Raw genomic sequence first — 57,671 nt, 5'->3', positions numbered from 1 at the left:
GAAGGAGCACTTCGTGAGATGCGTCGTCTGGCGCAAGATGAAGGTGCGCGTTACCGAGATATGGCAGTGCTCGTTCGTCAGTTGGATACATATGCCGACATTGCTGAGCCCCTATTCAGGGACTATGGCGTGCCTGTCTTTCTGGATCGGAGAAGAAATGAACTACATCATCCATTATCGGAATTTATTCGTTCAGCACTCGATATCATTCGCCGTCGCTGGCGTTATGAGGATGTGTTTCGCTGTGTCAAAACAGATCTGCTGCTTCCACGGGACGGTTCCATCACACGTGAAGATATGGACCAGCTTGAAAATTATATATTAGCTTGCGGAATTCACGGATACCGCTGGACAGATGGCAAGCCATGGAAGTATGTACCCAGCCTGTCCCTGGAAGACAACGATCAGGATGTCCGCAGCCGGGGCCGGGAACTAATGCTGTCCTTAATGGAAAAATGCCGTACGGTGATTGTTGATCCACTGGGTGCTTTTGAGAAACGAATGAGCAAGGCAAAGACAGCTAAAGACCAATGTGCGGCGCTTTACAGATTACTGGAAGATGCCGAGATTCCTTGGAAGCTGGATCAGATGTCAGCAGAAGCCAAGGTCCAGGGTGATCCGGAACGTTCGAGAGAACATCGTCAAATGTGGGGGGCTGTCCTTGATCTATTAGATCAGATGGTTGATATGATGGGTGCCGAACGGCTGGATATCGATCTATTTGCCGGGCTGATGGAGACCGGATTAACCGAACTGAAGCTGGGACTTGTTCCTCCAGCGCTTGATCAAGTGTTGGTTGGATCGATGGACCGTACACGTCTTCAGGATATTAAGTACGTATTTATTCTGGGTGCTGTAGACGGAGAACTGCCTGCTGTGCCTCAGGATGATGGTGTATTAACCGAGCAGGAACGGCTGTTGTTGACAGAGAGAGGTTTGGGGCTTGGGCCGGGAGCAACAAGACAAATGCTGGATGAACGCTTTCTGATCTATACAGCCCTGACAGCGGCGAGCAAGCAGTTATGGCTGAGTTATCCCGTTGCAGATGATGAAGGGAAGACATTACTGCCCTCGGAAATTGTACGACATGTACGGAAGATGTTCGGTCTGCATGAGCAGCCATTGCTTGCCCAGCCGCCAGTTACCGATGCTGAAGAGATACACTGGTCTTATGTTAACCATCCTGGTCAGAGCCTCTCTTATCTCATCGGACAATTGCGCAGATGGCGCCGTGGAGAAGATATTCCTGAAATGTGGTGGGCGATCTATAACTGGCATGTCTCTAGGGAGACGAGCAGACCTCAGCTAAAACAATTGCTTGGATCGGTCTTTTATCGCAATCGGGCGTTACCTCTGCGTACGGCTACCAGCCGCAGATTATATGGTACAGAGGTAAGGACGAGTGTCTCTCGAATGGAGCGTTTTGTGGCATGTGCGTTCTCCCATTTTGCTTCTCATGGGCTGCGGCTGAAAGAGCGCCAGTTGTACCGCTTGCAAGCCCCTGATATTGGACAATTGTTCCATGCTGCCTTGAGTCAGCTTGCAATACGTTTGCGTGAGCAGAATCGCAGCTGGGGCAGTCTGTCTCCGGAAGAATGCCGGAAGGAAGCGGAGCACACCGTGGAGCAGATTGCCCCACAATTGCAGGGAGAGATTTTGCTAAGCACGAAACGGTATGGTTACATCTTCCGCAAGCTGAAGGATATCGTTAGCAGGGCGTCGGTTATTCTGGGTGAACAGTCCAGACGGGGAAGCTTTGAACCGATTGGGTTGGAGCTTGATTTTGGACCAGGTAAACCCCTGCCGCCGCTTCGTTTTGAATTGGAAAATGGCTGTGTGATGGAGATTGTGGGTCGGATCGACCGCGTGGATGTGGCTGAAGGAGAAAACGGCTTGCTGCTGCGAGTCATTGATTACAAATCCAGCCAGACCGATCTTAAACTGCATGAGGTGTATTATGGCCTGTCATTACAGATGCTTACGTACCTGGAGGTACTGCTTAGTGCTGCCGAGGAATGGCTTGGAGAATCGGCGATGCCTGGAGGAACACTCTATTTCCATGTGCATAACCCGTTGCTTCAATCCGCGAACGGCATGACATCTGAGCAGGCAGGACAAGAACTGCTGAAACGGTTCAAAATGAAAGGCTTGCTGCTGGCGGATCGGGATGCGATCGCTCAAATGGACAATACCCTGGACAAGGGCTATTCAGCTATTATTCCAGTTGCACTTAAGGCGGATGGCAGCTTTTATAGTAGCGCTGCTGTAGCTACGCCAGAGCAATGGGATACCTTGCTGGCTTCAGTTCGCAGCAATATACGTGAGATTGGCACCCGGATTACGGAAGGGGATGTCGCGATTGAACCTTACCGTATCCAGCAGGAGGTTGCATGCACCTTTTGTCCGTACAAGCCAGTCTGTCAATTTGATGAAAATATCGAAGGTAATGAATATAATCTGTTGTCCAAACCGGGCAAACAGCAAATCTGGGACATGCTGTCTCAGGGCAAGGGAGGGGAAACATCATGACGAATATGCCAAAACCGGAGGGAAGCTTCTGGAGTGATGACCAATGGAGTGCCATCTCACAGAGTGGAGAAGACATTCTGGTTGCTGCTGCAGCGGGTTCCGGGAAGACGGCTGTATTGGTTGAACGGATTATTCGCAAGATTGCAGACCCTTCCCGCGGATTCAGCGTAGATCGTTTGCTGGTTGCGACATTTACGAAAGCTGCTGCTGCCGAGATGAAGCAGCGGATACGTGAAGCACTGGAACGTGCACTTGAAGAGCAGCCTGCGGAAGAACATCTGCGCAAACAACTGTCATTGCTCGGGCGAGCATCCATTACGACACTGCATTCATTCTGTATGGAAGTCATTCGTCGCTATTATCAGCAAATACCGCTAAACCCGGCTTTCCGGATTCTGAATGAAAATGAAGCAGAAATCATGCGGCAGGAATTATTGGAGCAGTTGTTTGAAGAAAAGTATGGGGAAGAAGACGAAGGCAGTACATTCCGCGAATTGGTGGATTGGTTCAGTGGGGAACGAAACGATGATGCCATGCATCGACTTGTGCAGCGTTTGTATGATTTCTCACGCAGTCATTCCTGGCCGGATCATTGGCTTGCGGAGATGGCATCTGCTTTTCAGGTGGAAAGTGTCGAAGCACTTGGGCATTCTGCATGGGTTCAGAGTATTTTGCGCGATGCCGCTCTTGCTTTGGGTGGTGCTGCTGGCCTGCTGCGCCAAGGGATCAGTATATCGATACAGCCGGAAGGTCCGAAACCTTATGCGGATACATTAAAAGAAGATTTGGCAATGGTCGAAGAGCTTCTGTCAGCTGTTGAGGTCATGCCGTGGGAGAGATTGCCTGAAGTGTTTCAGCCAGCAGCTTTTGGCAAGCTGAAGCCTTGCAAAAAGGACCAGACGGACCCGGGGTTACAAGAACAGGTTAAAGAACTGCGTGAGGCTGCGAAAAAAGCCGTGACGGACCTGAAAGGGTCGTTGTTTGGAAGAAGTGCATTTTCTTTCTGGCAGGAGCTGGAGCAGGCGGCACCACTAATGCAGGAACTGTCCAACCTGGTCAGTACATTTGGAGAGCGATATCGACAGGCCAAACAGGAGCGCGGTCAGGTCGATTTCAGTGACCTGGAGCATTACTGTCTTCATATTTTGCGCCATGAAGATTCAACCCCTGAGCTGTCCATGCCTTCGGATGCAGCAATGGAATATCGGGCACGTTTCGATGAAGTGCTGCTGGATGAATATCAGGATACCAATACAGTGCAGGAAGATATCGTCAGACTGATTTCCAGAGAAAATCCAGGAAACCGATTCATGGTTGGTGATGTAAAACAGAGTATTTACCGTTTTCGTCTGGCTGAACCCGGTCTGTTTCTGAACAAGTACCGTCAATACGCAGCGAATTCGGATATGGAAGTGGACGGAGAGAGAGATTCATTGAATGCAGGAAGACGTATTGATCTTGCTCGTAACTTCCGCAGTCGTGCAGAAGTTGTCCATTCGGTCAACATGTTATTCAAGCAGCTCATGAACGAAGGGGTAGCCGAGATTGCCTATGATGAACGAGCGCAGCTAGCTTATGGTGCTACTTTCCCGGCAGAGACGCTTGGAGATGAGGCTTACACACCTGAACTCATGTTGATCGATCGTCAAGGCGGAGGACCAGATCTTACGGAAAGCACGGACGAGAATGGGGATGCGCTACCTTCTGCTGAGCTGGAGAGTGCCGAGCTCGAAACCGCCCAGCTGGAGGCTCGGGCCATGGCTCGCCGTATTCGCGAAATGGTCGGAGATACGGATAAGCCAGCCCTGAATGTTTATGATAAAGCCCTTCAATCCATGCGCCCTGCGCGTTATGGAGACATTGTCATTTTGCTGCGTTCTGCCCTGATGTGGGCTCCACTCATGATTGAAGAATTCAGACAGCAGGGTATTCCTGCCGGAGGGGAGCAAAGCAAAGGCTATTTTCAGGCGACGGAAGTGGAAGTGATGTTGTCCTTGCTGCAGATTGTGGATAATCCAAGGCAGGATATCCCACTTGCTTCAGTGCTTCGTTCGCCGATTGTCGGATTGGATGAAGAGGAATTGGCTCAGATTCGTCTTGGGGACAAGAGACAGTCTTTTTATGATGCTGTTGTATCTGCTACAGGATCATTCACTAGTTCGTCGAATGTTTCGAAACAGCATGGCGTGCAAGCTTTGAATCCCAATTCATCTGCAATCCAGCTGCAATGGCCGGAAGCCTGGTCGGAAATGGAACAGGGGCAGCAGGAATCGGCTGTATCCGCCGAGGCAGACGTTATGGAAGGCGTACAAGAATCCTATGTACATGCTGATACAGATGAGGTTATGAATGCTGGTATAGATGCAAGTAATGGTGGACGTATAAGCGAAGATACGAATAGGGAGAACGGTACCAGCTCAGAGCTGCAACAAAAGTTAATTCGCTTTATGCGTCAGTTGGAACAATGGCGGCTTGAAGCCAGACAAGGCAGCCTGAGTGAACTCATTTGGCGCATGTATCGGGAAACGGGTTATCTGGACTGGGTTGGCGGCCTACCGGGAGGCATGCAGCGTCAAAGTAATTTGAAGGCTCTGTATGATCGCGCTCGGCAATATGAGCAGGCAACGGCCAATCGTGGATTGTTCCGCTTCCTGACCTATGTATCCAGACTACGTGAGAACGGGGGAGATCTCGGCACCGTAGCAGGTGGTTCTGGTGAACAGGACAATGCAGTACGCATCATGACGATTCACCGGAGTAAGGGCTTGGAATTCCCTATTGTTTTTGTCGGGGGCATATCCAAAATGTTCAATCAGCAGGATCTGAACTCGCCGTTTCTGATGCATAAGGAGTTGGGGTTTGGCCCGAGGTTTGTAGATCGTGAGAATCGGGTTGCCTATCCAACCTTGGCTAATCTGGCGATTCGTCGTCGGGCCCAGTTTGAGCTGCTTGCGGAAGAGATGCGGGTGCTCTATGTGGCTCTGACCCGTCCAAAAGAGAAAATGATTTTGGTCGGTACTGTGAAAGATGTTGTTAAAAAGGCAGTGGCCTGGTCTCAGATTAAGGACAGTCCGAAACGGGTACTGCCTGACTATCTGCTTGCAGCCGGACGGAGCTATCTGGATTGGATCGGTCCATCCCTGATGAGACATCCGGACGCCGCTTTGCTGCGTGAACTTGCGGGAGGTACTGATTCATATGCTGCTTGCCTTGTGGATGATGAATCACGTTGGGGCATTTCCGTAATTTCTGCTGATCAAGTATCCCGAGAAATATTTGTGGATCAGAGACTTGGTGAAGAAGACGGTATGACAGAAGTTCGGAAACATCGCATTGCTGCCCTGAAAGCAGTTCAGCCTGTGGTGCTATTTTCTTCCTCAACTAAAGAAGAGACGGTTGAGGATGCACAAGATGCAACCCCACGAGACATCAGAGAGGAAGATGTACTTACAGTAGGTGTGCAAGAGGGTGTACAGCTGCTTCGCGAGGTAGATAAACGGCTCTCATGGACATACCCTCATCAAGCAGCAACTCAAGTGGCTGCCAGCACATCGGTTACCGAGCTGAAAACATTGCTAGCCATGCAAGACCATCAGTCGTTACAGATGATGGAGGAAATTGAAGAACAATCTGAGGCTTCTGTGGATTCTGAGAAACGTGGAGTGAAGGATGGAGGATCGTCCTTTAAATTGCATCTGCGTCGTCCCAAATTCATGGAGGAGAAACAATTGACTGGAGCCGAGCGGGGAACGGTGTATCATACGTTGATGCAGCATCTTCCTGTGGATGGCTCACCCGTTGATTCGCAAATCGTTGAGCAGACACTTTTGCGGTTAGTTGAGCTCCAGATTTTGCTTCCCCATCAGGCAGAGGTGATTGAGTCTGATCAACTGGCTGGATTTTTCAATACAGAGCCTGGTACAGAATTGTTGCGTGCGGAGTGGGTGAAACGGGAGATTCCATTTATTTATGGACTTCCGGCACATCATTCTCCTGCCGAATGGCTTCAAAATCTGTCAACAGATGCAGGTATGCAAACGTTGGAGGAAGACGGTAACATGCAGGCATCACTAGAAAATGAAACGGTGCTGGTACAGGGGATTATTGACTGTCTGTATGAGGTGGATGGCGAACTTGTTTTGCTCGATTACAAGACAGATCGGGTGTTGGAGCATCGGGGCGGACTGGACAAACTGACGGAAAACTATCGTTTCCAGCTAGAGCTCTATGGCCGGGCCATTGAAGATATCCTGGGTCGGAAAGTCGATCGGAAGTGGCTGTACTTTTTTGATGGCGGACATGCTGTGAAACTATAAAGTGAAATTTTAAAACGACCGGATGATTCAAATTCGTATCATTGGATTTTGCATGAGAGAGGGGTTGAACGGACGATGCGTATTTTGCACACAGGGGACTGGCATCTGGGGAAAACGCTGGAGGGACGGAGCCGGCTGCGAGAGCAGGAGGATTTTGTAGATGAGCTTGTTAAACTCGCGGATGAGCAGCAAGCAGATGTCATATTGATGGCTGGCGACGTGTACGATTCTGTAAATCCGCCTGCATCGGCGGAACAGCTTTTTTATGAGGCTGCGGCGCGTCTGACAGAACAAGGGAGACCACTTGTGGTGATTGCCGGAAACCATGATCAGCCGGAGCGAGTGGCTTCAGTGACCCCGCTTGTGAACAGACAGGGAATTACACTTGTAGGTATGCCTACTTCAGAAGCAGTTACGATCCATGCAAAGCGAACTGGAGAGACTGCGCAGATTGCTGCATTGCCATATCCCTCGGAAGCGCGACTGAACGAACTGCTGACAACGGATGGGGACGAGAATGTGCTTCGCCAGGCATACAGTCGCCGTGTTGGCATGTTAATGCAGCGTCTGGCTGCTTCTTTTCGTCCAGATACGGTGAATTTGGCGATGAGTCATATTTATGTTCTGGGCGGAGTGGAAAGTGATTCGGAACGTCCCATTCAGGTAGGGGGGGCCTATACGGTTGACCCTTCTGCATTGGCGACAGGTGCGCAATATACAGCACTAGGGCATCTCCATCGTGCGCAGGCAGTTAAAGGAGAAGGTGTGATTCGGTATAGTGGCTCTCCACTGGCCTACAGTTTCTCCGAAGCGGGACAGAGTAAGTCCGTCACAATGGTTGATCTGGCACCAGGGGGAGCCGCAAACGTGGAAGAAGTGCTGTTGACCTCCGGACGTCCACTTGTGCGCTGGAAGGCGCGTGGCGGTCTGGCTGAGGTTTATCGGTGGCTGGACGAGGGGCGCGATCCTCAGGCTTTTATTGATATGGAAGTATGGCTGGATGAAGCCATGTCTCTGAAAGAAATTCAGCAGCTCCGTAAGTCGCATGACGGGATCATTCATATCCGTCCGGTGTATCCCGAGATGGCAGCGGCAGGGCTTTTGGAGCAACGGTCCGAGCTTCCGGTACATGAGCTTTTTCGCAAATTTTATCAGCGTCAGACAGGTGGGGCATTACCTGAAGACAGTCTGGTTCAACTGTTCCTGGAACTCGTCGATGAGGACGAGCCGGGTGTGCGTGAGGAGGTCGAGGGAAATTGAAGCCGATTTTATTGAAAGTTGCAGGTCTGCAAAGTTATCGGGAGACTCAGGAGATTGATTTTACCGTATTAACGGAAACGGGACTGTTCGGCATTTTTGGTCCTACAGGCAGCGGGAAATCTTCTTTGCTCGACGCGATTACGCTGGCGATGTACGGAAAAGTGGAACGTGCTGTTAATGGTACCCAGGGAATCATGAACCACGCTGAGGATTCGTTGTCCGTTGCTTTTACATTTGAACTTGTATCGGCAGAAGGCACAAGAAGATTTCGGGTGGAACGACGCTTCAAACGAAACAATGAGGTATCGGTAAGCAACACAATAAGCAAATTCATTGAGACCGTTAACGGAGAGGAACAGGTGCTGGCTGATAAACTGGCAGACGTGAACCGCTGCGTTGAAGATGTCATTGGGTTGAAAATGGATGATTTTACGCGAGCCGTTGTGCTTCCACAAGGTAAATTCGCTGAGTTTCTGTCGCTGAAAGGCAGTGAAAGACGCCAGATGCTGCAACGTTTATTCCATCTGGAGAAGTATGGAGATCAGCTTGCCATCAAGCTCAGCCGGCGGGTGAAAGACAATGATATGGTTCATCAGTCATTGGCCGCGGAGCAGCAGGGGCTTGGGAATGCCAGCAAAGAGACGTTGGCAGAAACGGAGCTTCTTCTTCAAGCTGCTGTGAAACAGTCTGAATTGTCACGCAAAACGCTTGATGAAGCGATGAAGGAAGCCGAGCAGCTCGGCAAAGTTCGTGAGTTAAGCCATGAACGTCAGGCTCGTATGGAGGAACACGAAAAGCTGAAAGCACGTGCACCACAGATCGAAGCTGGGGAACAACGGCTGAAACTGGCCGGGGCGGCAGACGCGATACTCCCTTCATTGCAGACGATGCGTGACGCAGCAGCACAGCAGAAGTTACGTGAGAATGCAGCCGGTATTGCTCACCAGCAAGCGGTGGAACATGAACGGCTGTCTGTACTGGAAGCCGAGAAGGCCGAAACGGCCCGTGTACAGATGGCTGAGGAAGAACCCAAGCTGCTGCTTCGATTGGAACAGCTGGAACAGGCCAAGGAGTTGCAACGGGAACGGGACGGGCTACGAGAGGATCGTACCCGTCTTAAGCAGCTTTTGGACAAAGGACAGGCTGAACAGAGCGTCATCGGACAACAGCTGGAGAAGGAAAAAGAACTACAGCAGCGTGGCCGCAAACGGCGGGAAGAATTACAGGAAAGCCTGAAGCCGAATGAAGTGAAGTCCGAAGAACGCAGACAGCTGCAGGCTGCACTGGAATTGAAGCATCGTTTGGATACTGCGGCGGAGCAATTGCGCCAGAACAAGGCTGAGATGGAAGCCAATAAGCAGTCGGCTGAACAGGGGGCAGAAAGGCTGAAGCTGGCTGCCCAGGAAGAGAGTCGTCTGAGTGAACAGCGTCAGCGTCTGATCGAACAGGCGGCAACGGGTCTTGAGGCCTTGCTTGCCTGTGAGCAGGACATTGGCCGCGAACAGAGCCTGCTGGCCAGGGCGGAGGAGCAGCTGCGCGGAACAATGCGCGAGCAGGAGCTGCACCGGCTCTCCTCCGCCTTGCGCGCCGAGCTGCGCGACGGCGAGCCATGCCCGGTGTGCGGCTCCGCACAACACCCGCTCCCGGCTGCGCAGCCGGGAGAAGGTCCGCTCGCAAGCGATGCGGACCTGGAACTGCTGCGCAGCCTGCACGCGGAGCTGCAGGAGCTGCGCTTTGGGCTGCGCCAGCAGCTGCACGAACGTCGCAGCCTGCTGACGCAGCTTGGCGCTGCGGCCGGCGAAGCCCCGGCCACAGCCGAGGCCGCGCCTGCGGCTGCGGAGCCGGAGCCCGCCGGTTCGCCCGTACACGGGCGCTCCCCGGCGGACTGGGCGGAGCGTGCCGCCGCACTGCGCGAAGCCGCGCGGGCGCTGGCCGCAGCCTCAGCGCCGCTGCAAGCGGAAGCCGCCGCGTTGCAGCAGGCGGCTGTAGGCGCGCAGCAGCGCCGCATGGAAGCGGCTGCTGCGCAGGAGGCCGGCCAAGCCGGGCTCGCCCAGGCGGAGCGCCGGCTGGCCGAGAGTGAAGCCGCCGCAGCCGCATTGCACGGCCGCTGGGCCGCGGAATTGCCAGGCATCGCTCAAGAGGAGGCCATGGCCCTTCACCAGGCGATGCAGGAGCGCGACGCGCGCGCAGAAGACATCAAGGAACGGCTGAACAAGAGCGTGACGTTCCTTGAAGAAAAGGAACAGCTGGTACAGTCCCTCCAGCAGAAGCTGGTTGAGTTGGACAAACAGCTGATTCAGTGGCAGACGGAATGGCAAGGAAACAGCAAACAGCTTGCCGAGAAGGAAGAACGTCTGCGCCAATGGGTTGGCGAGCAGCGGGTTGAGGATTTGATTGCTGCGGCCCAGACTCGACTGGATGGGCTGCGGAAAATTGCTGCTGATTCAGCACAGCGTTTCAAGGAAGCGGATGTGTTGAAACAGGAATCGGCCAAGAAGGATGTCATGGCTCATCAAGCAGCAACCTCGGCAGCAGAGCATTTGCAGCAGGCACAGGAACGTTGGAAGCAATTGCTGGATCAATCGCCATTTGATTCGGAGAATGCTGTTGTGGAGGCAGCCCTCCCTTCCCAAGAAGCAGAGCGGCTTGCCGATGAAGTTCAGCAGCATCGGGAGCGTGATCGTGAACTTGTTTCTCAATTGCGTGAGCTGGAACAAAAACTGGGCGGAGCTGTTGTATCCGAGGAACAATGGTTGGCATGCACAGAGCGACTGCAACTGTCTCGTGCAGAGGATGAAGCGGCTCTTAGAGCCAAGGCACGTGCAGAACGTGATCTGGAAGATGTGCAGCAGCGACACGTTCGCTGGACCGAGTTGGAGAACAAACGGGTGGAAGTGAGCCGACAAGGTGAAATGCTTAGCAAACTGCAAGCAGCTTTCAGAGGTAATGCGTTTGTCGAGTATATTGCAGAAGAACAGCTGATGCAGGTTAGTCAGGCTGCTTCACAGCGTCTGCGCTTTCTGACCAAACAACGTTATTCACTTGAGGTGGATTCAGGCGGCGGCTTTGTCATCTGTGACGATGCAAACGGTGGAGTTAAACGTCCGGTGTCCACCTTGTCCGGTGGAGAGACGTTCCTGACCTCATTGTCACTGGCCCTGGCTCTGTCTGCCCAGATTCAGCTGCGTGGTCAGTACCCGCTGCAGTTCTTCTTCCTAGATGAAGGGTTTGGCACATTGGACCCTGAACTGCTGGATACTGTGATTACGTCGTTAGAAAAACTGCATGATGACCGTCTTGCCGTTGGTATTATCAGCCACGTTCCGGAGCTTCGAGCACGCTTGCCACGCAAACTGGTGGTGATTCCAGCAGGTGAAGCCGGAGCAGGCTCTCGTGTAGTATTGGAAACATTATAGGGGCTTAAACACAGAACACATACGTTTGAATGAGTCCAAATTGAGATTGATTCTTCTCATAAACCAATTTTTAAAGTTTGATGCTAAGGGGAAGCTCCTGATTGATTGAGGTTTGTAAGTTTGAATCTCATTAGTATACTCGTTGTGACAGTTGAGTGAGATAGCTCACAGATACAGGTTCATCCTGTTGTTATACTACAGTTAAGCCGACAAACTTATGTTAAGCACCCCGGCGGACGTCTGATCAGGAATAATCCTGGTTAGACGTCCGCGACAGCAGACTTCCGCATGGAAACTGCAACGGGGTGCTTCTTTTTTTTAATAGGCACTTTCTTGAAACTCTTGTCATTCACAGTGTCATTTCGCCCAGATCTGAATACGATGAAAGGGTGATGAAGAGCAGAACAGATCCGGGAGGCGATCGAACGTGGAAAAGGTAGAAGCGAAGAAACTATGTAAGGAACACATGCATCGCTATGTGTGTGTACAAATGCATGACGGTGCCCATTATGATGGCATTGTGGAAAATGTGGATGATGACATGATTTATTTGGCTGTTCCCGTGGGGCATGAAGCTGTGGTTAATCATGCGAACGCAAACTGGGGACCCAATATGATGCCGGTTACTTATCCTGCTCATGCACGGGGATTCTTCCCAGGCTATGGCTATCCATACCCTTACTATGGTTATGGTCGCAGACGTTTTAATAGGCTGGTACTTCCTCTGATTGGCCTCACTGCCTTATCCTTATTGCCTTATTATTAATAGAGTTGCGTGATGGAGTAATGCGTGTGATGCAAATAATGACCTTTTTCATCTGTGGTGAACGCTCAGTAGTCCACTAAGATGTGAAAGGTTTTTTTGTTGAAAATTCCGATCTTAGTCACATAGCTGAACAGGCTAAATTGGACGTGAGTTTTCAGTTCCGGTATGATAGTAGGGTATACATAATTTTTAAATCGAAGGAGGGTATGAACAATGGATTGCTTGTTTTGCAAAATTGTAGAGGGCAGCATTCCCTCCAATAAGGTACTGGAGAATGACCATGTCATCGTCTTTCATGACATCCAGCCCGCTGCACCGACCCATGTACTCGTTATTCCCAAGAAACATATTGCTTCCATGAATGAAGTAACGGCGGAAGACTTGCCGTTGATCGGTGAGATTCATTTGGCTGCGCAGGAAGCGGCCAAGCGCCTCGGCGTGGAAGAAACAGGTTATCGACTGATTAATAACTGCGGTAAGGATGGAGAACAGACCGTTCATCATCTGCACTATCATTTGCTTGGTGGGACCCGACTTGGCGTGTTGACAAGTTTGTCAGACTCACACAAATAAACGATCCAAGTTACTCTAAATCAGGACTGATTCATACATGCATAAAAGGCATGAATATGGAGCTGAAGTTCACATAAAATAAATGATCATTACGTTAAGGTTGACACCTTTATTACCTTTCGCCTATAATGAAAGGTGATGAACCGTGTTATTGCTCTTGGACGGTCTGGTCGGAGGGAGGGAAAACTGGTGTCTGAAACTAAAGTTCGCAAAAACGAGACTATTGATGCTGCACTTCGTCGCTTTAAACGTTCCATCGCAAAAGATGGCGTATTGGCTGAGGTGAAGAAACGTAAGCATTATGAGAAGCCAAGCGTAAAGCGCAAGAAAAAGTCCGAGGCTGCTCGTAAGAGAAAGTTTTAGGAGGATTTTAACTACATGAATCTTAGCGAACGATTGAACGAAGATATGAAGCAAGCGATGAAGAGCAAGGACAAGTTCAAGCTCTCCAACATTCGGTTGATTCGTTCGACGATCAAGAATCTTGAAATAGATTTGAAAAGAGATTTGGATGATAACGAAGTGCTTGATATTCTGAGTCGTGAAATCAAACAGCGCAAAGATGCCCTCCAAGAATTTGACAAAGCGGGCCGTGAGGACCTCGCGGCAAATGCAAAAGCGGAAATTGAATTACTCAGTCAGTACCTTCCCGCACAGCTTACCGAAGAAGAAATTAAAGTTATTGTACAGCAGACCATCCAGGAAACCGGTGCTTCTTCGAAAGCCGAGATGGGGAAAGTCATGTCTGCCCTTATGCCGAAAGTCAAAGGCAAAGCGGACGGCAAACTGGTAAATCAAGCAGTTCAACAATTTCTGCAATAAAGCAAATCAATAAACACCTCCTGACTTGTCAGGGGGTGTTTTTTCCGTTTTACATCATTGATACGGTACTCAGTTCCCAGAAGAAATATGAAACGTGATTAGTAATCGTTCATTTGTTCAAGGAAATTCACAAATATTGCTTTTAAATGGATAATATATATGATTATGGATTTGAAATGTTGCAATTGCTTCCGGTTTCAAATATAATTTTAAGATTTTGAAACGAAATGTTGCATTGTACGTAATAAATACCATAAGCTGGACAGTATAACATTAATGGAAAAGGGGGGACTATTTGTGAAGGGAAAGCGCCGGAAGAAGCTTACGGGGCCATTGATGCTCATGATGCTACTGACGCTGCTGCTTCCTGTCTGGATTGGATCACCGTCAGCGCATGCAGCTGAGAAAAGTGGCGCCGTATATATCATTCCGGTAGATAAACCAATCGAGCAGGGACTTGGCAAGTTTATGGAACGCGGGTTCAAGGAAGCAGAAGAGATGAATGCTGGCCTGATCGTTCTGGATATCAATACGCCGGGAGGGCGTGTCGACACGGCAGAAGAACTGGGTAACTTAATTAAGCAAAGTCCAGTTGAAACCGTTGCATTTGTCCGTGGAGATGCTGCCTCGGCCGGAAGTTTTCTGGCTTTGAATGCAGATAAGATCGTAATGTCGCCAGGCAGCATGATAGGTGCGGCAGCGATGGTGGACAGCACAGGTAAACATGTCGATGATCCGAAGCTGGTTGCATTCTGGAAGAGCAAGATGCAGGGCGCGGCTGAGAAAAGTGGCCGTGACGGCAAAATTGCAGCTGGAATGACGGATGTTAACATGGTCGTGGAGATGCCTGAGATTAATAAAACCAAGGAAAAAGGTGAAATTATTGCTCTCTCGGCCGAAGAAGCGCTGAAAGTGGGTTATGCGGACCATATCAGCAACACGCCGGAAGAAGCCGCAGCCTGGCTTGGTTACAGTCAGGATGATGTGTTCACCGTTCAGAGAACAGCCGCAGAGAACATATCCACTTTTCTTACCAATCCTGTCGTCATGACGGTATTGCTATTCCTTGGAATAGCCGGTGTGATCATTGAGTTGATTGTACCTGGGTTCGGAGTGCCTGGTATTGTTGGTATCGTGTGCTTTGTGCTTTATTTCTCAGGGAACTACATTGCCGGTTTTGCCGGAGCGGAGACATGGGTGTTATTCACTGTCGGACTCATCATGATGATTCTGGAGATGTTTATACCAAGCTTCGGTATTCTGGGCATTTTGGGATCGATTGCGCTTGTCGCTGGTGTCGTGCGAGCCGCCTATGATACAAGTGATGCATTTATATCGTTAGGTATTGCTTTTGGAGCAGCGCTGGTAGTCATTGCAATCGTTGTTATTCTGTTTAAGGATCGAGGCATATGGAATCGATTCATATTAAGTGACAGGCTGTCTGCTGATCAAGGATACTCTTCGGCGACAGAACGCAAAGAGTTGATCGGTTTGCAGGGCATCAGTTTGACTCCACTTCGTCCCTCGGGAACAGCGATATTTAACGGAGAGCGTGTCGATGTGGTGTCGGATGGAGATTTCATTCCGATTGATACACCAATTATTGTGATCAAAGCGGAAGGTACCCGGATTGTCGTTCAACAAGCTTTACCGGTGTAACCCGCTCTGTTGCCGGAGTTGATTAAAGCTTCGGCAGTGTACATAACCATTCTACGGAGGCTGCTAGTGGAGTGGTGTAAATCAATGCACAGCAGCAAAGTTCCACACCGTTTTTATCATGTTTCTTACAAAAATTAAAATTGCAAATGGAGGAATTTTGACTATGGAACCAACCTTGATTACGGTTTTGCTCATTGCGGTAGTTGCGATTATCGTATTGAGCGTATTCTTCAGCTTTTTCCCGGTTATGCTCTGGATCTCAGCCCTTGCATCGGGCGTACGCGTGGGGATTATCACGCTGGTAGCGATGAGACTAAGACGTGTAACACCTAGCCGGATCGTAAATCCACTGATTAAAGCAACCAAAGCTGGACTTCAATTGACAATGAATCAACTGGAGAGCCACTTCCTAGCCGGTGGTAACGTAGACCGAGTTGTCAACGCCCTGATTGCTGCACAACGTGCGAACATTCCACTCGAATTTGAACGTGCTGCTGCGATCGACCTTGCAGGTCGTGATGTATTGCAAGCCGTACAGATGAGTGTAAACCCACGTGTTATTGAAACGCCGATTGTTTCTGCGGTAGCCAAAGATGGTATCGAAGTTAAAGTAAGAGCGCGGGTTACGGTTCGTGCCAACATTGACCGCCTCGTCGGTGGTGCGGGTGAAGAGACGATTATTGCCCGTGTCGGCGAAGGTATCGTAAGTACGAACGGTTCCTCGAATTCCCATAAAGACGTCTTGGAAAATCCGGATCTGATCTCCCGTACCGTATTGTCCAAAGGTCTGGATGCAGGTACCGCTTTTGAGATCCTGTCTATTGATATCGCGGACGTGGATGTAGGTAAAAACATTGGTGCCTTCCTGCAAACGGAGCAGGCAGAGGCTGACAAACGTATTGCCCAGGCGAAAGCGGAAGAACGTCGCGCTATGGCCGTAGCTCAAGAGCAAGAGATGAAAGCGCGCGTAGTGGAAATGAGAGCGCGTGTGGTTGAGTCCGAATCTCAAGTACCTTTGGCGATGTCCGAAGCACTGCGTAGTGGTAAGATCGGTGTCATGGACTACATGAACCTGAAAAACATTGAAGCAGATACTCAAATGCGCAACACATTAGGAAAACCTGTTGAAAATACAAACTCCAACGATCATGGTGATTCCAAAAACGGAAGATAGGCGGTGAGTGCATATGGGCCTATTTGAATGGATTTTTAACAATCTGTATATTGTAGCAGTCATCGCTTTTGCACTCTTTTCCTTCCTTGGAAAAGCAGCCAAGTCGGCTGATCCGAACAAAAAGCGTGCAAATAACGGGATGCCTACGTTTGGAGGGAGTGGTGATTCGGACCGGAATGATCGCTCGCGGGGAAATACCGCACCGCAGCAGTCATCGGGTCCTTCAGATCCCCGCTATGATGAGCAGTATGACGAAAGATACGATGAGCGGTATGATGACGATCAGTATGATGATCGATATGATCAAACCTATTCGCAGCCGGCAACGACATCTGCCCGTCCCGTGAATGACGACTTTGGAGGACAGGGTTCTCTGGGTGGAATGGCAAACTCGCTTGAAGAACAAATGAAAGTGATGGAGCAACGACAACGTGAAATTCGGGAGCGACTAGATCGTATTTCTACTGCAAATACACCGGTTGTGTCTGACTCCAGTTGGGATGAAGTTCCATCCAGTGAGTCTGGACCGTCCCAGCTTCGCCGGGAAGACATTCGTACTGGTGTGTTGTGGGCAGAAGTTCTCGGTTCTCCGCGCTCTAAACAACCCTTTGGAACACGAGGCAAACTATAACTTCATATTGTTTTAATAACTGAAAAGCCGTCTCTGGTGAGCATAATTCCAGACGATGGCTTTTTTCTGTCTCGGCCTCTTTTTATTTTCACATCTAACACGGTCCGTAGTTTTCATAATTTCAAGAATCTGCGCATAAGTTGAACTGTAGAGGAAGGGGGAAGACCTTCGAATGACCCGGATCAGCCGCAAGCTGCGCAGATGGACCAGTGAAGTTCTGGATCTGCCGCAGGACGTGCTTTACGATATGCCACGGTTAACCCTGATCGGCACAAAGCAATTGTATATAGAGAATCATCGTGGTGTCATTCATTTTACACCGGATCGCATCGTTCTTGCTCTCTCACAGGGTCAGCTGGAGATCAAAGGAACTGAACTGATGATTCGCAATATTTTGCCGGATGAAGTGGCTGTTGAAGGAACAATTCTGGATATTCATATGAATGGAGCGGAGGGGAACGGATGAAGCAGCCCAGTCTGTACAAACTGCGCGGAGCAGTCCGAATCACGGTCACTGGGGGGGATATTGAAGCATTAATCAATACGGTGGCAGAGCAGGGACTGGAAGTATGGGACCTGCGTGCCCATGACGGACGCAAGGCAGAGATGAATATTCTGCTACCGCATTTTTTCAGGCTGCGTCCTTTGCTGAAACGGACAGGCTGCCGGGTAAAGGTGACACACCGGAGTGGATTTCCTTTTTTTGCAGCCCGTTTGTTAAGAAGGAAGTTCTTTCTGGGTGGCATGCTGTTTTTTGTAGCAGCTCTGTTTGCGTTGTCATCGATGGTTTGGAATGTAGAAGTGAAAGGCAATGTGACGATTCCCACGGATGAGGTGCTCGCGGCAGCAAAGAAAGAAGGCATTTATCCCTTCCAGTGGGGATTTCGGCTGCAAAGCCAGGACAAGCTCTCCAGGCAGCTCGCGCTGGCTCTGCCAGATGTAACCTGGATTGGGGTGAGCAAAGAAGGGACAACCATCACCATCCAGGTTGTGGAGTCAGCACAGCCCAAGCGTGAACCACTGCTGAACCCGAGACATCTGGTCAGTAAAACAGACGCTGTAATCACTCAAATTTACGCGGAGCAGGGACGCCCTGTCGTGCAGAAGGACATGCGTGTCAAGAAGGGACAGGTACTGATATCCGGTATTTTGGGAGATGAAGAGAATACAAAGACCATTGTAGCCAAAGGGGAAGTGCGCGGACTGGTATGGCGTGAATATCAGGTCGAAGTTCCTCTTGTGCAGAAACATAATACGATGACTGGAGAGAGTAAGGAACGTTTTTACATTGTGCTGGGGAAATGGGCGGTACAACTCTGGGGATACGGGAATACGCCTTTCACCACATTTGATACCGAAAGTGATCATAAGCCTCTGACCTGGAGATCCTTCACACTTCCCATGGGATGGATGACAGAGAAAGATCTGGAAACTCGGGAACAAGAGGAGCAGCACACGATTGAATGGGCTAGAACGAAAGGATTGGAAGGAGCAAGAAACGATATTATCGCCAAAAACGGCAAAGGAACGAAAATTTTAAGTGAAAAAATTTTGCATGAGAAGAAAGAGAATGGTAAAGTTTATATGAAAGTATTATTTGAAGTGGAAGAAAGCATTGCGGAAGAACTTCCGTTAGTCCATAGTCAAGGAGAATGAGGCTATTTGTCAGAGCAAACACGCAGCATACGAATCTCCCTCCAAAGTGCGGGAGAGGGTCAATCTCTTTTTGGACCCCAAGATATTTTTCTGAAACTGATTGAATCCGAGATTCCTGCCCAGATCGCATCCCGTGAAGCGGAGATTGTGATCCATGGCAACATTCAGAATGTGGAATCGCTTGAACAATTATTTGATGTGTTGTTGCAATTGGTACGTAACGGATATGTGTTAACCGAAAGGGACGTTCAGTATGCCATTGAACTTGCAAAGGAACTGCGTGCAGACCAGCTTCTGGATCTGTTCAAAGGCGAGATTACAACGACGTACCGTGGTAAGCCGATCCGGGTTAAAACGATTGGACAGAAACACTATGTAACTACAATTAAAAAACGTGATGTTGTATTTGGTATCGGTCCCGCCGGTACAGGTAAAACGTATCTTGCTGTTGTCCTGGCTGTGGCAGCAATTAAGGAAGGAAGCGTCAAGCGGATCGTGCTCACAAGACCTGCTGTTGAAGCGGGAGAGAGTCTTGGTTTCTTGCCTGGTGATCTTCAGGAAAAAGTTGATCCTTATTTACGGCCGCTGTACGATGCTTTGTACGATGTTATGGGACAAGAGCAGACTGCGAAGGCACTGGAGCGCGGTTTGATCGAAATTGCACCTCTTGCCTATATGCGGGGACGTACACTGGATGATTCGTTTATTATCCTGGATGAAGCTCAGAATACGACACCGGAGCAGATGAAAATGTTTCTGACTCGTCTCGGTTTTGGTTCCAAAATGGTTATTACCGGTGACGTGACACAAATTGATTTACCGCGTGGCAAAAAGTCGGGGCTTGTGGAAGCAAATGCAATACTGGGCCAAGTGGAAGAGATTGGATTTGTCTATTTTGCCGAGCAAGACGTTGTACGGCACTCCCTCGTCCAGAAAATCATCGTCGCCTATAACCACGCCGCAGAAAATCAAGAATAGAAAGGGATTGTCTCGATGACCTCGAAGGAACTGTCAAAAGGCAAATCTTTTCAAAATAGAGCTACAGGATGGAAGTATAGCGTGTGGGCACGCTATCTTCTGTTTTTGTTTCTGGTGATCCTCTTCTACGTGAGTCTTGCTTCCAAGCTGCTCCCAGAGCGGTATGATATTCAGGAAGGCACACGAAGTGAAGTGAATATTGCTGCGCCCATGCAGATCCCGAATACCAAGGCTACACTGAAAGCACAAGAAGAAGCCGCTGAACGTGTACAGCCGATGTTTCAGATCGTGCAGATGCGGAACGAAAATCTGATGACGACTCTGCTTGATCGTATTGATCGACTTAATCAGGATGATCAGATTTCCAGTCAGGACAAGATTGATATCTATCGTGATGAAATACCACAGCGTCAGAAAGACTTTGTTTCCAATTTTATCAACAACAACCGGAAAGCGGGTACATACTCCGAAACTCTGTTGGAAGAGATCAGAAATGTGGTACAGGAGCAAAGCTACCGCATCCCGGAAGAGACATATATCAAAATTTCACGTCTGACTTCGGATGATATTCAGGAGATGAAGGCCGTTGCTCGGGATATCGTCTCCAGATTAATGACCGACCAGATTAGTGAGGCTACAACAGCTCGTGCCAAAGTGGCCGAGATGGTGAGTGTGAGCTCTCTAAGCAAGCGTACGCAGCGTGAAGTTGTACAGGAGCTTGCTCGTCTTGTAGTGACGTCGAACCGCTTCTACGATGAAGAGGGTACAAAAGAAGCTAAAGTACAGGCTCGTGAGAACACTCAAACGGTCTTTATCAAGCAAGGAGATACGCTTGTTGCGAAGGGTGAGATGATCACCCCGGAGATGTACACTCTTCTGGGCGAGAACGATTTGCTGAAAAACGAAGTGAACTACTGGCCTCAGCTTGGACTGCTTATGCTGTCCTGTCTGTTGTCTGCAGCGATTCTCATGTATATTCAGCAATTCAGCGGAACGCATTTCAAATATAACAATGCTCAGCTGCTGATGCTTGTTCTCATATTTATTATTACGATTGTGGTTATGCATGTTACTGCGATACTCCAGACCAGTGAGAATTCATACGTAGGCTTTCTTGCCCCTGTTGCCGTAGGAGCAATGTTAATTGCGTTGCTGCTGGATACATCGCTTGCCTTTGTCTGCTCGATTATTATCGGCATGCTGTCGAGCATTATTTTGAATACGCATCAGGGTCAGATTTTTGACTTTGAACTTGGATTCTTCGCGGTGTTGGTATCGTTTGTTGCGATCTTCGCCACCCATCGGGCAAGTCAGCGGTCTACGATCCTGAAAGGCGCCATTATGGTCTGTCTGTTTGGATCGATCGCAGTCTTCACACTGGCTCTGATTGACTCAAGTGACTGGAACCGGACGACAACGCTGTATGGCATTGGATTTGCGTTTGCTGGAGGCGTACTGACCGCCATATTGGTCATTGGGCTGATGCCGTTTTTCGAAACCTCATTTGGCATCTTGTCTGCGTTGAAACTGGTTGAATTGTCTAATCCCAATCATCCGCTATTGCGCAAACTGCTAACAGAGACACCAGGCACGTATCACCACAGTGTGATGGTAGGAAACCTGTCAGAAGCCGCCGCGGAGGCGATCGGTGCCAACGGGTTGTTATGTCGGGTCGGCTCGTATTACCATGATATTGGCAAGACCAAGAGACCGATTTATTTTATTGAAAATCAAAACAATATGGAAAACCCGCATGATTCGATTGATCCAAAGCTGAGCAAGTCCATTATCGTTGCTCACGCACGGGATGGTGTGGAAATGCAGAAGGACTACAAGCTGCCGAGGCCGATTCGGGACATTGCTGAGCAGCATCATGGAACAACCTTCCTGCATTACTTCTATCACAAAGCACTGCGTCAGGCTGAGGAAGCAGGAGTGGAACCTGATTTCACGGAAGATGATTTCCGTTATCCGGGTCCCAAGGCTCAGTCCAAAGAGTCTGCGATTGTTGGCATTGCTGACAGCGTGGAAGCTGCGGTCCGTTCCTTGCGGAAGCCTACTGTGGAACAAGTGGAGTCCATGATCGAAAAAATTATTAAAGGTCGGCTGGACGATCATCAGTTTAACGACTGTGATCTGACGATGCGGGAACTGGATATCGTCGCCAAGACCCTTAAGGAAACCGTCATGGGCATATTCCACTCCAGGATCGAATATCCGGAAGAAATGAAGAAACCGAAGCCAACCTCGCCTGAAGCGGGTTGATTCGCTAATATGACAAGACAGGAGTATGGAAGAATGAGTCTTAACCTAGCATGGAATAATGAACAACAGGATAAAGAAATCACCGAACCGATGATCGCAATGCTGGAGCAGCTGCTGAACCTTGCAGGGGAAGCAGAGGGCGTTGCGGACGGGGAAGTGGCCCTGACTTTTGTAGATGATGAGCAGATTCATGAGCTGAACCGTGACTATCGCGGCATTGATCGTCCAACAGATGTACTATCGTTTGCGATGAATGAGACTGTGGATGAAGAACTGGATATCATCTACGAACTGGATGAAGATGAAGAAATGGAAGAAATGCCGGATGTTCTGGGGGATATTATTATTTCTGTTCCACGGACGATTCTGCAGAGTGAAGAATATGGGCATTCATTTGAACGTGAGCTCGGGTTCCTGTTTGTTCATGGCTTCTTGCACCTGCTTGGTTATGATCATCAGGATGAAGCCAGCGAAGCCGAAATGATGGGCAAACAGGAAGCAGTACTCGCCCAAGCCGGGTTGACACGATAATGAAAAGGCGCTCCTGGGGGATGGTATTCCGCAATGCTGCGGAAGGAATCGTATACGGGCTGCGGACTCAGCGGAATGTAAGAGTTCATACAGGAGTCGCCATTTTGATGTGTGCAGCCGGCTTTTTTTTCGGGATTTCCAGAACGGACTGGATGTTTGTACTGACAGCCGTCTTTCTGGTTCTTGTGACGGAGCTGATGAATACAGCAGTGGAAGCTGCGGTAGATCTCGCGCATCCGCATATACATCCGCTGGCAAAAGCGGCGAAGGACACCGCGGCCGGTGCAGTTTTGCTGGCTGCGGTGTTCGCCGTCATCATCGGGTGTATCGTTTTCATTAAGCCGGTGATGAGCTGGCTGGGTTTGTTCTGATTTTAATATTACACACTAATTGTAAAGTTGGACTCATTTTTAAGTTGAACTTCTGGTTTGCACAATAACGGAGATGTCAGAAATAACCTGTAGAAGCGAAGCGTTCGCCTTTATCACCGGATTTTCACTTTGGAAAAGGGAATTAATAAAATCCGGGGATAACAGCGATCGTAAGGTTGTTCTGACAGCGGAGAGGCCAGTGCAAATATTTTTAAGTTGAACTTAACTCATTGAGTGCAACTTTATAGTACACCCTAAGGGAGAGATTAATTATGGATAATGGTTTGTTGATGCAAGAAGCAATTAAGGCACGTACGAAAGCGTATACCCCTTATTCTCATTTTGGTGTAGGTGCAGCTTTGCTTGACAGTGAGGGACATGTGCATCATGGTTGTAATATTGAGAATGCTGCTTATACGCCAGGTAACTGTGCTGAGCGTACAGCCATGTTCAGTGCGATTGCAGGAGGTAAGCAACCACGCAGTTTCAAAGCCATTGCCATTGTAGGAGATACAGACGGCCCGATTGCTCCATGCGGCGTATGTCGTCAAGTGATGTATGAACTGTGTGAACCAGATATGAAAGTTATTCTGGGTAACATGAAAGGTGATCTGCAGGAGACTACAGTTGCCGAACTATTGCCATGGGCTTTTGGACCATCTGATCTGAACTCTGCTAAAAAGTAAAAACCAATACATTCCAGGCCTAGGCGCCTGAGGAGGAACATATGAAAAAACAAGCATTCAAATCCGGCTTTGTAGCCATTATCGGACGTCCCAATGTAGGTAAATCCACACTGATGAACCAAGTCATTGGACAGAAGATTGCAATCATGTCGGACAAGCCACAAACGACGCGTAATAAGATTCATGGTGTATATACATCCGAACATCAGCAAATCGTTTTCCTTGACACGCCGGGTATTCACAAACGTCAATCCAAGCTGGGCGATTACATGAACCAGACCGCTTTGAACACGCTCGGAGAAGTCGAAGCTGCTCTGTTCCTGATCGATGCTTCTGAAGGCATGGGCGGTGGTGACCGTTATATTGCTGAGCAGTTGAAAAATATTCGCACGCCTGTCATTCTTGTTATGAACAAAATTGATAAAATTGAGCCGGAAACTCTGCTGCCACTCATTGAAGAATATCGCAAGCTGCACAATTTTGCCGAGATCGTCCCGGTATCAGCCAAGCTCGGTAGTAATGTCAGCACATTGCTGGAGCAGCTCGGCAAGTATTTGCCAGAAGGTCCACAGTACTATCCGGAAGACCAGGTTACAGACCATCCGGAGCAATTCGTTTGTGCTGAGTTGATTCGGGAGAAAATTTTGCAAATGACGCGTGAAGAAGTGCCTCACTCCATTGCGGTAACGATTGAGGATATGAAAGTACAGGACAACGGCGTCGTTTATATTTCTGCCGTCATTTTTGTGGAGCGTGATTCGCAAAAAGGGATCATTATCGGTAAACAGGGTGCCTTGCTTAAAGAAGTGGGGAAACGTGCCCGCCATGATATTCAAAACCTGTTAGGTTCCAAAATCTTCATGGATCTGTGGGTTAAAGTGAAAAAAGACTGGAGAAATCAGGATCGAGTTCTGCGTGACCTTGGCTTTGGCCGCGACTAATCGTCGGAATTGTATCCAATAATTGCAACACATAGTTTACCTTGCAAGACTCCATCCTATCTGGTAGAAGCAGACGTCATTTCCGAAGAGAGGATGAAATTCCGATGCGAGATTTTTCGTGGAAGGTTTTTGCGATGACGGGGGATGTGGAATCCTATCTGTTGTATGCCGAGGCATGTAGCTCGGTGGGACAGGAGTCGGAACCTGCAAGGGAAGTGATTGAAGATGAAGAAGCCGAAGGTTAATTGGCTAATTCGGGAATGGTTAGGTGACGAGGCATGCTATACAGGGTGGAAGGGATTGTCATCCGCAGCATGGACTACGGCGAGGGGAACAAAATCATTACGCTTTGCACCGAAAGCGGCGGGAAAGTAGGGGTACTCGTCCGCGGTGCCAAAAAGCCCAAAAGCCGACATGCTGCACTGGTGCAGCCATTTACGTACGGTCAATATGTATATTTTCGTAACACCGGTCTGGGAACCCTAAACGCAGGTGAGATCATCGAATCTTATCATGAGCTGCGTGAAGATCTGATTAAGGCCTCCTATGCATCTTATGCTTGTGAACTGTTGGATCGTGTGTTGCAGGATGAAGAGACAGGTACGTTCTGGTTCAAACAGTTGAAAGCCTGTCTTCAGGCGTTGAAGGAAGAGAAAGATCCGGTCGTCATCACAAGCCTGTATGAAATGAAAATATTACAGGCAGCCGGGTACGGACCTCAGCTTGATGATTGCATTTCTTGTGGTCACGAGCGTCCGGATGAACAATTATTTGTTAGTCCAAGGCTTGGAGGCGTCCTGTGCCGTGCTTGCAAACACTTTGATCCTCCGGCGATGTCCGTGAGTCCGAAGGCGTTGAAACTCTTACGTCTGTTTACACAGCTTGATCTGCAAAGGCTTGGTAATATATCAGTGAGTGAAGGTACCCGCGATGAGATCAAAAAGATTATGCGGGCCTTTATGGATCATCAGCTTGGCTTGAATCTAAAATCCCGTTCTTTTCTTGATCAAATGGAAAAGTACGGGATTTGAGTCGTCTTAATGTGAAATAAGGAATATATCTTGACTTCGTACTTATTTTTATATATTATGAACTATAATTTCTCTTTTGGAGACATGCATTGAACGAGAAAGTAGGAGACTTGATTTATTACATTCAGGAGCAGAAGAGGTCGGTTGACCTTACTAATCTTGTGTGAGCGAGCCGGGGATGGTGGGAGCCGGGTTGAATCGGTCTGTGAAATGGCACTCGGGAGCATGAATGACACGGAAAAGTGGGCTTGAATGAACAGGATTTCCTGTTTATATCTAAGCCAAGTAGGGTGGAACCGCGGGAATAGCTCTCGTCCCTATGTCTGTATAACAGGCGTAGGACGAGGGCTATTTATTGTCTGTACCGTTCTAGGCTTGTTCATCACAAACCATCGAAAAGGAGCATGATTATGAATTTTCAGCAGATGATCCTCACGCTGCAACAATTCTGGGCCGAGCACAACTGTATTATTGTTCAACCATATGATACGGAAAAAGGGGCAGGAACGATGAACCCGATGACCTTTTTGCGCTCGCTTGGACCCGAGCCTTGGAAAGTAGCTTATGTAGAGCCTTCCCGCCGTCCTTCGGATGGTCGTTATGGAGAAAATCCAAACCGTCTCTATCAGCATCATCAATTCCAGGTTATTATCAAGCCTTCTCCGGACAATATTCAGGAGATTTACCTGGAGAGTTTGAAACAGTTGGGTATTGATCCGCTCAAACACGATATTCGGTTTGTTGAAGACAACTGGGAGAACCCTTCCCTCGGCTGTGCTGGTCTTGGCTGGGAAGTATGGCTGGACGGTATGGAAATCACCCAATTTACGTATTTCCAACAAGTTGGTGGGATCGAGACGAATCCGGTAGCGGTTGAAATTACGTATGGCATGGAGCGCCTTGCTTCATACATCCAGGAAAAAGAAAATGTGTTTGAGCTTGAATGGGTCGACGGCATTACATACGGCGATGTGTTCCGTCAGCCTGAATTCGAACACTCCAAATATACGTTTGAAGTATCTGATGTCAAAATGCTGTTTACGCTCTTCAACATGCATGAAGAGGAAGCGAACAAGGCGATGGCACAGAATTTGGTTTTTCCTGCATATGACTATGTGTTGAAATGTTCCCATACGTTCAACCTGTTGGATGCGCGCGGAGCAATCAGTGTAACGGAGCGTACCGGGTACATCACCCGTGTCCGTAATCTGGCTCGTCAAGTGGCTGCAACATATGTGGAAGAGCGTGAGAAGCTCGGCTTCCCGCTGATCAAGAAAGGGGGAGCTGAGCATGTCTAAGGATCTGTTGTTTGAAATTGGTCTGGAAGAAGTGCCTGCACGCTTCATGCGAGCAGCAATTGAACAGCTGCAGGATCGTGTCGTGAAATGGCTGGATGCATCCCGCATTGCTTATGGTGAAGTGAATGCCTATGCCACACCGCGCCGATTGGCTGTTTTGATCAAGGATGTTGCTGAGAAACAGGAGGACGTGGAGGAAGAGGTAAAAGGACCATCCCGTAAAATAGCACTGGACGACAGTGGTAACTGGAGTAAAGCTGCTCTGGGATTTGCCCGTAGTCAGGGTGTTGAACCGGATCAGTTCACATTCAAGGAACTGAGCGGCGTGGAATATATCTACGCGACCAAGAGCAGCAAAGGCGTGGAAACGTCCTCTGTAATCGGTCAGGGTTTGCTTGCCATACTGCATGCCATGACGTTCCCGAAATTTATGCGTTGGGCCTCGTATGATTTCAAATTTGTACGTCCGATTCGCTGGATTGTTGCTCTGCTGGGCAGCGATGTTATTGAGTTGGAAGTTGCAGGAGTAAAATCTGGCAATGTAACACGTGGACATCGTTTCCTCGGAAAAGAGGCGGTCATTTCGGATCCTGCTTCGTATGTGGAAGTGCTTCGTTCCGAGCACGTCATTGCGGATATCAAAGAACGTGAGCAGATTATTGTATCCCAGATCCAGGCACTGGCTGCCGAGAAGAAATGGGATATTGCGATCAAGGAAGATTTGCTGGAAGAGGTCTTGTTCCTGGTTGAGACACCTACGGTGCTGTTCGGAACATTCGAATCTTCATTTTTGAATATTCCACAAGAGGTACTGATTACTTCGATGCGCGAGCACCAACGTTATTTCCCGGTGCTTGATAATGATGGACAATTGTTGCCATACTTCGTTACGGTTCGTAACGGCGGCAGCGATTCACTGGATGTCATTGCGAAAGGAAACGAAAAGGTACTTCGTGCACGTCTGTCTGATGCTAAGTTCTTCTACGAAGAAGACCAGAAGCTGGAGATTAAGGATGCATTATCGAAACTGGAAAGTATCGTCTTCCAGGAAGAGCTGGGAACGGTTGGAGATAAAGTTCGCCGTATTCGCAAAATTGCGGATGGTCTGGCCAGCAAGCTGCAAGTACCAGCTGATGTAGCCGAAGCGGTGAGTCGTTCTGCGGATATCTGCAAATTCGACCTTGTTACACTTATGGTGGGAGAATTCCCTGAACTGCAAGGTGTGATGGGTGAAGATTATGCCCGTAAAGCTGGTGAAAAAGAAGAAGTGGCCAAAGCGGTATTTGAGCATTATCTGCCACGCTTCGCTGGGGATCAATCTCCTGCTTCACTCGTTGGTGCCATTGTGAGTGCTGCGGATAAAATGGATACGATTGTAGGCTGCTTCTCGATCAATATCATTCCAACAGGATCTCAAGATCCGTACGCGCTGCGCCGTCAGGCAGCAGGTATCGTACAAATTTTGCTGGATCACAATCTTCCGTTGACATTGTCCGATGTGTTCGGAGTTGCACTTCAAGTGCATGCTCAGATGAACCTGTTGAAACGTGCGGATGAAGAGGTTCGTAAAGATTTGCAGGACTTCTTTGGTCTTCGTGTGAAGAAACTGTTGTCGGAAACGGTTCGTTATGATGTTGTGGACGCAGTGATTTCTTCCGGATTTGATGATATCAGCGCGGTAGTCCCAAAAGGTGAGGCACTTATGGCAGCTGTCCAAACGGGAGGTGCCTTCAAAACAACTGTGGAATCCTTCAACCGTGTAGGTAATCTGGCTGCCAAAGCATCCAATGCTTCGGTACATTCAGAGCTTTTCACAGAAGAAGGAGAGCGTCAGCTGCATGAGGCATGGAGCAAGACCAATGAAGAATATCGTCAGGTATTGTCTCAGCATGCTGCTGCTGAAGCGCTCGCGATTGCATCGGCTTGGAAGGAAGCTATCACCGTGTTCTTCGATTCGGTTATGGTTATGGCTGAAGACGAAGCTGTGCGGGCGAATCGTCTGGCCCTGCTTGCAGCCATTGACCGTGATCTGAAAGCTTTTGCTGATTTCTCCAAACTGGTCTGGTAGTTGGGTCCGTTTTTGCTCCGGGAGGACAGTTCTGCGGCAAAGCATAAATTCAGTATTAAAGAAGGATATATGAGGGTATAAATATACGGAACGGATTGTGAAAAATTTATATTTACAGCCGTTCCGTATTTTAGCCTTTGATTTCCATAGACCGGTCAGAAGGATTTTGACTGGCTGGGGTCGTATATTACAATAAGCAGCTATTTTATGAAACCGGGTGGTCTGGGTTTGAGTGAGTTGAATGTACGCCACATTGTTGTGGATGGTGATGCTTGCCCGGTCAAGGCTGAGATCGCAGAAACAGCTCTCCGATTCAAAGTTCCTGTATTGATGGTTTCTTCTTTTGATCATTTTCTTCAGGGCGGAGAAGGAGTGCGTACCGTTCAAGTAGATCGAAGTGATCAGAGTGCAGACCTGTACATTGCCAATCACATCAAGCCATACGATGTGGTCATTACACAGGATTATGGACTGGCGGCGCTCGCACTTGGCAAACGTTGTTATGTTTTATCATTTCGTGGTCGTGAGTTTAATGATCGTGACATTGATTTCATGCTGGATTCCCGTCATACTGCGGCTAAAGCACGAAAAAGAGGGCATTATGGAAAAGGCCCAAAGCCTTTCACAGAGCAGGATCGGGAAATTTTTCAACATAAACTGACAAAACTTTTGAAAGATTTGCAGGAGAATGTGTAAGTTTATCGAATAATATTTACGTGTTAAAGAGATGAAGGTGGACCAAGATGAGTACCGGACAAGGCGGTATACCCGAAAGCATTATTGAATCGGTGTTACAGCAGCATGATATCGTCGATACGGTGAGCCGATTTGTACATCTGACCAAACAGGGGAAATATATGAAAGGCCTCTGTCCTTTTCATTCTGAGAAGACGCCTTCGTTTACAGTTACGCCTGAGAAACAAATTTTCTATTGCTACGGTTGCGGCACGGGTGGAAATGCCATCAAATTCAGGATGGAAATCGAAGGGTTATCCTTTCCCGAGGCTGTCAAGACGATGGCAGAAGAAAGCCACATTTCAATGGGGGACTGGCAAGGGCGTGAATCGGCTCATGTTAATCCAGAGACTGAACGTTTATTGGAAGCATATGAGCTTACCGCGAAGCTGTATCATTTCTTATTGAAAAATACAGAGCACGGTAAAGTGGCTATGGAATATTTACGCTCACGGGGGTTTAGCGACAAACTCATTGACCAATTCCAGATTGGTTATGCGCCTAATCGCTGGGATACCTTGGTACAATTTCTGGAAAAGCGCGAATTTCCGCTTGAAGAGATGGAAAAGGGTGGTTTACTGTCACCGCGAAACGAAGGTCAGGGGTATGTGGACCGTTTTCGAGACAGGATCATGTTTCCTATTAATGGTAGGAGCGGAAAGCCGATTGCATTTGCAGGTCGCATTTTGGGAGACGGGCAACCGAAGTACCTAAATTCACCGGAAACCCGGTTATTTAACAAAAGCCGCGTTCTCTACAATCTGCATCATGCCAAAAATGCAATTCGCAAACAAAGGCAGGCCATATTGTTCGAAGGGTATGGCGATGTTATCTCCGCTTGGGATCAGGATATCCAGAATGGTGTAGCGGCAATGGGTACCGCGCTCACTGAAAACCAGGCACTAATGCTTAAAGGCATGTGTGATGAAGTCATTGTATGTTATGACGGTGATCGAGCTGGACAGGCTGCGGCGCTCAAAAACTTTCCTATACTCGAGGAAGCTGGGTTGCAGGTCAAAATTGCTCTGATTCCGGATGGACTCGACCCGGATGATTTTATCCGCAAGCATGGTGGCGAACGGTTCCGAAACCAGATTGTGGACGGCGCCGTAACGACTACAAAATTTAAGCTTATAAACCTAAAAAAAAACCATATACTGCTAGAAGGCGGCGGACAAATCGCTTACTCCAAGGAAGCGGTGAAACTTATTGCTCCATTGTCTTCTCCTACAGAACGGGAAGTATATCTTCGGGAACTAGCTGCGGAAGTGGACGTATCATATGAAACACTGAAGCAGGAGTGTAATGAAGAACGGGAGGCCATGAAAAATAACCTCCAGTATGGGGATAATAACCCGAAAAGGTGGAATAATGGTAGGCAACAAAATAGGCAGGTGCCTACACCCAATCTGTTGCCGGCTTATCACGCTGCTGAACGCAAGCTGCTTGCCTGGATGCTCCAAGATGATGAGGCTGCCCAGTACGTGAATGAGCATCTTGGTGAAGCTTTTAACTTGGATGATCATGCAGCTATTGCTGCTTATCTATATGCCTATTATGCGCAAGGCAAACCGTCGGATACAAGCCGTTTTATGTCTTCACTTCATGACGACCGACTGGAAAAGACGGTCAGTTCAATCTCAATGATGGATGGTCCAGGTGAATGGAGTATTCAAGCACTTGATGATTGCATCAGGGAAGTGCTGAAGTATCCGCGTAAGAAAGAGTACGATCTGAAAAAAGAAGAAATGATTGCTGCAGAGCGGGCAGGTGATTCTGTACGCGCGGCACAAATTGTACTTGAAATGATTGCCCTAGAGAGACAGTGAACATCTGAATGTTGGATGTTTCTAGGGAGGAGGGAGTCGAGTTATGGCGAATGATCAGCATACTGAACTAGAAACAGAATTGACGCTGGATCAGGTTAAAGATCAATTGATTGAATCAGGTAAGAAAAGAGCTTCGTTGAACTACAAGGAAATTATAGAAAAACTCTCCCCATTTGAGCAAGACGCAGAGCAGATGGATGAGTTCTATGAACAACTGAGTGACCTAGGTATTGATGTTGTGAACGAAAATGATGAAGAGGTAACCCTTCGCCCTAGTGAAGATTCCGAGAACAACACCAGAGAGGGAGAAGATGAATTCCACTTTGATGATGATCTGAGCCTTCCACCAGGAATCAAAATCAACGACCCTGTTCGGATGTATCTCAAAGAAATCGGTCGTGTACCTTTGTTGTCTGCAGATGACGAAGTACAACTGGCTAAACGGATTGAAAACGGGGATGAGGAAGCGAAACGTCGTTTGGCTGAAGCTAACCTTCGTCTCGTGGTAAGTATCGCCAAGCGTTATGTTGGACGTGGAATGTTGTTCCTGGATCTGATTCAGGAGGGTAACATGGGTCTGATCAAAGCGGTTGAAAAATTCGACCACAAAAAGGGTTATAAATTCAGTACGTATGCGACATGGTGGATTCGCCAAGCGATCACCCGTGCGATTGCGGACCAGGCGCGTACTATTCGTATCCCTGTGCACATGGTGGAGACGATTAATAAGCTGATCCGGGTATCCCGTCAGCTGTTGCAGGAACTTGGGCGTGAACCGACACCGGAAGAAATCGCTGCCGAGATGGACCTGAGTGTGGAGAAAGTTCGTGAGATTACGAAGATTGCTCAGGAACCGGTTTCCTTGGAAACACCGATTGGTGAAGAAGATGATTCCCATCTGGGTGATTTCATCGAGGATCAGGAAGCATTGGCTCCGGCGGATGCTGCTGCTTATGAGTTGCTGAAAGAACAGCTCGAAGATGTCCTGGATACATTGACTGAGCGTGAAGAGAACGTGCTTCGTCTGCGTTTCGGTCTGGACGATGGACGTACTAGAACGCTGGAAGAAGTGGGCAAGGTATTTGGTGTTACGCGTGAGCGTATTCGTCAAATTGAAGCCAAGGCTCTTCGTAAATTGCGTCACCCTAGCCGCAGTAAGCGGCTTAAAGATTTCCTCGAATAACATCACTATGGGAGACTTTCCGCAAGACGCTTAAGCGGCGGCGGGGTCTCCTTTATTTTTAAATTGAATATCTAAATTTCTTGGTTTTGGTAAATCATCCTTGAAATGTTTTATTGGATTTCATTTTATCGCTTTTCGTTGTTCAATGCAAATCAATAAATTAAATGAATGGTGTAGGTGCTTCATGAAACTTTCGAATCGATTACAGCGAATACATGATCAAATTCCCGAAGGCAGCCGCTTGGCTGACATTGGCTCAGACCACGCTTTGCTCCCGGTAGCGGCAGTACGCAGTGGGAAAGCAGCGGGTGCAGTAGCCGGAGAAGTCAACCCCGGTCCTTATGAAGCTGCACGCAAGCAAGTCAGCGATGCAGGCCTGAAGGAACGAATTACAGTACGTCGTGGAGATGGCTTGGATGTCATCTCTGCAGGAGAAGTGGATGTTATCACAATTGCCGGTATGGGAGGAGCACTAATTGCCTCCATTCTGGATCGTGGCCTCTCCAAACTTGAGGAGGTCAAGCTTCTCATTTTGCAGCCTAATGTTGGTGAGGATATTCTCAGACGTTGGTTGTTGGAGCATCACTGGGTGGTGGTTGCAGAACAGCTGTTTGAGGAAGATGGAAAAGTGTACGAGATTATTACAGCAATGCCGCAAGAACTCAGTCCGATCGCCAATGAGGAAGTGTATCGCGCACGTCCGCTTGAAGGGGGAGTGGAATTGACATCAGATTTGCTGCTGCGCATGGGGCCTTATTTAACAGACCGTCCAACGGATGTGTTTTTTGCCAAATGGGAGAGTGAAATCGTCAAGCTGCAAAGTGTAGTGCAGTCCATCTCCAAATCCGATCAGGAGTCTTCACGGGACAAGGCGGCTGAGATGGAGAGTCATATTGTGAACTTGAAGGAGGTACTTTCATGTTTGCCAAAGGTCAAACTGTAATTCAATTGATGGAGCAGCTTGCTCCCAAACATCTAGCCGTGCCGGACGATCGGATCGGTCTTCAACTTGGCAGTTTGCAAAAGGAAATTATGCACGTTCTTATCGCACTTGATGTTACGAACGAAGTTGTCGACGAGGCCATTCAGATTGGAGCCAATCTGATTATTGCGCACCATGCCATCATTTTCCGCCCGGTCAAATCGTTGAATACGGACACACCCATGGGGAAATTGTACGAGAAGCTGATCAAGCATGATATTGCGGTGTACATTAGTCATACCAATCTGGATGTGGCTGAAGGCGGCATGAATGACTGGATGGCCGAGGCCATTGGAATTGAGAGCAAGGAATCACTTGAGGATGTACATACAGATCATTTGTTCAAACTGGCTGTATTTGTACCCCGCACCCATCATGAGCAGGTGCTCCAGGCGATCCTCGAAGCCGGCGCTGGCAGTATTGGTCAGTACAACAAGTGCAGCTTCAATACAGAAGGCACAGGTACTTTTGTACCGGGTGAGGGGACACAGCCTTTCATCGGTACAGAGGGACAGATGGAGCGTGTAGAGGAAATGCGGATTGAGACCATCGTACCGCAGAGTCTGCGCAGCAAGGTTGTACAAGCGATGCTTAAGGCTCATCCGTATGAGGAAGTTGCCTATGACCTGTATGCAATGGATTTAAAAGGCCGTACACTGGGTCTGGGGCGCTTGGGACAACTCAAACAACCAAAGACACTCGGTGAGCTGGTAGAGGTCGTGAAGGCCCAGCTGGATGTGCCATACGTTAGGGTAGTAGGCGATCTCAATCGGCAGATCAAAAAAGCAGCAGTACTTGGCGGCTCAGGCAGCCGTTATACCCTTCCTGCACGGTTCAAAGGTGCCGATGTCATCGTAACTGGAGACATTGATTATCATACGGCTCACGATGCGCTGATGGCAGGTATGTGTATCATCGACGCCGGGCATAATGCCGAAAAAATCATGAAACCGAAAACTGCGGATTGGCTTCGTTCACGTTTAGAAGACAAACGTTATGACACGCAAGTAACTGCATCCGAGGTAAACACGGAAGTATTCCAGTTTATCTAAAAGCACCCGGGCTCATTGCTTCCAGTAAGATTAAGCTTGTTTGTAAACTCAAATGCCTGTATACTATGTAATGTTGTTCGGAAAGTTTGACAGACAATCGCTGGTGGCCTTCGTTGCCACGAGAGGAAAGTCCGGGCTCCACAGGGCAGGATGCTGGATAACGTCCAGTCAGCGCGAGTTGAAGGATAGTGCCACAGAAATGGACCGCCGATGGCCGGATTTTCCGGCACAGGCAAGGATGGAACCGAGGTGTAAGAGACCCCGAGGAACGCTGGTGACTTCGTTCCTGGTAAACCCCATCTGGAGCAAGACCTAATGGGACACAGTCGACTCTTCGGAGAAGGCAGCCTTAGCCCGAGGTGTGTCTAGGTTGGTCGCTTGAGCTGTGCAGCAATGTATGGCCTAGATAGATGATTGTCGCTTGTGGTGGGAGGGTAGTTCCCGTCTGAACCACGAAGAGCACAGAACCCGGCTTACGGTAAGCTTTCCTAACTACAACACAACAGTAACAAGTGCAGTCCACTATCAGTCAAGGGCAAACAGAACGATTGTACCTGATGTGCCTGACTGATCAGAAGGACGCGATTAAACTTCAAAAGAATCCTGCTCTTGCAGGTCATATAAATAAGGCGTCAGACTTCGAGCTTTCTCGGGTCTGACGCCTTATTTTTGTTGTTATTCGTTGGAATGAGAAATTGTTCCTAATGATACAGTTGATGACAGTTCGTTACAGTGTAACTACGCTGTCCGACTGCTGCAATGATGCATGCCAGCGTTGAATGGCACGATCCATACGCTCTACAGCCTCGGGAAGCAGATCTGGATCAGTATGAGTAAAGTTGATCCGCATACGGTTCAGCTCCGGTGTACCTGCATAGAAGGAATCTCCTGGTACAATGCATACTTTCTCCTGAATTCCATAGGTAAACAGATTGCTGGCCAGCATACCCTCAGGCAGTTGCAGCCATAGGAACATGCCGCCCTGCGGCGAGTTCCAGGAGATACCTTCCCACGATTTTGCAGCCATGAGAGTGGTCATTTTTTTCATCCGTTGTTCATAATCCTGTGAGATATTGCGAATATGCCCGTCCAGATCGAAAGACTCCAGTAGTGCGTGAAGTGCTCTTTGGTCGATGCTGCTGGAATGCAAATCTGCACCTTGTTTGGCGCGGGCAGCTATTTGGATAACATCCGGAGCAGCCAATATCCAGCCAGTGCGGAGGCCTGGAGCTACTGTTTTGGAAAATGTGCTGGTGTAGATGACATTGGATGGACCCTCATAGGATGCTGCATCCAGCTGCGCTAATGCAGGGGCATCCAGTTGTTCCGGTTTAAAGCGGATTTCACCATAGGGATCGTCTTCTAAGATCAGTACGCCATATTTCCGGCACAGATCCACGGCTTGTTGCCGTCTGGCGCGACTCCATACTTTGCCCGACGGGTTGGAGAACGTAGGGTTAATGTAGACGAGCTTGGGACGATGCAATTGGAGCTGTTCCTCCAGTGATTCAGGCAACATTCCGTCATCGTCACAGGCAACACCGTGCGCCTCAGCCTGATAGGAATGAATGACTTGAAGGGCAGCCAGATAGGTTGGTGATTCAACCAGTACGCTGTCGCCTGGATCGAGCAAAATTCGGCACACCAGGTCAATGGATTGCTGAGATCCGGTAGTCAGAAGCATATGATCAGGTGAAGCGGGAATGCCCTTGGATTCAAGACGTTCGGCAATTTTGGCACGTAATGGTCTGAAACCTTCCGTCTCTGCATATTGAAGAGCCGCTGAACCACCCATGAATACCTTTTCGTATGCGTCACGGATGGCTTCAAGCGGGAATGATGTCTGGGCAGGTAAACCTCCGGCAAGAGAAATCATTCCAGGTGCCTGGGCAGCCTGTAACATGTCGCGAACGACAGAGGACGGGGTGTTTTGTGCCATTTTGGACCAAGGGATATTCATATTATTCTCATCTCCTGTTATTCACTGTTATACTGATATTATAAACTATAATAGACGGAATGCAGTATAACAGTAAAATGCTGATCATAACAGTTGGGAGAGTGCATGTGTGCATATTGAATTGAAACGGGGAAGCAGCACCAAATTGTATGTTCAGATTGCCCTTACACTTGCTGACCGAATAAGGTCTGGACTAATCGAGCCTGGAACCCGTCTGCCGTCGGTTCGTAAAATGACCACAGATCTGGGCGTCAGCCTGGTCACCGTGTCCAAAGCCTATGCCGAGCTCGAAGCCATACAGCTAATTACATGTTCCCAGGGGAAGGGTTGTTATGTACGAGGGGCTCAAGAGCTGGAGAAAACGGAGGATATGGAAAAGACTCACCGTACTCAAGCAAAGAATGAATCCAGCACACCATGGAACTGGCAGATGGCCCTTGTGGATTATTTGCCCCGAGCTCAGCTCTGGAGACATTTTGATGCATCTCCACAAGTTAAATATGAGCTGCATATGTCGGCAATCCAGCCTGAATTGTTGCCAACGCGTGAGATTATCGACAGTGCATACCGGCTTTCCTCGGATCATCCAGAGCGCATGGCTGCCTACGGGTCTTTTCAGGGAGATCGGGAACTGCGTCAGACGTTTTCCGGGCATTTTGCGGAAAGAGGATTGCGGGTAATGCCCGAACGGATGCTGATTACGAGCGGTACCCAGCAGGGAATCGATCTTGTCGCGCGTACGTTTGTTGGTCCTAGTGACGTCGTATACATGGAAGCACCGAGCTATACGGGAGCTATTGATGTGTTCACAAGCAGAGGAGCGAAGATCATTACGGTGCCGATGGATGACGATGGTATGCGTATTGATTTGTTAACCCGGTTATGTGATACATACCCGCCCAAGTTGATATATACCATTCCTACGTTTCACAATCCTACAGGCATTACGATGAGTGCTAAACGGCGTGCGCAACTGCTTAATCTTGCTCAGAGTTATCATTGTCTCATCCTGGAGGATGATCCGTTCGCCGATTTGTATTTCCGTGATCCGCCCCCTTCTTCCATTAAATCCATGGATGGGACGGGCCATGTGATATATATCAAAAGCTTCAGCAAAGTATTATCCCCCGGCTGTCGTGTGGCGTGTGCAGTTGCAGACGGAAGTGTGCTCACACGACTTGTTGCAGCCAAATCCACTGCGGATCTCGGGAGTCCGCTGCTTACACAAAAGGCCTTGCAATCGTTCATACAGCATCAATACAGTGCGTATACAGCGCGATTGAGGGATGAATTATATTCCCGGCTGCTTGCCGCATCAACGGTACTGGAGGAACATGGTTCTCCCGGGATGTACTGGACTTTGCCTGATGGTGGACTAAACTTGTGGCTGCAATTGCCTGATGGTTTGGATATGCGTGAGCTACACCGCCAGTCGCTTGCAGCAGGTGTTTCCTTTTTGCCGGGTTCAGCCTGTTATGTGGGGGAAACGGATACGGCGAGTCTGCGGATCTGCTTCACGGTTACGAATCAGGAGCTGTTATGTGAAGGGCTGCGGGTATTATGCAGGGTTATAAAGAACATTACACCGCAACGGGGGGGGGCAACGGCGGACAGGCTCCCGCTTATTTAATTTTTTCGAACACGGACATACATCCAATCCAGATTGGACCCAGTGCAATACGTTATAGTATCACTTGAAAGGGAGTTGGTTTGAAATGAACCATTTCTGTCCACCGCTTTGTCCGATTGTATGTGACCCAATCCAGGTTGTTGAAGATTACTACATCCCACAAATCGTACCCGTAATTCATCCGATCGAAGTCATCAAAAAACATCACTGTGTGCCAATCCATCATCACATGTATCCTGTCGTGGTCAAAGAAGAAGATCCTTGTTATGTTTCAAGCCACAACGGCAAGAAAAAATCGGTGAAAAAATCAGGCAAATCCCGCACAACTTCTCGCAAACGCTAGTCGCAGCGGGTGCCCCGGGGGAATAGGTGAACATACCAAAGAGCAGCATACGCCCCGGGGCGCAGCTGCTTTTGTTTTTTTTATATCCAGTGTACGGTTATTGTTTGATGTACTTTTTCATTGTATTGTCCATTTGCTGTCTCACATGTTGCGGCCAAAACTGAAGTGGGGCACTGTTGCCAGAGGCCGCCTCCAATGCTTTAAATACATCGATTTGACCATAACCGAAATACTTGTCATGACCTGGGTCACCGAGATCTATGACGCTTTGACGCATGAGATCCATGACTTCTGTGTTGGTCAGATCAGGATTCAGCGAGCGAATCAAGCCTGCAAGTGCCGCTACATGGGGGCTTGCCATGGACGTTCCGGACAAGGCTGCATATTGGTTGTTCGGATACGTACTTGCAATGCTGGACCCTGGGGCCGTCACATCCACGTAATCCCCGTAGTTGGAATAGGAAGCTTTGTTCATGTCCGCATCCGTAGCGGATACCGCAAATACTTCCGGATAGGCTGCAGGGTATCCCGGACGCTCCGTATTGTCGTTACCGGTTGCTGCAATTAATACGATGTCGCGATCAAAAGCGTATTTAATGGCATCATGAAGAAATTGAGCATCTGCGTAGTTACCCAGACTCATGTTGATGACCTTGGCTCCATGATCAGCTGCCCAAATGATGCCTTCGGCCACAGCGTAGGTTGTGCCTGAACCCGAATTGTCCAGCACTTTAACAGGTAATACCTTGTTATACCAGCTCATGCCTGCTACACCTTCGTTGTTATTCACAACAGCGCCTATGATACCTGCTACATGTGTACCATGGCCTACGTCATCAAGAGGTTTGCTCGCTGGATCAACAACGTTATAACCTTTCAGCAGCTTGCCCTTCAAATCGGGATGGGTCAGATCGACGCCCGTATCTACCACGGCAACGATAACATCCTTGTTTCCCTTCGTAATATTCCAGCCACGGTTAGTCTCAATGGCGGGCAGGTTCCACTGGTAGTCGGAGAACAAAATATCATTGGGCACGGTTACATCTTTTTGTTCAGGTACGGTTTCATTGGTTAAATACATGTAGTGGGGTTCCATATACAGCGGATTCCATTTACGTTCGAAATAAGCATGTAATTGCTCATAATTCATATGTTCTGACCGAAAAACATACGTGTAACCCAGCTTGCGTGCCGATTGAGTCCGCAGGTCGGATTTAATGATGCGCATATCGCGTTCACCTGGATCCTGACGGAAACGGATGACGATTTCATTTTCGTAAAAATGGCTGGCATTGGCATTATCATGCCCTGTTTTTACAGTGATTTCTTTAAGGGTGTCGGGGTGCACAGACTCGATTTTGAATTTACCTTCACGCGGATAAGGGATCATGCGCAAATTTTTGCGCTGATGCTGTTCCACGGCATTCAGTACATTTTGGCTAAAAAGAGCGATGACGGCACGTTCTCCATCCTTGGAGGGTTGCGCCATAACAAAAAACTTTTCCTTGCCCAGAGGAAAGGAAGAAGATTCGAAGCTTTGACGTTTGCTCACAGCTTTTTTGGCTAGGGCGAGGGAATGTTCCAGCTTTTGCTGTTCCATCTTGCTTCCTTTTGCTGCTGTTTTGTCAAAGTGCCGACTGCGAGATCCCTTGGTATTCATTACATCAACAGACCGTATATGATCATGTGTTTGTTGTAGCTCTTTAACGTATTGACTTATTTGCACATCGTTCATTTTGGAGGTCTTCTCAAGCATGATGTTAAGGTGCTGTTTGGCATCCGCACGGGTCAGCAGATCGGTTGACTTTACATCCTGAACTTTAAGACGTTGTTTGCTCGCATGCTCCTCGTGTGGAGAATCGGGCATGGCACTTGGAGCCGGAACAGGGCGATTGGACGTCGGAAGCAAAAGCGTCAAGGCAAGTGCGCCCGCACCCGCGGCAATGGCCCAGTTAACCCATTTCGGTCTGGACATAGGGGATGGAACCTCCTCGTTTATTTTGACAATCATCTTACAGTGCTCTGATTTCATCGTTGTCACTGGATATATCTATCGTTAGGAAAAGCGGTTATTTTTATGCAAGTGAACATCAGGTCAGCTGTGTGTAATGGGCATGTTTAGGAACAGAAAGGGAAAGCCTGATTAAGGGATACCGCTCGTCATCTTTTTATGGTAGGATAGTACCTGAGAATTCAAGGCTAGGGGAGAACCTCCCGTTGGCCGATCTATATGTAAGGACTTATTTAAGGGGGAGCTACCTTTATGTCAGCAGCCAATGTACAGAAAACATGTGAGTCAACTAGGGAAAAGTTAAAACCGGCTATCGATCGGATCGAAAAATTTTTGAATGAAAATGCCTTGCCTGAACTGGATCAGAATCAGACGGAGGAGTCATCAGCCTTCTACAAAGGATTTCTTTCGGATCTCCGTCATTTGCTCGTTTTTTCTGAAGTTTCTTACGAAAAACTTGGCGTTGTGCTGCGTCGTGCCAATTTTGATGTCGATTTTGCCGAAAAGGCTCTCTATAACACATACCATCAAAGCATAAACAGCTTTTTTTATCCTAAAAATGAATGTTACTCCGAAGATGGAAGATATGCTTACACTGGTCAGGATGCAATCCGTTTCCGTGATAAGCCAATTCGTGCAGTACGTGATGTCATTCTTGAGATATCGAAAACGTACGAAGAATTGCGCGATGATCTGGCCTTTTATGAAAGTGACTACCTAACGCAGCGTCGGATGCAAAACCAACGCAATCACGCGTAATTACATTTTCAACTTATATACGAATTGGACAAAACCGCCCTTGTGGCGGTTTTTTTGCGTTTTTTTTAACTAGCATTGCGGATAAAGGATCATGTCATCATCTGGCATTTCGTCGGAGAATAGCCGATTTACGGTGCGGAGACAATAGATGTCGAGGTGATAAAAATGAGCCAAGAGAAGCCGATCGTCAAATGCAGTGTTGCTAACTGCCACTTTTGGGGAGAAAACAATTTCTGCCAGGCTGATGCCATCATGATTGACATTGACCAGCATGCCACCCGTCGCTTACATGAGGAATTTGCCGGAGAGACCTTTGATTCCGATCATCATGATCATGCCCGTACTTCATCTGCGACTTGCTGCCACACATTCAAACCGAAATGAGCAGTCATTCCCATTTATATGGAGGTGCTTTGCATTGAATAATGACCGTAGAGATGATCACCCGTTCCAACGTCCAGAAACGACTCCGTTAGATGAAAAGCAGCGTCAGCGTGTAGACTATCCAAGACGTAGCCACAGGGAAGAGTATGGCGCAGAGGTAGCGCCCCCAACAGGTTCTATTCGAACAGAACCTACGGAAAGAACAGATCATACCCCAGTGAAGCGTGAAGATGACGGTGTCATGAAATCTACTGGCCGTATCTCCGGATATATGGGTCTGGCCTTTGGTATCGCATCCTTATTTATGTGGTCCATTGTCCTTGGTCCGGCTGCAGCAGTACTTGGTTATTATGCTTACGTCAATGGCCGGAAAACGGCGGGGGCATGGTCCATTGGACTTGGCGCAGTGGCAACACTCAGCTATTTCTTCATGATTCCATTCGCCCGTTAATAAAGCAAAAACATGATCTAATAAGCAATACACAAGTGCTTAACTGAACAGGATATGAGCTGATTATTTGCAGCCTTCTGCTTCCACCTTATTAAAGGGGGATTGCAGAAGGTTTCTTCGCATTTGCGTAATGAAGTTGTATAATCGGTCTATTTTTTTGAAAACAATGGAACCTCCCTGTAAAATAATGTAGAATAAAGTCATAATCTACGTTTACATTATACGGGAGTGAATATAACTCATGCAGATTGATCCGCGCGCGTCGCGGCAGTTGCTGGAACTGCAATTGTCCAATAGTCTCAACGAAACAAATGCATCGGATGGAAACTCCGCTTCAACAGTGGATTTTGCCAGTATGATGGACGGGCTGCTCGGGACGAATTCAAATACTTTGAACAATACTGGTACCGTAGGCGAAGACGTGAATTCTGCTGCGATCTCCAAACGATCCAATGACGGCCTGTTGTGGCTGCAGCTTGGAAGCATGTATAATCCGGATGCAAGTTCCGTTTCTTCCTCGAACAATAATGTGGTTTCTTTATCTTCTCTGTTAAATACTGGAGTAGTCGATTCGGGTGCATCAGTACCTACAGATTTTGAATCTTTGATTGCTTCAGCAAGCGCCAAATATGGGGTGCCTGAATCTTTGATCAAAGCGGTCATTGATACAGAATCCGGCTTCAATCCGAATGTAGTGTCATCCGCAGGTGCCAAAGGACTAATGCAGTTGATGGATGGGACGGCAGCAGGGTTGGGAGTAAGCAACGCTTACGATCCCGCTCAGAATATAGATGGTGGAACCAAATACCTGTCTCTCCAGCTCCAGCGTTTTGGTGGCGAGGTGAAGATGGCACTTGCTGCATATAATGCCGGACCGGGACGGGTTTCGAGTCTGGGTGTATCGAGTGACGCTGAACTGATGAGTGTACTTAACCGCCTCCCTTCGGAAACACAGGCTTATATCTCCAAAGTGGAGAAAGCACAGTCGAAATATATGGTATAAATGGTATAGACCAAAGAAATGGCAACACAACAGTACGTCCAGGAAGAGATCAAACGCGGGATCAGCAGCCTTAAATGTGCTTAGTTCCTGTTTGGTCTTTTTGTGTTGAGCGGGGATCGTGTTACAATGCTCACTGTAGATTCCACAACGAAGAGACAAGGAGGGGAACCTCATTTGAAATATTTTGATTATGCAGCAACGACGCCTCCTCATCCCGATGTCGTTCGGACAATGGCCGAGATTATGGAGGCGCAATATGGGAATCCGTCATCGATACATGGATATGGTGAGCGAGCCCATCAACTGTTGCGCCGAGCACGATCTGGTTGTGCCGCCGCTATTGATGTGAAACCGGAAGAAATCGTATTTACCTCAGGCGCAACCGAGAGCAACAATCTTGCCATTAAAGGGGCGGCATTACAGTATCAGTCTCGGGGCAAACACATCATTACAACTGCAACGGAACATGCTTCGGTATACGAGAGTTTTGTGCAGCTACAGCAGTGGGGATGGGAGGTCACTTGGCTTCCCGTGGATTCCGATGGTCTGGTTAGCGCCCAGCAGGTAATGGATGCCATAAGATCGGATACGGTGCTTGTGAGTCTGATGCATGTGAACAATGAAACAGGAGCGATACATCCAATTGCTGAAATCGGTGCACGACTGAAAAAGGAAGCACCAAAGGTGCTTTTTCATGTAGATGGTGTGCAGGGTTTTGGCAAGATGGAAGCTAAACCTGCGGCATGGGGCGCGGATCTGTACAGTTTGTCTGCTCACAAGATTCGTGGTCCCAAAGGAGCTGGTCTTCTCTACGTACGAAGTGGGGTGGAGCTTACGCCTTTACTGTCAGGGGGTTCCCAAGAGCAGGGACTAAGAGCGGGTACTGAAAATGTACCTTTGCTTGTGGGTATGGCGAAGGCGATGCGTCTCGCTGCGGAACGTCAGGCTGACTTTGCGCAGCGTACAACCATTTTGCGAGACCGTATTATGGAGGTCATAAATATGATTCCCGGACTTGTGCTAAATAGTCGTAAAGAGGGTGCACCGCACATTGTTCATTTTTCCTATCCTGGAATGAAGGCAGAAGTGGCGCTGCATACCCTTGAACAACTTGGAGTAACTGTTTCTACACAATCTGCCTGCTCTTCGCGATCGGCTGAACCCAGCAGGGTATTGCTTGCCATGGGCAGGGATAATGCTTGTGCTGCTGGTGGATTGCGTATTAGTCTTGGAGATGAACATACAGAAGAAGATGTGGCTCTGCTGGAGCAGGCTTTACATCAGATGGTGGCGCAGCTGCGCCCGTTGGAAAGGCGGATGTGATTTAGATGAAATATGATATGCTGCTTCTCCGTTTCGGAGAGTTTATGTTAAAAGGAAAAAACCGTGCCCGGTTCGAAAAAACAATCATTACCCAGGTACGTTCCCTGCTCAAACCTTATCCAGGTGCAAGTCTGCGTAAGGAGTTTGGACGATTGTATGTCGATCTGGGTGGAGAATCTCATACAGAACTGATTGCTGTGCTGAAACGAGTATTCGGCGTAATGTCGATCAGTCCCGTTAAAGTGACCCCATCTGAAACTGACCAAATCGTGGAGACAGCCATTGCTTTTATGGATGAGAGAGAGTCTGAATTCAAAGACGGTACCACATTCAAAGTTAATGCACGGCGTGTATGGAAAGAGTTTCCCAATTCTTCGCATGAAATGAACCATCTGGTGGGTTCTCCGATTCTTCGGAAATTCCAGCAGTTAAGCGTTGACGTGCGTCAACCTGACATTGAACTGCGCGTGGAAATTCGGGATCAGGGCACGTATATCTTCAGTGAGGTGATTCCAGCCGTAGGCGGATTCCCCTTGGGTACAAATGGAAAAGCGATGCTGTTATTATCGGGTGGCATAGACAGTCCTGTAGCGGCATGGTCTTCGATGCGCAGAGGCTTGGAAGTGGAATGCGTACACTTTTACAGTTATCCGTTCACAAGCCAGCGTGCCAAAGAAAAGGTCATTGATTTGGCGCGTGCGCTTGCAGATCATGCAGGTACAATTAAGCTGCATCTGGTTCCTTTTACGGAAATTCAAACTGCATTTACCCAACTGGGACAGGATAACTTGATCATCACACTGATGCGCCGCTCCATGTTACGTATTGCAACCAAGCTGGCTGAACGTGAACGTGCGCTTGCACTGATTACCGGAGATAGTCTGGGTCAGGTAGCGAGCCAGACCCTGCCAAGCATGAATGTCATCGGGCGTGCGACGGATCTGCCGTTGCTGCGACCTCTTGTCATGATGGACAAACAGGAAATTATTACATTATCTAAACAGATCGGAACGTACGATATATCGATTCTGCCCTATGAGGATTGTTGTACTCTTTTTGTACCAAAATCCCCATCCACCAATCCGAATCTTCGAATTGTGGACAAGATTGAATCGACCATGAGTCAACTGCCGGAATGGGTGGAGCAGGCGGTGCAGCAGACAGAAACAATTACGCTACATGCAGGTGAAAACTTTATGGTAACCAATCAGCAGGATGAAGTTAATGACATGAAAGAAGAGTGGTTCTGAGGACCCTCATTCTGTATTGAATGACATAATAAGGACTATGTTATCTTCATAAAGAAAAAGGACTGGCCGATGATTAAAATGTACCCCTTGTAAAGGACAATTAAAAAGGTTAGGCAACTTCAAGCTGCTGTCTGTATCGTGCAGGCGGCAGCTTGTTTAAGTTCCATTGACCTCGATAATGATTGTAATAAATCATGTAGCTTTTCACTTCTTGCTTGACCTCTTCCAAGGTCATACACGTTTTAAAGTTCGTTTCATCTTTAAAATGCCCAAAAAATGATTCTTGTGGAGCGTTATCCCAACAGTTTCCTCAACGCGACATGGATTGTCCTAGCCCCATATTCTTCACAAGCTTTTGGAACTTTGGGTTCGTATAGTGAAATCCTTGATCTGAATGAATCAACGCATCTGAGGTGAGGTGACGATGCTTTTTGAGTTGATTCAACGTCTCAATCGCAATGTCCAAACCGAGTGAAGCAGAGACTTCATAAGCTAAAATCTCATTCGTTTCAGCATCTTTAATGGTCGATAAGTAGGCTCGCTTATTTTTCCCATAAGTTAAATACGTGATGTCCGTTAATAGTACCTTGCCTGCAATCCCTTGCTTAAAAGCTCGATTTAACGTGTTAGGACAGGTTCGATGCTCTTGGGTCGCTTTGGCCATACGACGTGCGGGATTAGCTTTTCGAATCGGACAAACGATGTTGTACTTTTGCATGACACGACGAATTCGCTTGAGATTGTATATGACTCCATATTGGTGCTCCAGCGTCATTTTGATTTGACGGGCGCCTTTCTTTCTTCCACGGTAATGGTAGGCTTTCAGAACGATGGCTTTCACTTTCTGATCGTCTTGTTCCTGATTTTGACGATGTAACCTGGCATCTTCGCTACAATATTGGTAATAGCCCGAACGTGAAACTCCAGCAATTTCACAAAGAACATGCACCTTGCGTTGGAAAGGGTATGTATGCATCATCTGTTGAATCAGTTCGAATTTTTGCCGCGTACTTAGTTGGATTTCTTTTTTCTCATCTGCCTTTCGAGTTGATCGAGCTTTTTTAAGAATTCATTCTCCGCTTCAAGCCATTTCATTTTCGCTTCCAAACGGGCATATTTTCTTCAAGACTTAATTCACGGGTCAGAGGACGGCCTGAAGCGTGTATTCTACCGTCTGTTAATCCAGCAGGTCCTTGTTCTTGAAAAGCCGCACGCCATCGATTGGAAGCCTTTCGAATTCGGGTTGCACCCAAGACGTCAATGGGAAAGCCTGCTTCCTGAAAAATCTCACGGGGAAGCGTACCTTGACTGTATTCTTGAATAAATCGTTCTTTGAACGCATCCGTGTACGTAATAGCTTTAGCGCTGACATTTTTCACATAGGGATTTCTTCTTAACTGATCTTGCTCTTGAGTTGTAAAGCATTTCTTTGACATCCGCTTGACCACCGCTCGTTTTTTATTCATTGTACACAAAAAGACCCTACAAGATGACCTTTTTTAAAGTGTCCATCTTATAGGGTACATTTTAGATATCGGTCAGTCCTTCTTTTATGTGCCTGTGGTTGATGAGAGCATCATTTATTAAAAGCTTAGGAATAGGAATGCTGCCGCTCTCCACCTGGTTTATTGCTGCTTGCACGTTTGCGATACCCGGCAAACACGACACCAGCAGTGACTATAACGATAAATAAGATTCTAAGTGCAGGATGCTCAGTGAAGAAAGGCACGAGACGCTGTTCCTCTGTAATCATGTTAGAAGCCGTATACCCCAGCACGATGGCTCCAAGATAAATGATCCAAGGGAAACGGTTAATTAATTTGATAAACAACGTACTGCCCCACACGATAATAGGTACACTGATCAGTAGTCCGAGTATAACAAGTACCAAGTGCTGCTGTGCTGCACCAGCAACAGCGATGACGTTATCCAGTCCCATGGCAGCGTCTGCGATGACAATCGTTCGCACGGCTACCCAGAGAGAACTGCCGGCCTTGATATCCGAATGCTCTTCCCCTTGATCTGCTAATAGCTTGTACGCAATCCAGATCAGGAGTAATCCCCCAACAAGGAGTAGCCATGGCACTTTAAGCAGCCAGAGCACAATCACGGTGGCTACAATACGAATCAAAAGTGCGCCGCCTGTTCCGTAAAGAATCGCCCTTTTCTGCACAGAAGGGTGCAAATTTCGAGCTGCGAGACCAATCACGATGGCATTATCGCCAGCCAAAATTAGATCAATAAATACAACGTTCAACAACGCTAGCCAAAAAGCGGGGCTAAACAGCTCCATACGATGTCACTCCTTCTATATATCCAAACCTGAGAAAGCTTGTTCAACGTTTAAGAATAGCATGGACAACTTTGACATACAAGTTAGAGTGGGGGGATGAGAAGCATGGATACGCTATGGCTGTTGACCGAAATATTAATGATCAATCTGGTTCTAAGTGGAGATAATGCGGTTGTTATTGCACTTGCAAGCAAGGATTTGCCGGCGAGACAGCGCAAACAGGCGGTATGGTGGGGGGCTTTCGGCGCTGTTGTTTTGCGCTGTTTGTTAACCTTTGCAGCTGTGCTGCTGTTGGGCATTCCTTTTATTCAGGCGGCTGGCGGTTTGCTGTTGCTCTGGATTGCTGTCAAGCTGCTGCTTCAGAATGAAGATGAAGTACATATTCGTAAGGCGTCGACGACCTGGAAAGCAATCCAAACGATTTTGATTGCTGACTTTGTCATGAGTCTGGATAACGTTCTAGCGATTGCTGCTCTGGCGGATGGGGACTTGGCGCTCACGGTCATCGGGATTGCCATAAGTATTCCGATTGTGGTGTGGGGCAGCGGATTAATTGTCGGATTGTTGAAGCGATTTCCGATTCTGGTGTTTGCCGGTTCAGGTATTCTGGCCTTCACAGCAGGTGAGATGGTGATGAATGATCCGAAGCTGGGACAGTGGCTCAGTGGCTTGGCTGCTGAGGCGCATACACTACTGCCTGTAGCTATGGCTTGTCTTGTAATCGCGATTGGAGGAGCACACAAGTTTGTTCGTCGAAACGTGTAAAATGATTTTGAACAAAAGGAAATGTAAATTTTTCTGGCTAACTGCCCTTTTTAGGGCGGTTTTTTGCTATATTTATTTGTTCTGAAGGAATGGGCGAACTTGAATAAGTCATAGACCGATCATTTTAGGGTAATACAGGATAATGGAGAGAGGCGAAGTACGACATAAAGTGTAGTTTTTTGCATACACATCGGCTACACTAGAAGAAGGCTGGGAACAGTCAGTCATCATGGTATGCTTATAGTTTATCTTACGGGGTACATAGCCAAATGTTATAAGAGGTGATTGTAGATGAGAATGAGAAATGAAAAAGCAATTGGACTATTTATTGCGGTTGCGGGTTTAATTATTTTACTCGGCAAATTTGGTGTGTTTGGCTTTATTGGACGGCACTTCTGGCCTTTGCTCATCTTGTTGCCTGGTATTGCTCTTCATGCATTATATTATGCAAGGCTTACACCATCTTGGTCACTCGTTCCAGCAGGTACGTTAACCGTCTATGGTCTGTTGTTCGGGATCACGAATACATGGGGCAGCGGATTGATGAGCAACCTGTGGCCTGCATTTTTGCTGGGGATTGCCGTTGGTTTGCTTGAATATGCACTGGCCGATCACCGAAGACCTGCAATGGTACTACCAGTTGCATTGGGCGTGGGCATCCTTTCAATTATTTTATTCGGATTTACACTGCTTCACACCGGTATTATCTACGTTCTGGCGGTACTTTTAATTGTAGGCGGGATGTGGTTACTGTTTGGCCGAGGACGCCAAGGGAGAGGCTGGTAACATTCCCAGCGGTCTTTCGAGCGAAATATCTTGATTTTTACCTATGATCAACTATAATATAAGGGATATAGGCATGCGTCGGGATATCACCGACGCTTATTTTGGGTGAGTAACCTGCGAATTTGCGGGAAGTTTAGTAGATAAGAATTGAAATTGGAAAGGATATGGATACAAACCATGCATTCAAGAGAACACATTCGCAATATTGCGATTATTGCCCACGTCGACCACGGGAAAACAACGCTCGTCGACAAGTTGCTCCAGCAATCCGGTACTTTCCGTGATCACGAAACGGTACAGGAGCGCGCAATGGACTCCAACGATTTGGAGCGTGAACGCGGTATTACGATTCTGGCCAAAAACACAGCTATTACCTATAAAGATTACTTGATCAATATTGTGGATACACCAGGACACGCCGACTTTGGTGGTGAAGTGGAACGTATCATGAAAATGGTTGACGGCGTATTGCTCGTTGTTGATGCTTACGAAGGCTGCATGCCACAAACAAAATTCGTATTGCGTAAAGCACTGGAGCACAACCTGACACCTATCGTTGTTGTAAACAAAATTGACCGTCCAGCGGCTCGTCCGACTGAGGTAATTGATGAAGTATTGGACCTGTTCATTGAACTAGGTGCCAATGATCAACAACTTGAATTCCCTGTTGTATATGCTTCCGCATTGAACGGAACATCCAGCATGGAAAATGATCCTGCTAAACAGGATGACAACATGATGGCGATCTACGATACGATCGTTAGTCATATCCCTCACCCAACAGAGAATGTTGAAGAGCCGCTTCAATTCCTCGTAACTTTGATGGACTACAATGAATACCTTGGCCGTATTGCCATTGGTCGTGTTAACCGCGGTGTGATCCGTCAAGGACAAACTGTAACGGTTATTATGCGTGATGGTAAGAGCAAAACTGCACGTATCGAAAAACTGTTTGGTTTCCAAGGTCTCAAACGTGTTGAGACAGAAGAAGCAGGAGCAGGCGACATCGTTGCGATTGCAGGAATCAAGGACATCAACATTGGTGAAACCATTGCTGATCCGAACAACCCAGAAGCACTTCCAGTTTTGAAAATTGATGAGCCTACACTGCAAATGACGTTCCTCGTGAACAACAGTCCATTCGCAGGTCGTGAAGGTAAATGGGTAACTTCCCGTAAACTTCGTGAGCGTTTGTTCAAAGAGTTGGAAACTGACGTATCCCTTCGTGTTGAAGAAACAGAGAGCCCAGATGCATTTATCGTTTCCGGACGTGGTGAGCTTCACTTGGGTATCCTGATTGAAAATATGCGTCGTGAAGGATATGAGCTTCAAGTATCCAAACCGGAAGTTATCGTTAAAGAAGTTGACGGTAAGAAAATGGAACCTCTTGAGCGCTTGTTGATTGATATCCCTGAAGAGAGCATGGGTTCCGTAATGGAGAGCCTGGGCGCACGTAAAGCAGAGATGGTTAACATGATTAACACAGGTAGTGGTCAAGTACGTCTGGAGTTCCTGATCCCAGCACGGGGTCTGATCGGATATAGCACAAACTTCCTGACATTGACTCGTGGTTACGGTGTAATGAACCATGCATTTGACAGCTACGCTCCAGTAGTATCCGGTCAAGTGGGTGGACGTCACCAGGGTGTACTGATCTCAACTGAAAATGGTACGTCTACGTTCTATGGCATGATGGGCGTTGAGGATCGCGGTACTCTCTTCTTGGAGCCAGGTACTGAAATCTACGAAGGTATGATTGTTGGTGAACATACACGTGACAATGATATCGTTGTTAACATCTGCAAAGAAAAACAACTGACTAACGTTCGTTCTTCAGGTAAAGATGATACGGTTAAAATTAAAACTCCGATTATCTTCTCGTTGGAACAGGCGCTTGAATATCTGAATGAAGATGAATATTGTGAGATTACACCGAAATCTATTCGTCTTCGTAAGAAGATCCTGAATAAATCCGAGCGTGAGCGTGCAGAGAAACAACGTAAAATGGCTACAAAATAACGCCTAACTACAACTAAAATAAATGATATAAGTTAATGTTTGAGGGTACACGGAAAGTAACGAAAGGTTTGTACAGAAAAAGTAGTGAAGGGATCGGAATCGATTCTGAAGAAGCGAAGCGCTCGCCTTTGTCTCCAAATTTTAACCTTTGAAGATTCGTTCAAGAAAATTTGGAGACAACAGCGATCGAAAGAACGATCCGAAACCGAAACGGTCACTACGGATGCACTTCTCTTGAGTTATCGAAAGGGTATCATCAACAATAGACTTATATCTAGCATGAACACGAAAGGAGCTAGCTGTGTATGCAAGCATGGTTCGCATCAAACCCGATCGTAGCCTACATCGTCATCTTTGTATTGATTACTTACGTATATAACAAGGTGTTTCGGGTACGTCAGAAATTACCGCTTGGTAAGGAAATCGTTCTCTATATATTGATGGCGATGGGCACATTCATGCTTCTTGTTTTTCAAATCGACAAGTTGCCAATTATTCAATGTTTGCTGGTGGCTGTTGGTTTGATGCTGTTAGTGCGAGTGCGCTATTTTATTGAAGGTCGTCAAAAGAAAAAAGCGGAAGCTGCCGCTCGAAACTCATAAATTCTGTATAGTATAGACCATCCGTTTTCCTTAGGGAAAGCGGTTGTCTTATATATAGGCCAAAACAGATGTGATAAAGGTGTTGAAGATATGAACTCGAATTCGAACGGACTGCCTCCACGGAAACAGGCACCGACTCAATCCGGCGCTTCTGGATCGAAGAACGGCAAGGGCAAGCAACCAAAGAAGAAGAAACGGATGCGAACCTTTGGCAGACTGATTTTAAGTTTATTGGTTATTGCAATTGTGGTAGGCGGAGGATATCTGTATTGGGTATACAATCAGGTAGCTGATACGGGCATTGACAAGCCAGTACCAGCTGGAATGTCAGCGAAAACCAAACCCATTACGATGTTGCTGTTAGGTACGGATAACCGTCCCGAAACAGGTACGTATCTCTCGGATGTGGTTATGGTAGCTTCTCTGAATCCGGAGACCAAGACGGCAACCATTGTATCTTTACCTCGGGACACCCGTATTCAGTTGGATGGATATAAGGCGAATAAATTGAATTCCTATTATCCTAAATTTAAAGCGCAAGAAAAAACCTCTGGTAAAAATGCAGAGGATCAAATGAAAGAAATGATGGGCAAATATCTGAATGTGGATATCAATTATACAACGGTACTGAATTTTCAAGCGTTCCGTGATGCGGTTAATGCTGTAGGTGGCGTGGATGTGACAGTGGATAAAAACATGTGTTACAAAGATACGGCCGATGGCACGGATATTAACCTGGTAGCTGGTGCACAGCATTTGGATGGCAAAGAAGCACTTGATTTTGTTCGTTACCGTAAATCGAACTGTAAGCCGAAGACAGATGAATCCAACGACTTTGACCGAAATAAACGTCAGAATCAAGTGTTGAATTCCATGTTGGATCAGTTGAAATCACTGGGAGGCGTAACGAAGATTGGTAAAGTGATAGGCGCTGTTGACGATAACATGACAACAGATGTGGAATCGGAGCAAATGAAGAACTTCATTTCAACCTATTGGAATATTTCCAAATCGGATGTGCACTACACACCTGTAACCGGAGAGTGGAGAAGTCCATATGTATATATCAACGAAACTGAATTGGCTAATGCAAAACAGGCGTTGCAGGATACACTTTCAGGTAAAGTAACAGCATCTCCAACAGCCGAGTAACATTCATTCTTTTAGGATTGGAAGCGAGTTTGATGGTATGCTATAATATCATCAACAACGAATTAAGAATTGCATAAAGAAGATTAGGGGGCTGGTTGGATGTCCGAAGCCGTCACACAATTGACTGAATCTCTTTTACAGCAATTCAAGAACGAAACCTTTGTGCTCTTGAGCACCGTGGACATTGAATCTGGAGGTCCGACATCAACAGCAATTTCCTGGATTTATGCGGAGAATGCTTCTACCCTTCGTGTGGCGATTGATCATCGTTCACGTCTCGTGAACAATATGATCGAGAATCCGGTCATTACCGTCACTATTTTTGGAGAAGAGATGGTCTATGCGGTAAACGGACGTGCTTCCGTACGACAAAATCCGTTACAGGATGTACCGTTTAACATGTGCTGTTTCGACATTTCCATTGAAGCGGTAAGGAATGCCCTTTTTTATGGAGCCCAACTGTCCTCTGTGCCTCAATATGTCAAAATATATGATCAGCGTGCTGCTGAGAAATTAGATGAGCAGGTTTTTACTGCAATGAAAAAAGCCTAGTGAGAGATCACTGGGCTTTTTGTTGTCTTTTGTCAGAAGAATACAGCTGCTGCATTTGTTGTTCACGTTCAACATGTTCATCCGGATTTTGACGGACTTTGACATCTTTGGGTAGTTGGGGAATGATCCGGCCCACCATGTCAGCGAGTTCTGAAGCGAAACCGGATATTGGATGACCTTGACGAATATGCTCACCAATTTCCTTAATGCGTTCAGTGACATCAGCATCTGCTGTAACAATGGAATCCACACCTTCTGGATCTTTACGAAGGGCTTCGGCAACAGAGTATTTAATTGTACCTACTCGTGCGCGTTCCAGTTCACCGTCAACATCAATGCCAACTACGGCTGTATTGCCAAGAATGACACAGTTGGCATCTTTGACACCTTCCACTTGCTTGGCAAGTGTTTTGAGGTGGGTGACCCTTTTTTCGTTTGGCATCCGATCGGCCTTGGTGTTGTCCATGACGTTTTTCTCATGAACCTCGCCTGTATTTTCGGTCAGATGGTCTACAGCTGAAGGGTGCAATCGATCTTCCTGAGTATTGAGCATGTGAGATCCTTTTCGTTGATCTTGCTGAGTTGTAACATTTCCTCCGTAACCTTTGGCATGCTGACCTTGTTGCTGCGAGGCATTACGTGTAGAACTGTTGCAGCCTGTAAGTATAAAGATCAGAAGCAGCGTGCAAACCCAATATTTCATAAATGTTCATCCTTTCCTGGAGTTTTTCAGAATGGTTGACAATTATTTTGTCCTAGTCGAATACATTTATGTATGGGAGCATGATTGTCCATGTCGCTGCTGAAAGATCACACTAACCATGCCTTTAACGACGCCGCTTTGGAGGGGATTGAATGAAAAAGATTTTTGTATTGGATACGAACGTGCTTCTGCATGACCCCAATGCCATATTTGCCTTTGAGGAACATGAGGTAATCATTCCCGCGGTTGTACTGGAGGAGATCGACTCCAAAAAAAGAAATGCCGATGAAATTGGGCGTAATGCCCGTAATGTATCGAGACTTCTTGATGGGTTGCGTGAATTGGGACATCTGCACAGTGGCGTCCCTTTGGCTAATGGAGGCAATCTGAAAGTGGAACTGAATCATCGTAGTTTTGTGAAAGTACAGGAAATGTTTGGTGAAGTGTCCAACGATAATCGGATTTTGGCCGTCGCCCTGAATTATCAGATTGAGGAAAATGAGAAAGAGGTCGTTGAGCGACAAGTGGTTCTGGTCAGCAAGGATGTGCTTGTTCGTATCAAAGCGGATGTACTCGGTCTTTTCACACAGGATTACTTATCAGATCGAACGGCAGGTCTTAGTGAATTATATCCAGGGTATACTGCCCTGAAGGTTCATCCTTCGGTCATTGATGAGTTTTACACATATCGCTTTCTACCGATCAAACCGTTACAATTGTCTTATTCGCTTTACCCGAATGAATTTGTAATTCTCAAGGATGAGATGGGAACCAATAAATCGGCTTTGCTCAAAGTAAATACAGAGGGAACGAAGCTGGAACCACTTTTCCTGAGTAATGATAATGTTTGGGGCATCAGTGCACGTAACGCGCAACAGCGTATGGCCCTAGAACTGCTCCTGAATGATGACATTCCACTTGTCACGATTACAGGAAAGGCGGGTACGGGGAAAACCTTGTTGGCGCTTGCTGCAGGTTTGCTTAAAGTGGAGGATGATCATAAGTACAAAAAATTATTGATCGCCCGTCCAGTTGTTCCGATGGGGAAAGATATCGGTTATCTCCCTGGAGAGAAAGAAGAAAAACTAAGACCATGGATGCAACCGATTTATGATAACTTGGAGTTTTTGTTTGATACCAAAAAAGCAGGCGACATTGATAAAATTTTGATGGGTCTTGGCAGTATTCAGGTTGAGGCACTCACTTATATTCGTGGACGGTCTATACCAGGACAGTTTATCATTATCGATGAAGCGCAGAACCTGTCTCGACATGAAGTGAAGACCATAGTATCAAGGGTGGGCGAAGGCAGTAAAATTATTTTGATGGGTGACCCTGAGCAAATAGATCATCCTTATCTGGATTCAGCAAGTAATGGTCTGACGTATATTGTGGAGCGATTCAAACAAGAGGGAATCAGCGGACACATTATGCTGGAAAAAGGAGAACGTTCCAAGTTGGCTCAGCTTGCAGCGGATTTATTGTAAGGTAACGGGAAGTTTATTTCCCGGAAAATGTTTCTATTGAACCGGCTCTTAGGGCCGGTTTTTTGCTGAAAAAATAAAAATCAGTTATTGCACAGAACTCGATATGCTCGAGGTATGCAAAATATCGGAAAACTGTTTTTTGGCAGGATAGGACAAGAGCACTACTTATTTGTTACAATGAGTGTTGCAGGAAAAAATTAGGTGAGCAAGGAGGGGAAGTTAATGAAGCGTGGACACCAGGTTGTTTTGTTCGCAGTGCTACTGCTTTCGTTAACGATTCTGTCTCCCAGTTTTGATTTTAGAGGTTCACAGCTTAATCAGGAACGAGATCAGGAAAAAGATGCATTTCCCAACACGTCATCGCGCAGCGAAGACCAACATGCTCCACTAGAGATTGTAGTCTCGATGTCTAAGACCGACTTTAAGTCGTTTAAAAAAATGGCTAATGAAGTAGCAACTTCTCAACATGTGGAAATCAGTCTTCGGAATTTGGAGTCAGATACATATAAGCGAGTGCTTGATAATAAATTTTCGGTAGGGGAGAGCGGAGATATTATTCTTCTGGATAGCGCGGAAGTTCAATATCATGCCAAAAAAGGACATCTGTATCCGTTAAACGGTACAACGCTGTCCAAGTCTTTGGGAGAAACTGTGGTTGGCTTGCGGGAAATGACAGAGTGGAATGGTTACCAATGGGGGATGCCGTTTGATTTTGACGCCTATGTACTCGCAGCTCGCTCTTCATTCCTGGACGAAGCCGGTTTGGCAGGTTTACCCGAAAATAAGGAACAGTGGAACAAACTTGTACAACAAGCAACGCAAGATGAAACGGATTTGATAAGTGTAAACTTAAATGACCTTCACGCGGTAAGTGCGTGGTTGAATCAGTTTGAGCCAGGCATGGCCCCCGACAAAATTAAGAAAGCGCAAACTTCCTCGCAAACGGAGGCGTACCAACAGAGCATACAGCTGCTGGATCAGATTCAGTCGCATATTACGGTCGAATCCATAAATCCGACGATCTCTGCTTCTGGTGAGCAAACGGGGGCACCTATGGTAGTAACGTTGCTATCACGTTTGTTGAGTGGAGATCAAGGCGTGGCAGGCGAACTGGGTTCATCAGAGAAGATAGCTTTCAGTGCGTTAGAACCGCTGAGATCAAGAAGTCTTGTTATCGCAGCTGGATCACTTGAGGCGGAAGAGGCAAGCCGCTGGATTGAAGGAATGACTTCCTCTGCCGTGCAATCGGAGTGGTACCAACAGGCTAACTATTTACCAGCAAAGCAGCAGGAACTAGAACTTGAGTCACAGAAACTAATAAAGAAGTATGATACGACGGATGTAAAATCCTGGTTTCCAGCTGAATCTTCACAGGCCGTAATGACGGAAAGTCCTATATTAACTTCTGCCTTTCAAAAGAAGATCCAACAACTTCTCGCGGGAGAG

At 47.5% G+C, this 57,671-nt stretch carries 48 protein-coding genes, 1 other RNA gene and 1 pseudogene (2 of these 50 cut by a window edge); 45 read left to right on the top strand and 5 right to left on the bottom strand.

The genetic code is table 11. The features are described from left to right. The 29 genes from addB to rnpB form a co-directional block, all read left to right on the top strand. Window positions 1-2,529, top strand: the 3' portion of a protein-coding gene (gene addB, locus AC3ITG_RS23060) for a helicase-exonuclease AddAB subunit AddB (RefSeq protein ID WP_489251455.1). The gene continues 975 nt to the left of window position 1, outside the view; 2,529 of the gene's 3,504 nt are visible here — the last part of the coding sequence; its start codon lies beyond the left edge, outside the window; it ends in the stop codon at window positions 2,527-2,529. Then, window positions 2,526-6,845: a helicase-exonuclease AddAB subunit AddA gene (gene addA / locus AC3ITG_RS23055; protein ID WP_489251454.1), complete on the top strand. Its 4,320-nt coding sequence runs from the start codon at window positions 2,526-2,528 to the stop codon at window positions 6,843-6,845. The genes addB and addA overlap by 4 nt, the downstream gene beginning before the upstream one ends. 75 nt (window positions 6,846-6,920) lie before the next feature. Beyond that, window positions 6,921-8,105 (top strand): exonuclease SbcCD subunit D, encoded by a 1,185-nt coding sequence (locus tag AC3ITG_RS23050; protein WP_489251453.1) that lies wholly within the window; start codon window positions 6,921-6,923, stop codon window positions 8,103-8,105. Continuing rightward, window positions 8,102-11,521: an SbcC/MukB-like Walker B domain-containing protein gene (locus AC3ITG_RS23045; RefSeq protein ID WP_489251452.1), complete on the top strand. Its 3,420-nt coding sequence runs from the start codon at window positions 8,102-8,104 to the stop codon at window positions 11,519-11,521. Before AC3ITG_RS23050 ends, AC3ITG_RS23045 begins: the two co-directional genes overlap by 4 nt. Window positions 11,522-11,987: 466 nt before the next feature. Beyond that, window positions 11,988-12,287: a hypothetical protein gene (locus AC3ITG_RS23040; protein WP_413379769.1), complete on the top strand. Its 300-nt coding sequence runs from the start codon at window positions 11,988-11,990 to the stop codon at window positions 12,285-12,287. A gap of 213 nt (window positions 12,288-12,500) precedes the next feature. After that, window positions 12,501-12,860, top strand: a complete 360-nt coding sequence (locus tag AC3ITG_RS23035) for a histidine triad nucleotide-binding protein (RefSeq protein WP_024628477.1) — start codon at window positions 12,501-12,503, stop codon at window positions 12,858-12,860. A 189-nt stretch (window positions 12,861-13,049) separates the two neighbouring features. Beyond that, window positions 13,050-13,223, top strand: coding sequence for a 30S ribosomal protein S21 (rpsU, locus tag AC3ITG_RS23030; protein WP_005547957.1), 174 nt, complete (start codon window positions 13,050-13,052; stop codon window positions 13,221-13,223). Between the two features lie 15 nt (window positions 13,224-13,238). Continuing rightward, on the top strand, window positions 13,239-13,682 hold the full coding sequence (locus tag AC3ITG_RS23025; RefSeq protein ID WP_053781272.1) for a GatB/YqeY domain-containing protein: 444 nt from the start codon (window positions 13,239-13,241) through the stop codon (window positions 13,680-13,682). Between the two features lie 336 nt (window positions 13,683-14,018). Then, window positions 14,019-15,341, top strand: a complete 1,323-nt coding sequence (locus AC3ITG_RS23020; RefSeq protein ID WP_413379767.1) for an NfeD family protein — start codon at window positions 14,019-14,021, stop codon at window positions 15,339-15,341. Between the two features lie 163 nt (window positions 15,342-15,504). Further along, a complete protein-coding gene (gene floA / locus AC3ITG_RS23015) occupies window positions 15,505-16,515 on the top strand; it encodes a flotillin-like protein FloA (RefSeq protein WP_489251451.1) in 1,011 nt (336 codons plus the stop codon). Window positions 16,516-16,528: 13 nt separating this feature from the next. Then, window positions 16,529-17,146, top strand: a complete 618-nt coding sequence (locus AC3ITG_RS23010; RefSeq protein ID WP_413372689.1) for a hypothetical protein — start codon at window positions 16,529-16,531, stop codon at window positions 17,144-17,146. Between the two features lie 172 nt (window positions 17,147-17,318). Further along, window positions 17,319-17,612 (top strand): sporulation protein YqfC, encoded by a 294-nt coding sequence (yqfC, locus tag AC3ITG_RS23005; protein ID WP_024628472.1) that lies wholly within the window; start codon window positions 17,319-17,321, stop codon window positions 17,610-17,612. Next, window positions 17,609-18,802, top strand: coding sequence for a sporulation protein YqfD (gene yqfD, locus AC3ITG_RS23000; RefSeq protein ID WP_489251450.1), 1,194 nt, complete (start codon window positions 17,609-17,611; stop codon window positions 18,800-18,802). The genes yqfC and yqfD overlap by 4 nt, the downstream gene beginning before the upstream one ends. A gap of 6 nt (window positions 18,803-18,808) precedes the next feature. Beyond that, a complete protein-coding gene (locus tag AC3ITG_RS22995; RefSeq protein ID WP_413372686.1) occupies window positions 18,809-19,780 on the top strand; it encodes a PhoH family protein in 972 nt (323 codons plus the stop codon). A gap of 15 nt (window positions 19,781-19,795) precedes the next feature. Continuing rightward, window positions 19,796-22,045: an HD family phosphohydrolase gene (locus AC3ITG_RS22990; protein ID WP_063567029.1), complete on the top strand. Its 2,250-nt coding sequence runs from the start codon at window positions 19,796-19,798 to the stop codon at window positions 22,043-22,045. A gap of 33 nt (window positions 22,046-22,078) precedes the next feature. After that, complete coding sequence (gene ybeY, locus AC3ITG_RS22985) at window positions 22,079-22,576, top strand: rRNA maturation RNase YbeY (RefSeq protein ID WP_063567028.1); 498 nt, start codon at window positions 22,079-22,081, stop codon at window positions 22,574-22,576. After that, entirely contained in the window at window positions 22,576-22,947 is a 372-nt protein-coding gene (locus tag AC3ITG_RS22980; protein ID WP_285078129.1) for a diacylglycerol kinase family protein, read from the top strand. The genes ybeY and AC3ITG_RS22980 overlap by 1 nt, the downstream gene beginning before the upstream one ends. A 272-nt stretch (window positions 22,948-23,219) precedes the next feature. Next, window positions 23,220-23,633, top strand: a complete 414-nt coding sequence (locus AC3ITG_RS22975; protein ID WP_090998102.1) for a cytidine deaminase — start codon at window positions 23,220-23,222, stop codon at window positions 23,631-23,633. Between the two features lie 41 nt (window positions 23,634-23,674). Further along, the gene (gene era, locus AC3ITG_RS22970) at window positions 23,675-24,574 is read left to right on the top strand and encodes a GTPase Era (RefSeq protein WP_489251449.1); all 900 of its coding nucleotides are present in this window, start codon (window positions 23,675-23,677) and stop codon (window positions 24,572-24,574) included. A gap of 104 nt (window positions 24,575-24,678) precedes the next feature. Beyond that, window positions 24,679-24,819 (top strand): YqzL family protein, encoded by a 141-nt coding sequence (locus tag AC3ITG_RS22965; RefSeq protein ID WP_079696207.1) that lies wholly within the window; start codon window positions 24,679-24,681, stop codon window positions 24,817-24,819. A gap of 33 nt (window positions 24,820-24,852) precedes the next feature. Then, on the top strand, window positions 24,853-25,605 hold the full coding sequence (recO, locus tag AC3ITG_RS22960; RefSeq protein WP_489251448.1) for a DNA repair protein RecO: 753 nt from the start codon (window positions 24,853-24,855) through the stop codon (window positions 25,603-25,605). Window positions 25,606-26,015: 410 nt separating this feature from the next. Continuing rightward, complete coding sequence (gene glyQ, locus AC3ITG_RS22955) at window positions 26,016-26,903, top strand: glycine--tRNA ligase subunit alpha (RefSeq protein ID WP_024628463.1); 888 nt, start codon at window positions 26,016-26,018, stop codon at window positions 26,901-26,903. After that, entirely contained in the window at window positions 26,896-28,971 is a 2,076-nt protein-coding gene (glyS, locus tag AC3ITG_RS22950; protein WP_489251447.1) for a glycine--tRNA ligase subunit beta, read from the top strand. Before glyQ ends, glyS begins: the two co-directional genes overlap by 8 nt. A gap of 228 nt (window positions 28,972-29,199) precedes the next feature. Continuing rightward, a complete protein-coding gene (locus AC3ITG_RS22945; protein WP_371129144.1) occupies window positions 29,200-29,667 on the top strand; it encodes a YaiI/YqxD family protein in 468 nt (155 codons plus the stop codon). Window positions 29,668-29,714: 47 nt separating this feature from the next. Further along, window positions 29,715-31,535: a DNA primase gene (gene dnaG / locus AC3ITG_RS22940; RefSeq protein WP_489251446.1), complete on the top strand. Its 1,821-nt coding sequence runs from the start codon at window positions 29,715-29,717 to the stop codon at window positions 31,533-31,535. Window positions 31,536-31,578: 43 nt separating this feature from the next. Next, window positions 31,579-32,718: an RNA polymerase sigma factor RpoD gene (gene rpoD / locus AC3ITG_RS22935; RefSeq protein ID WP_062835490.1), complete on the top strand. Its 1,140-nt coding sequence runs from the start codon at window positions 31,579-31,581 to the stop codon at window positions 32,716-32,718. A gap of 184 nt (window positions 32,719-32,902) precedes the next feature. After that, window positions 32,903-33,661 (top strand): tRNA (adenine(22)-N(1))-methyltransferase, encoded by a 759-nt coding sequence (locus AC3ITG_RS22930; RefSeq protein WP_053781257.1) that lies wholly within the window; start codon window positions 32,903-32,905, stop codon window positions 33,659-33,661. Beyond that, complete coding sequence (locus tag AC3ITG_RS22925) at window positions 33,637-34,752, top strand: Nif3-like dinuclear metal center hexameric protein (protein WP_489251445.1); 1,116 nt, start codon at window positions 33,637-33,639, stop codon at window positions 34,750-34,752. The genes AC3ITG_RS22930 and AC3ITG_RS22925 overlap by 25 nt, the downstream gene beginning before the upstream one ends. A gap of 81 nt (window positions 34,753-34,833) precedes the next feature. Beyond that, an RNA gene (rnpB, locus tag AC3ITG_RS22920) (RNase P RNA component class A) lies at window positions 34,834-35,243 on the top strand. A gap of 236 nt (window positions 35,244-35,479) precedes the next feature. Here the strand turns inward: rnpB and AC3ITG_RS22915 are convergent. Beyond that, on the bottom strand, window positions 35,480-36,712 hold the full coding sequence (locus tag AC3ITG_RS22915; protein ID WP_489251444.1) for an aminotransferase-like domain-containing protein: 1,233 nt from the start codon (window positions 36,710-36,712) through the stop codon (window positions 35,480-35,482). A 109-nt stretch (window positions 36,713-36,821) separates the two neighbouring features. Here AC3ITG_RS22915 and pdxR point away from each other — a divergent pair, with 109 nt between their 5' ends. Further along, complete coding sequence (pdxR, locus tag AC3ITG_RS22910) at window positions 36,822-38,342, top strand: MocR-like pyridoxine biosynthesis transcription factor PdxR (protein ID WP_489251443.1); 1,521 nt, start codon at window positions 36,822-36,824, stop codon at window positions 38,340-38,342. An 85-nt stretch (window positions 38,343-38,427) separates the two neighbouring features. After that, window positions 38,428-38,685, top strand: coding sequence for a hypothetical protein (locus tag AC3ITG_RS22905; RefSeq protein ID WP_090998137.1), 258 nt, complete (start codon window positions 38,428-38,430; stop codon window positions 38,683-38,685). A 97-nt stretch (window positions 38,686-38,782) separates the two neighbouring features. On the opposite strand, the gene AC3ITG_RS22900 is transcribed toward AC3ITG_RS22905, so the two are convergent. After that, on the bottom strand, window positions 38,783-40,660 hold the full coding sequence (locus AC3ITG_RS22900) for a S8 family peptidase (RefSeq protein WP_413372675.1): 1,878 nt from the start codon (window positions 40,658-40,660) through the stop codon (window positions 38,783-38,785). Window positions 40,661-40,948: 288 nt separating this feature from the next. On the opposite strand from AC3ITG_RS22900, the gene AC3ITG_RS22895 reads away from it, so the two are divergent. The 6 genes from AC3ITG_RS22895 (at window position 40,949) to thiI (ending at window position 45,866) form a co-directional block, all read left to right on the top strand. After that, a complete protein-coding gene (locus tag AC3ITG_RS22895; RefSeq protein ID WP_063567014.1) occupies window positions 40,949-41,455 on the top strand; it encodes a YpuI family protein in 507 nt (168 codons plus the stop codon). 165 nt (window positions 41,456-41,620) lie between these two features. After that, window positions 41,621-41,839, top strand: a complete 219-nt coding sequence (locus AC3ITG_RS22890; protein WP_064636410.1) for a DUF1540 domain-containing protein — start codon at window positions 41,621-41,623, stop codon at window positions 41,837-41,839. A gap of 34 nt (window positions 41,840-41,873) precedes the next feature. Beyond that, window positions 41,874-42,290, top strand: a complete 417-nt coding sequence (locus AC3ITG_RS22885) for a hypothetical protein (RefSeq protein WP_489251442.1) — start codon at window positions 41,874-41,876, stop codon at window positions 42,288-42,290. Between the two features lie 241 nt (window positions 42,291-42,531). Continuing rightward, on the top strand, window positions 42,532-43,293 hold the full coding sequence (locus tag AC3ITG_RS22880; protein WP_489251441.1) for a lytic transglycosylase domain-containing protein: 762 nt from the start codon (window positions 42,532-42,534) through the stop codon (window positions 43,291-43,293). A gap of 174 nt (window positions 43,294-43,467) precedes the next feature. Then, entirely contained in the window at window positions 43,468-44,616 is a 1,149-nt protein-coding gene (locus AC3ITG_RS22875) for a cysteine desulfurase family protein (protein WP_489251440.1), read from the top strand. Between the two features lie 5 nt (window positions 44,617-44,621). Further along, window positions 44,622-45,866, top strand: coding sequence for a tRNA uracil 4-sulfurtransferase ThiI (thiI, locus tag AC3ITG_RS22870; protein WP_413372668.1), 1,245 nt, complete (start codon window positions 44,622-44,624; stop codon window positions 45,864-45,866). Between the two features lie 109 nt (window positions 45,867-45,975). Here the strand turns inward: thiI and AC3ITG_RS22865 are convergent. Next, window positions 45,976-47,302, bottom strand: a pseudogene (locus AC3ITG_RS22865) (IS3 family transposase). A 155-nt stretch (window positions 47,303-47,457) separates the two neighbouring features. Continuing rightward, entirely contained in the window at window positions 47,458-48,159 is a 702-nt protein-coding gene (locus AC3ITG_RS22860) for a TerC family protein (RefSeq protein WP_413372667.1), read from the bottom strand. Window positions 48,160-48,264: 105 nt separating this feature from the next. Here AC3ITG_RS22860 and AC3ITG_RS22855 point away from each other — a divergent pair, with 105 nt between their 5' ends. From AC3ITG_RS22855 to AC3ITG_RS22830, 6 genes are all read left to right on the top strand, one after another. Then, window positions 48,265-48,924, top strand: a complete 660-nt coding sequence (locus tag AC3ITG_RS22855; protein WP_489251439.1) for a TerC family protein — start codon at window positions 48,265-48,267, stop codon at window positions 48,922-48,924. Window positions 48,925-49,215: 291 nt separating this feature from the next. Then, window positions 49,216-49,710, top strand: coding sequence for a hypothetical protein (locus AC3ITG_RS22850; RefSeq protein ID WP_413372664.1), 495 nt, complete (start codon window positions 49,216-49,218; stop codon window positions 49,708-49,710). A 177-nt stretch (window positions 49,711-49,887) separates the two neighbouring features. After that, the gene (gene typA, locus AC3ITG_RS22845) at window positions 49,888-51,729 is read left to right on the top strand and encodes a translational GTPase TypA (RefSeq protein WP_489251438.1); all 1,842 of its coding nucleotides are present in this window, start codon (window positions 49,888-49,890) and stop codon (window positions 51,727-51,729) included. A gap of 305 nt (window positions 51,730-52,034) precedes the next feature. Next, window positions 52,035-52,331 carry a YlaH-like family protein gene (locus tag AC3ITG_RS22840; protein ID WP_053781242.1) on the top strand — a complete coding sequence of 99 codons (297 nt, stop codon included), beginning with the start codon at window positions 52,035-52,037 and terminating at the stop codon, window positions 52,329-52,331. A 90-nt stretch (window positions 52,332-52,421) separates the two neighbouring features. Next, window positions 52,422-53,483 (top strand): LCP family protein, encoded by a 1,062-nt coding sequence (locus AC3ITG_RS22835; protein WP_413372660.1) that lies wholly within the window; start codon window positions 52,422-52,424, stop codon window positions 53,481-53,483. Window positions 53,484-53,582: 99 nt separating this feature from the next. After that, entirely contained in the window at window positions 53,583-54,035 is a 453-nt protein-coding gene (locus AC3ITG_RS22830) for a pyridoxamine 5'-phosphate oxidase family protein (RefSeq protein WP_379443850.1), read from the top strand. Window positions 54,036-54,042: 7 nt separating this feature from the next. On the opposite strand, the gene AC3ITG_RS22825 is transcribed toward AC3ITG_RS22830, so the two are convergent. Next, complete coding sequence (locus AC3ITG_RS22825; protein WP_489251437.1) at window positions 54,043-54,738, bottom strand: YhcN/YlaJ family sporulation lipoprotein; 696 nt, start codon at window positions 54,736-54,738, stop codon at window positions 54,043-54,045. Between the two features lie 152 nt (window positions 54,739-54,890). Here AC3ITG_RS22825 and AC3ITG_RS22820 point away from each other — a divergent pair, with 152 nt between their 5' ends. Next, entirely contained in the window at window positions 54,891-56,225 is a 1,335-nt protein-coding gene (locus tag AC3ITG_RS22820) for a PhoH family protein (protein ID WP_024628438.1), read from the top strand. Window positions 56,226-56,447: 222 nt separating this feature from the next. Continuing rightward, on the top strand, window positions 56,448-57,671 hold the 5' portion of the coding sequence (locus AC3ITG_RS22815; RefSeq protein ID WP_489251436.1) for an extracellular solute-binding protein. The gene runs 57 nt beyond the window's last position; the window shows 1,224 of its 1,281 coding nt (coding positions 1-1,224); its start codon is at window positions 56,448-56,450; its stop codon lies beyond the right edge, outside the window.

The sequence above is a fragment of the Paenibacillus sp. GL_099_B genome, from assembly GCF_057835695.1.
Note: the sequence above shows the minus strand (reverse complement) of the source record. Positions and strands in the feature narration are given on the sequence as shown.

Bases quoted from the DNA above. Each gene is read 5' to 3' on its own strand.
- AC3ITG_RS22895 (WP_063567014.1), top strand. From the start codon at position 40,949: ATGTCAGCAGCCAATGTACAGAAAACATGTGAGTCAACTAGGGAAAAG.
- AC3ITG_RS22980 (WP_285078129.1), top strand. From the start codon at position 22,576: ATGAAAAGGCGCTCCTGGGGGATGGTATTCCGCAATGCTGCGGAAGGA.
- rpoD (WP_062835490.1), top strand. From the start codon at position 31,579: ATGGCGAATGATCAGCATACTGAACTAGAAACAGAATTGACGCTGGAT.
- AC3ITG_RS22975 (WP_090998102.1), top strand. From the start codon at position 23,220: ATGGATAATGGTTTGTTGATGCAAGAAGCAATTAAGGCACGTACGAAA.
- AC3ITG_RS22855 (WP_489251439.1), top strand. From the start codon at position 48,265: ATGGATACGCTATGGCTGTTGACCGAAATATTAATGATCAATCTGGTT.
- AC3ITG_RS22860 (WP_413372667.1), bottom strand. From the start codon at position 48,159: ATGGAGCTGTTTAGCCCCGCTTTTTGGCTAGCGTTGTTGAACGTTGTA.
- AC3ITG_RS22880 (WP_489251441.1), top strand. From the start codon at position 42,532: ATGCAGATTGATCCGCGCGCGTCGCGGCAGTTGCTGGAACTGCAATTG.
- glyS (WP_489251447.1), top strand. From the start codon at position 26,896: ATGTCTAAGGATCTGTTGTTTGAAATTGGTCTGGAAGAAGTGCCTGCA.
- ybeY (WP_063567028.1), top strand. From the start codon at position 22,079: ATGAGTCTTAACCTAGCATGGAATAATGAACAACAGGATAAAGAAATC.
- typA (WP_489251438.1), top strand. From the start codon at position 49,888: ATGCATTCAAGAGAACACATTCGCAATATTGCGATTATTGCCCACGTC.
- addA (WP_489251454.1), top strand. From the start codon at position 2,526: ATGACGAATATGCCAAAACCGGAGGGAAGCTTCTGGAGTGATGACCAA.
- AC3ITG_RS22900 (WP_413372675.1), bottom strand. From the start codon at position 40,660: ATGTCCAGACCGAAATGGGTTAACTGGGCCATTGCCGCGGGTGCGGGC.
- floA (WP_489251451.1), top strand. From the start codon at position 15,505: ATGGAACCAACCTTGATTACGGTTTTGCTCATTGCGGTAGTTGCGATT.
- AC3ITG_RS23020 (WP_413379767.1), top strand. From the start codon at position 14,019: ATGCTCATGATGCTACTGACGCTGCTGCTTCCTGTCTGGATTGGATCA.
- AC3ITG_RS23040 (WP_413379769.1), top strand. From the start codon at position 11,988: ATGCATCGCTATGTGTGTGTACAAATGCATGACGGTGCCCATTATGAT.
- yqfC (WP_024628472.1), top strand. From the start codon at position 17,319: ATGACCCGGATCAGCCGCAAGCTGCGCAGATGGACCAGTGAAGTTCTG.
- glyQ (WP_024628463.1), top strand. From the start codon at position 26,016: ATGAATTTTCAGCAGATGATCCTCACGCTGCAACAATTCTGGGCCGAG.
- AC3ITG_RS22905 (WP_090998137.1), top strand. From the start codon at position 38,428: ATGAACCATTTCTGTCCACCGCTTTGTCCGATTGTATGTGACCCAATC.
- AC3ITG_RS22915 (WP_489251444.1), bottom strand. From the start codon at position 36,712: ATGAATATCCCTTGGTCCAAAATGGCACAAAACACCCCGTCCTCTGTC.
- AC3ITG_RS23025 (WP_053781272.1), top strand. From the start codon at position 13,239: ATGAATCTTAGCGAACGATTGAACGAAGATATGAAGCAAGCGATGAAG.
- AC3ITG_RS22965 (WP_079696207.1), top strand. From the start codon at position 24,679: ATGCGAGATTTTTCGTGGAAGGTTTTTGCGATGACGGGGGATGTGGAA.
- AC3ITG_RS23050 (WP_489251453.1), top strand. From the start codon at position 6,921: ATGCGTATTTTGCACACAGGGGACTGGCATCTGGGGAAAACGCTGGAG.
- AC3ITG_RS22840 (WP_053781242.1), top strand. From the start codon at position 52,035: ATGCAAGCATGGTTCGCATCAAACCCGATCGTAGCCTACATCGTCATC.
- AC3ITG_RS22830 (WP_379443850.1), top strand. From the start codon at position 53,583: ATGTCCGAAGCCGTCACACAATTGACTGAATCTCTTTTACAGCAATTC.
- AC3ITG_RS22925 (WP_489251445.1), top strand. From the start codon at position 33,637: ATGTTTGCCAAAGGTCAAACTGTAATTCAATTGATGGAGCAGCTTGCT.
- AC3ITG_RS22890 (WP_064636410.1), top strand. From the start codon at position 41,621: ATGAGCCAAGAGAAGCCGATCGTCAAATGCAGTGTTGCTAACTGCCAC.
- recO (WP_489251448.1), top strand. From the start codon at position 24,853: ATGCTATACAGGGTGGAAGGGATTGTCATCCGCAGCATGGACTACGGC.
- AC3ITG_RS22835 (WP_413372660.1), top strand. From the start codon at position 52,422: ATGAACTCGAATTCGAACGGACTGCCTCCACGGAAACAGGCACCGACT.
- AC3ITG_RS23035 (WP_024628477.1), top strand. From the start codon at position 12,501: ATGGATTGCTTGTTTTGCAAAATTGTAGAGGGCAGCATTCCCTCCAAT.
- yqfD (WP_489251450.1), top strand. From the start codon at position 17,609: ATGAAGCAGCCCAGTCTGTACAAACTGCGCGGAGCAGTCCGAATCACG.
- thiI (WP_413372668.1), top strand. From the start codon at position 44,622: ATGAAATATGATATGCTGCTTCTCCGTTTCGGAGAGTTTATGTTAAAA.
- AC3ITG_RS22990 (WP_063567029.1), top strand. From the start codon at position 19,796: ATGACCTCGAAGGAACTGTCAAAAGGCAAATCTTTTCAAAATAGAGCT.
- AC3ITG_RS22820 (WP_024628438.1), top strand. From the start codon at position 54,891: ATGAAAAAGATTTTTGTATTGGATACGAACGTGCTTCTGCATGACCCC.
- dnaG (WP_489251446.1), top strand. From the start codon at position 29,715: ATGAGTACCGGACAAGGCGGTATACCCGAAAGCATTATTGAATCGGTG.
- AC3ITG_RS22825 (WP_489251437.1), bottom strand. From the start codon at position 54,738: ATGAAATATTGGGTTTGCACGCTGCTTCTGATCTTTATACTTACAGGC.
- AC3ITG_RS22930 (WP_053781257.1), top strand. From the start codon at position 32,903: ATGAAACTTTCGAATCGATTACAGCGAATACATGATCAAATTCCCGAA.
- AC3ITG_RS22850 (WP_413372664.1), top strand. From the start codon at position 49,216: ATGAGAATGAGAAATGAAAAAGCAATTGGACTATTTATTGCGGTTGCG.
- AC3ITG_RS23010 (WP_413372689.1), top strand. From the start codon at position 16,529: ATGGGCCTATTTGAATGGATTTTTAACAATCTGTATATTGTAGCAGTC.
- era (WP_489251449.1), top strand. From the start codon at position 23,675: ATGAAAAAACAAGCATTCAAATCCGGCTTTGTAGCCATTATCGGACGT.